This is a genomic window from Actinocrinis sp. (assembly GCF_035650855.1).
GTDB lineage: Bacteria > Actinomycetota > Actinomycetes > Streptomycetales > Catenulisporaceae > Actinocrinis.
Genome location: NZ_DASRGV010000053.1, coordinates 1 through 42,633 on the forward strand (window position 1 = coordinate 1; position 42,633 = coordinate 42,633).

Consider the following 42,633-nt stretch of genomic DNA (forward strand, 5'->3'; position numbering starts at 1 on the left):
GCGATCCAGTACTACGACGCGCAGGTCGATGACGCCCGGTACGTCATGATGCTCGCGCGCACCGCCGCACAGTACGGCGCCACCGTTGCCACCCGCACTCGCGTGACCGGCTTCGTGAAGCAGGGCGAGCGGATCACCGGCGCCGTCGTGCGCGATCTGGAGAGCGGCCGGGAATTCAACGTCCGCGCGAAGCGGGTCATCAGCGCCACCGGCGTCTGGACCGATGACGTACACGAACTCGCCCACGCACGCGGCAACGTGTCCGTGCGCGCGGCCAAGGGCGTGCACCTGGTCGTGCCTCGCGACCGGATCAACCTCGACACCGGCCTGATCGCCCGCACCGAGAAGAGCGTGCTGTTCGTCATTCCGTGGGGCCGGCATTGGCTGATCGGCACCACCGACACCGACTGGAACCTCGACCGCAATCACCCGGCGGCCAGCAAGGCCGATATCGACTATCTGCTCGACCACGTGAACGCCGTGCTCGCCACGCCGATCGGCCGTGACGATATCGAGGGCGTATACGTCGGTCTGCGGCCCCTGCTTTCCGCCGGCGAAGGCCAGGAAACCGCGCAGCTCTCCCGAGAGCATGTGGTCGATTCACCGACGCCCGGTCTGGTCATCGTGACCGGCGGCAAATACACCACGTACCGGGTCATGGCCAAGGACGCGGTCGACGCCGCCGTCGCAGACTTCGAGCAATCAGTGCCCGCATCGGTGACGGACAAGGTTCAGATCCTCGGTGCCGAAGGATTCGCGGCCCTGTGGAACGAACGCCGCCGTATCGCACAACGCGCCGGATTGCACCCGTCGCGAGTTGAACACTTGCTGAACCGGTATGGATCGTGCGTGTACGAACTGCTCGAACTCATTTCGGCGGACGCGAGCCTGGCAAAGCCGATCGAGGGCGCCGACGACTATCTGCGGGTGGAGGCGGTGTACGCCGCTTCACACGAGGGCGCGCTGCATCTGGATGACGTGCTCACTCGCAGAACCCGGATTTCCATCGAGGAGCGGGACCGGGGCGTGGCGGCCGCACCGGAGGCGGCCGCTCTCATCGCGCCGATTCTCGGCTGGGACGCGGAAACCGAGCGCGCGGAGGTGGAGCGGTACCTCGGCCGGGTGAGCGCGGAACGCGCCTCTCAGGAACGCGCCGACGACTCCGCCGCCGACGAAGCGCGCCGCGCTGCGCCTGACTTGGATACCTCTGGTGTGACCGGGGCTTAAGGCGGCTGTAGGCTTCCCGCCGTTCGGCGTGGGGCGCCTCTCGTCGTGAACCCTGCGCCGCCGCCCCGTTCCCACCAGAAGGCGCCCGACTTGGAGGACGCTGGTACTCCCAAGTTGGCATGATCTGTCGGATTCGAGTATCTCGAATCCACCAGTTTTTGTGAGAACTTGGCTACAGCTCTTCCCGAGCGTGCCTCACGTTTCCATAGAATGCACGAATTCACCGCTCCGGCGTCGCGGTGGCCCTGCCGATTTCGCCCACTCGGCCGCGCAGCGCTGACCGGTGGAGCGATCGTGCCACGTTCGGAGACGTGGTGAGCACAGGGTGGGAGCGGCGCGTTGTCGGAAACTGATGCACAATGGCGGTTCCTCGCGGAACGCTACGAATTGCTTGGGCAGTTGGGCGCCGGTGCGGTCGGCGCGGTGTGGCTGGTACGCGACCGGGAAGGCGGCGCCGAATACGCGATCAAGATCCTGAAGCCTGAGCTGACGGCTTTCGCGGACGGGATCACCGCGCTGCGCTCGGTGCTGGACTCGGTGCGCGGCCTCGGCCATCCGAACATCGTGGCCGTGGACGACGTGTTCGCGCACGAGAACCGGGTGGCGCTGGTGATGCGGCCGGTGCCCGGCGAGGACCTGCGGGTCCTGCTGGCCCGGCTCGGCACGCTGGCGCCCGCGCACGCGGCGCTGCTGGTGGCGCAGCTGTGCGACGCGCTGGCCGCCGCGCACGCCGCCGAGGTCGCGCACGGCGGGATCAAGCCGGGCAACGTGCTGCTCGAACCGCTGCGCGACGCGGCGGGTTCGCTGCGGGTGGGCCTGACCGACTTCGGGGTGGCGCAGCTGGCCGCGTCCGCCGGGGTCACGGCGCTCGAGGACGCGATCGGCGAGTCGTTCTACGCGGCCATGCCGATCGAGTACCAGGCCCCTGAGATCGGCGTCGGCTGCATCAGCAGTCCCGCCGCGGACGTCTACGCGGTCGGCGTGCTGCTGTACGAGGCACTGACCGGCCGGCCGCCGTTCGCCGGCAGCCCCGAGGAAGTGCGGCGTTCGCACGCCGACGTACCGCCCCCGCGCATCCCCGGCCTGCTGGACGCGATGTGGCTGCTGATCGCTGCCTGCCTGGACAAGCACCCGCAGCACCGGCCGACCGCGGACAATCTGGCCAGCCTGCTGCGGGAGATCGCGCCCGCGATAGAGGCCACGCCGCAGTGGGTGGTGCGGGACGAGGCCGGGGCTCCGCCGCTGCTGACTCCACCCTCTGAGCGCACGCAGGCGTTCGGGCCGGGTCCGTCCACGGAGCTGGTCCTCGCGTCGCAGTCCGCGCTCCCGCCGAGCACCACGCTCGTCGCGGTCCCCGGAGCGAACGGCGCGGACCCGTTTCCCGACGCGGCCGGCTCGCCCCGGGTGTTCACTACGCCGCGGCGCGCGGAACTGGCCGCCGTCGTGGTCGTCATCGTGCTCGCCTTCGCGGCGACCTGGCTGTTCTCCTCGATCGGGTCTGCCCCGCCGGTGAAGGGGACCTTCGTCGCGGTGCCCACCCAACAGCCGTCGAGCACCCTCGCCGCCCTCGCCGACGGCGGCCCGTTCGGCACGGGTTCGCCCTCCGGCACCGCCTCCGCGACGGCTTCCGTCTCGGCGAGCGCGACCACCTCGGCGGGCGCCGGTGCGTCACCGTCGGGTGCGGCGGCTTCGCCCACGTCTGGCTCGCAGCCGGGCCCGTCCCACAGCGCCGGTCCGCCGCTGCCGAGCCCCTCGCCGAGCCAGGCCGGCGGCGGCGGGGGAGGAGGCGGTGGTGGCGGTGGCATCACGAACGGCTGGGTCGACGTCGTCAACGTCACCAGCGGGCTGCTGCTCGACAGCGGCGGCAACGTTCCGGCCTGGTCGCGCCTGAAGCAGTGGGATTTCAGCCCGAGCGGCAACGTGCAGTGGGAGTTCGTCGCCGTCCGCGGCGGCTACTACCGGATCGTCAACCGGACCAACGGCATGGTGGTCGACAGCGGAGGAAACAGCAACGACGGCGCCACCGCGACGCAGTCGCCGTGGAGCGGCAGCGACGACCAGCTGTGGTATCTCAACAGCGTCGGCAACGGCCGCTACCAGATCATCAACCGCGCCACCCGCACCGCGCTCGACGGCGGCGGCAGCACGCAGGCCGGTTCGAGCACCATTCTGTGGCACCCGAACGGCAGCACGAACAACGAGTGGACGATCAACGGAGCCTGATCCGCGACGCCGCGCGGGCCGCACCGGCCCGCGCGGGCCGCACCGGCCCGCGCGGCCGGTGCGGCCCGCGCGGGAAAATCCGGAACGAGGCACGAAAAGGCAGCAAGGCAAGAAAGCAGCAAGGCAAGAAAAAGGCCGATCCGGCGGGGTCGGAGCCGGATCGGCCGCTTGCACGCCTCCCGAAGCATCACCTCTTCGGGAGGCCGTAAGCCGTAGGGCTCAGCCCTCGGCCTTGTCCAGGATCGCCTCGATCTCCAGCGCGATGGTGACCTTGTCGCTGACCACAAGGCCGCCGGTCTCCAGGGTCGCGTGGAAGTTGACGTTGAAGTCCTTGCGGTCGATCTCGGCCTTCGCGGAGAAGCCGGCGCGGTAGCCGCCGTAGGCGTCCGGGCCGAAGCCGTTGAGCTCGAGCTTGAGCGGGACCTGCCTGGTCACGCCCTTGAGGGTCAGCTCGCCGTCGACGATCCAGTCGCTGCCGTCGGCGCGCACGGCGGTGGACTGGTAGGTCATCGTCGGGTAGGTGTCGACCTCGAAGAAGTCGGCGGAGCGGATGTGCGCGTCGCGCTGCTCCTGGTTGGTGTCGATCGAGTCGAGGTAGACGGTGGCGGTCACCGAGCTCTGCTCGGGGCTCTCGCCGGTCACGAGGGTGCCCTCGAACTTGCGGAAGAAGCCGCGTACCTTGCTGACCACCATGTGCCGCACCGTGAAGGACACGTCCGAGTGAGTCGGGTCGATGGTCCAGGTGCCCGCCTTGTAGCCGGGGATCTGTGTGGTCATAGCTGCTCGCCTCCGAGTAAGTTCAACTTTCAACTTTCTGTGTCTGAGGCGACCCTACGCCAAACTTATCAAAGTTTCAACCATCTGGTGGCAAGATGACCCAGACGAGCTAGTAACCAGCGAGAACAGGTCGGTCAGCCGGCCGGGAACAGCGCGTCGATGTACGCGTTGCGGAACTTGCCGCCCGGATCGTACTCGTCCATCAAGCGCCGGAAGTCCTGCGCGCGCTCGTACCCGTCCGCGATCTTCGCCGGCTCCACGGTGAAGACCTTCCCCCAGTGCGGCCGCGCGCCGAGCGGGAGCAGCACATCCTCGATGGCGCCGACCACCGGGGTGACCGCCGCCGCGTCCTTGACCCAGGTGAAGTGGAACGCGACGCTGTCACGGCCGTACGAGGGGCTCAGCCACAGGTCGTCGCCGGCCACCGTGCGGATCTCGGAGATCTGGAGCACCGGGGCGATCCGCTCGCCGAGCGTGAGCAGCGCGCCGATCGCCTGCGGGGCGTGCTCGCGCGGCAGCAGGAACTCGGACTGCAACTCCTCGCCCGCGCTCGGGGTGAACTCGGACCGGAAGTGCGGCAGCCGCTCCTGCCACGGTCCGGGAACGCCGCCCTGCTGCGTGCAGAACCCGGCCGGCATCTGCGGGATCGGGTGCTGCTGCGACGTGGCCAGGCGCGCGCCGAGCCATTCCGGCGCGGCGGCCCAGCTGTCGTCGTCACCGTCCGTACCGTCGACGGCGGCCGCCCCGGCCCGCAACCGCCGCTTCAGCCAGACCGCGCCCTCAGCCGCGCCCTCGCCCCCGGCCCACTTCGTGAACACGCTGACGCTGTATGCGGCCCCGGACACGGTCGCGAAGTTCGCGGCGAGCCGGTCGAGCCCAAGGCCGAGGTAGACGTACTGCGCCACGTCGAACGCGGGCACCAGGTCCAGGGTCATCCTGGTCACGACGCCGAGCGCGCCGAGGCTGACGACCGCGCCGGGGAAGCGCTCCGGATCGTCCCTGCGGCTCAGCTCCGCGAGATCGCCGTCCGCCGTGACGAACCGCAGCGCGCTGACCGCTGTCGCCAGCCCGCCGTTGCGGTCGCCGGAGCCGTGGGTACCGGTCGCACAGGCCCCGGCGATCGAGATGTGCGGAAGCGAGGCCAGGTTCGGCAACGCGAAACCGGCACGGTGCAGGTGCTCGGCCACCTCGGCGTACCGCAGCCCCGCCGAGACCGAGGCGGTCCCGGCGGCCGTGTCGATCTCGACGACGTTCGGCAGGCCGCCGACCGCGATCAGGTCCTCCGGCGTGTCCGCGATGTGGTTGAAGCAGTGGCCTGTCCCGAGCGCGCGCACCTTCCGGCTCGCCGAGACGATCTTGCGCAGCTCGGCGACCGAGTCCGGGCGGTGCACCCGGGCCGCGGCGAAGGCGATGTTCCCGGCCCAGTTCGTCAGGCTGCTGTCACCCGGCATTGCGTGTCCGGCTCCTGTTCCGCGCGGCTGTCGAGGTCCGATCGCCCGAAGCCGATCGTCAGCTCAGCGTACCGGTGTAAGGGTCCCAGCCCTCCGGCAGCTCCTGCGGGATCGGCGCGCTGCTCTCCACGTCGCGGAACTCTCCGCTCTCGGCCGAGTCGGCGATCGCGGCCATCGTCTCGAGCACGTGCTGCGCCAGCTGGCCGGAGGCGCGGTGCGGCTCGCCGGAGCGCAGCGCCCTGGCCATGTCCAGCACGCCGAGGCCGCGCCCCGCGACCGGACCGGAGACCGGCAGCTCGCGCCAGTCCTCGTCCTTCGGGCCGCGCACCAGCAGCGGGCCCTCGAAGGTGTTCGGATCCGGCACGCAGAGCGTGCCCTCGGTGCCGGTGATCTCGATCATCCGGCGGCGCAGCGGCGAGTCGAAGCTGAAGGTCGAAGCGGCGGCGGCGCCACCGGCCAGGTCGATCAGCGCCGTGACGTAGGTCGGGACCTCCACCTGGAACACCGTGCCGGCCCGAGGGCCGGAGCCGATCACCCGCTGCGCCCGCGCCTGCCGAGCCGTCGCCGCGACGCGCGTGGCCGGGCCGAGCAGCGCGGTGAGGGCGGTCAGATAGTAGGGGCCGATGTCGTACAGCGGGCCGGCGCCGACCTGGAACAGGAACTCGGGGTTCGGATGCCAGGACTCCGGACCCGGGTTCTGGATCACGGTGGTCACCGCGACCGGCTGCCCGATGGCTCCGGAGTGCAGCGCGCGCAGCGAGGACTGAAGCCCGGCGCCGAGGAACGTGTCCGGGGCATTGCCGACCCGCAGCCCGGCCGCCTCCGCCTCGGCCAGCAGCTTCTCGCCGCTGGCCGGGTCGAGCGTGAGCGGCTTCTCGCCGTACACGTGCTTCCCGGCCCGCAGCGCGGCGCGCGCGACCGGCAGGTGCGCGGCCGGGGTGGTCAGGTTGACCACGAGCTCGACCTCGGGGATGGCCAGCACGGCGTCCAGATCCCCCGAGGCCGGCACGCCGTATTGCGCGGCGACCGCGGCCGCCCGCTCTACGTCGAGGTCCCCGATGGCCAGGACCCGCACATCCGGGAAGGAAGTCAGGTTCTTGAGATACTCGCCGCTGATCACTCCGGCGCCGACGATGGCGACGCCGACGGGTCCGCCGGTCATGCCGCCCCGCCTTCCGCGCCGCGGCCCGCCAGCTCGGTGAGGTACGCGTGGCTCGCGGCCAGCGCCTCGAAGACGTCGCCCGCGCAGCTGTCCAGCTCCACCACCCGCCAGGCTTCCGGCCGCGCGGCCAGGATCTGCGGAACCGGCATCACGCCGGCGCCGACCGCGGTGTGCGGCTCGCCCTTGACCAACGGGCCGTCCTTCACGTGCAGCGCGACGACCCGGTCGCCGAGCCGGCCGAGCAGTTCGGGGACCTGGGCGCCGGCGATCGCCGCCCAATAGGTGTCGATTTCGAGGACGACCTGCGGGCTTAGCCGCTCGGCGAGCACCTCGAGGGCGTGCACGCCGTCGATCTTCGGCTCGAACTCCCACCAGTGGTTGTGGTAGCCGAGGGTCAGGCCGTAGCCCTCCGCCTGCTGCGCGAGCCCGTTGAGCACGTCGGCCGCGCGGGCGATCCCGTCGCGGGTGGTGAACTCGGCCTCCGGGATGCCGGCGGGCACGATCGCCAGCTGCGTGCCCAGCGTCGCCACCGCCTCGAAGGTCGGGCCCGGCTCGGGATCGCGGACGAGTCCGCCTGCGTGGGCGCCGGAGACGGTCAGGCCCAGCTCGTCGGCCAAGGCCTTGAACCCCTTCGGGTCGTCGGCCGGGCTGTACGGCTCGACCGCCTCGTATCCGAGGCCTGCGATGCGGCGCAGCGTGGCCTCGCGGTCCTCGGCCATGTGCTCGCGCACGCTGTAGAGCTGCACGCTGATGGGTTTCGGCATGTTCCCTCCCGTACTCCTGTCTCCGTACTCGTCGTCTGCTTTCGTCAGCCGGCCTACAGCGGTCAGCCGACGATCAGCGGCCGCAGTGTGCGATGCGCGATCTCAAGCCCCTGCTTCACTCGGGTCTCGTCGCCGCCCCAGACCGGGTCCTCGTGCTCGACCGAGAGCGTCCCGGTGAATCCGCCCTCGTACAGCGTGTCCACCACGGCCCGCCAGTCCACGTCGCCGAGGCCGGGCACCCGGTAGCGCCACCAGCCGACGTCCCACGGGTTCTCCCGGCTCAGGCTCTTGCCGAAGAAGCCGTAGCGCACCCGCGCGCGCTGGTTGATCTGCGCGTCCTTGGCCTGCGCGTGCGGAATGCGATCGACGTAGGGGCGCAGCGCCTCGATCGGGTCGATGCCGAGCCACAGCAGATGTGAGGGGTCGTAGTTGAGGTAGAGGCCCAGGGAGAACATCCACTCCCACAGCTCCGGCGCGTAGGCGAGGTTCCCGGGGTAGCCGTCCGGGTGCCAGCCCTCCATGACGCAGTTCTCGATGATGATCTTGACTCCGCGCTCGCCGGCGTATTCGACCAGCGGCGGCAGCACCCGCTCGGCCAGCGCGATGTTGTCCTTCACCGACAGGCCCGGGTCGCGGCCGATGAACGTGCCCACGTACGGCACCCCGAGCAGCTGCGCGGCGTCCACATTGCGGCGCACGTGATCGGCGATCTGCAGGCGGCGGCGCTCGTGCGGGTGCAGGTTGTTCTCGTAGTAGGCGAGGGCGGAGATCTCCAGGCCGTGCTGATCGAACAGGGCCTTGACCCGCTCGGCGTCGCCCTTGTCGAAGGAGGCGACGTCGATATGGCTCGCCTCGAAGTCCCGCGACCCGGTGGACGGCCAGGTGGCGACCTCGAGCGCCTCGTAGCCGTGCTCGGCGGCCCAGGCGGCGATCTGCGCGAGCGGCAGCTGCGGCAGGCAGGCGGTGAGAAAACCCAGCTTCATCGGGGCACCTCGATCCAGGAGCGGGACCGGGCGGAGCGCAGCACCGCCTCGGTCAGACGGACGGTTCGGGCGGCGTCGCCGAAGGTCGGGAACAAGGACCCGGAACCCCGGCCGGCGGCCGCGTCGGCGCGGATCGCGGCGTACACGTCGGCCACGAAGCCCGCGAAGCAGTCGGCGTAACCCATCGGATGGCCCGGAGGCAGAACGCTGAGACGAGCCGCCTCGGGGGAGAGCAGAGCGGGATCGCGCAGCAGCCGCGCGTTGCCCGCGCGCGAGCCGGCGAACAGCGACTCAGGGTTCTCCTGATCGAAGGCGAGGCTGGCCCCGGCCCCGTCGATCTCGAACCACAGCCGGTTCTTGCGCCCGGGGGAGACCTGGGAGACGGTCAGCGTGCCCGAGGCACCGCGATCGGTGCGGAAGAGCACCTGGACCGCGTCCTCGGTGGTCACCTGCGTGCCGCCGCCCGCTTCGCCGTGGCCCGCCCCTGCATCGGACCCGGTGAAGGTCTCCCGGGCGGAGCCGTAGCGCACCGGAAGCACGGTCTGCTTCTCGGCGATCAGCTCGCTGATCCGGTGCCCGCTGACCCACTCGACCAGGTCGCACCAGTGCGAGCCGATGTCGGCGAACGCCCGCGACGTGCCGCCCTGCTGCGGATCGACCCGCCAGTTGTTGTCGCCGGGCTCGGACAGCCAGTCCTGTAGGTAGTGGCCGTGGATCAGTCGCACGTCGCCGACGAATCCACCGTGCACCCGCGCCCGCGCTTCAGCCGCCATCGGGTGGTAGCGGTAGACGAACGGCACCGCCGCGATCAGGCCACTGTCACGGGCCAGGGCGACCAGTGCGTCCGCGTCCTCGCTCGCCGTCGCGAGCGGCTTCTCGCAGACCACGTGCTTGCCCGCGCGCAGCGCCAGCTCGGCGAGCCGGAAGTGCGAGGCGTTCGGTGTGCAGATGTGCACTACGTCCGCCGCGTCCGTCTCCGCCAGCTCCTCGGCGGAGTCGAAGGAGCGCTCGAGGCCGAATCGCTCGGCCGCCGCCTTCCCGCGCTCGGGCGTCGAGGCGCACACGCCGGCCACGTACGCACCGGCGCGGCGGGCGGCGTCCAGGTGTAGCCGGGCGACCATACCGGCGCCCGCGATCGCCACACGCAGCGGCGCCTCGGTCATCGCGACCTCCATTCGGTTCACCGGTACGTTAAACCCGGCTCTTTAGGTTGACAATGGCGCGCTTTCCGCTAAGTTCTGTCATAAATCAGCGAGGGGACGGCGCCCGGTGTAAGGAGCCTCATGAGCAGTCTCGGCGGCCGCCATCTCGCCGCGCTCAGCGAACTGGCCTGCCTGGTGGCCGACGGGACCGCGACGCGGCGCAGCCAGCTGGCGCAGGCCACGGGCCTTTCCAGGGCGGCGGTGGCGCAGCGCGTCGACCTGCTGGTAGCGCGCGGCCTGCTGGTCGAGACCGAGCCGGTCGCCACCGAACGCGGCCGCCCGCCGCTCGCCCTCCAGCTCGCTCCCGACGCGCTGATCTGCGCCGTCGACCTCGGCGCCACGCACTGCCGGCTCGCCCTCACCACGCTCGGCGGCCTGCCGCTGGTGGAGAGCGTGCGCGAGATCGACATCAACGAGGGCCCGCAGCGCATCCTCGCCGGCGTCCGCGAGCTGACCACCGAGCTGCTGGCGCGCATCGACCGGCCGCAGGCGCACCTGCGCGCGTTCTGCATCGGCGTGCCTGGACCGGTCGAGCATGAGACCGGCACGGTCATCCGGCCGCCGATCATGCAGGGCTGGGACGGCTACCGGATCCCTGAGTTCTTCGGCGCGCGGAGTCTCTCCGGCGAGCACTACGACCCGGGCGTCACAGTGCTCGTCGACAACGACGTGAACATGATGGCCTTCGGCGAGTACAGCCGGCGCCGCGATACCAAGCACCTGCTGTACATCAAGGTGGGCACCGGGATCGGCTGCGGCATCATCTCCAACGGCACGCTGCATCGCGGCGCCGCCGGCGCGGCCGGGGACATAGGACACATCCCGTTGCCAGGGCACGAAGACGTGCTGTGCCACTGCGGCAACACCGGCTGCGTCGAGGCGGTGGCGTCCGGCGCCGCGATCGCGCGAGCGCTGCGTGAGGCCGGGCTGCCGGCGACCGGCGGACGCGACGTGGTCCGGCTGGTGTCGGAAGGCAACCCGGTCGCGCGTCGTCGGGTCCGGCTGGCCGGGCAGCAGATCGGCGAGGTGCTTGCCTCCCTGGTCAGCTTCCACAACCCGGACGCGATCGTGATCGGCGGCAGCATCGCGCAGCTGCACGAGGATCTGCTCGCCGACATCCGCGGCGTCGTCTATCGCAGGGCGCTGCCGCTCGCCACGCGCACCCTGGCCATCGAGACCTCGGCGCTCGGCGAGCGCGCGGGGGTGGAGGGCGCGGCGCGCATGGCCGCGAGGCACCTGCTCTCGCCCGACGGCATCGAGAAGCTGCTGGTGCAGCCGGTTCGCTGAGTGCTGATTCGGGACGTGACCGGCAGGTCGGCGGCGGTCAGTACGTGCGGTAGTAGATCAGTTGCCCGCCCTCGCCTTTCGCCGCGCCCTCACCGGGAAGGAACAGGCTCACCGCCAGCGCACGTCGGCCGTCCGGCGCGGTAAGAGCCGTGACATGAGGATTGGCGAACGCGGTGCTGCCGCCGTCCGTGCGGATGCTCGTCGGATGCGCTTCACGGGATTCGTAGTCGTAGACGTAGGTTCGCCAGGACCCGAAGTCGCCCTTGACGTGCTGAGCCTCGATCACCGCGTATGAGTGCTCGAAGAAGGTCACCGGGTCGCGTCCGCCGATGTTGCCGCCGACCCGGAAACGCAGCAGCGCCTCGTCGAACCCGGGCTCTGGTGCGGCTTTCCAGCGCTTGAAACCGGTGAGCGTGGCGCTCAGCTGGCGGTCCACGTCGCACTTCCACCAGTAGTGGCCGCCGAGCGTGATGACGGAGTGGTCGATATCAGGGTTCAGCTGTACCGAGTAGATGTTGGGTGTGCCCTCGGCGCAGCGCGAGAGCGAGCGCTTGGCGTCGAACGCGCGCAGCGCTTTGCCGTCGAACAGCGCGTCCCGGTCGGTGAAGTAGCGCAGCGCGATGTGGTTCTTGGGTTCCTGTTCCCATGCCAGCAGATAGCCGCCGCCGGGCACGGCCGCGATCGTCGGCTGCGAGCCGCGCGGGCCGAGGTCGCGTACGTGGCGCCAGTCGATCAGGTCAGGCGAGGTCGCGAGGCCGACATGAAAGCAGCCGTCGGCCAGCGTGCTGTGATAGACCGCGAGATAGCCGCCGCCGTCCTCGATGACCTTCGCGCAGTGCATCTCGCGCCCCGCGTCGTCCGTAACCGCGTATCGGCGCGCGTCAGCTGACGTCACCTCTTCGATCAGCGAGCGCAGCAAGTCGAGCACGCATCCATCCTGCGGCATCGCCCGCCTTCGTGCCGCGCGGCTCCGGCGGGCCGGCGGCGCCGCGTCAGTGCGCGATGAGCACGGAGCAGAACGCGTGCCGCGCCACGTGCTCCGCGGTCGAGCCGAGGACGCGGTTGTGCAGCTCGGGGTGGCGGCTGTGCCCGATCACCAGCAGATCGGCGTGCGCGGCCCGGGCGGCGATGAGAATCTGGCCGGCCGGATGCCCGACGCGCAGATCGGACGCGATCTCCACGCCGTGCTGCCGTGCAAAGTTCGTGGCCGTGCGAATCCAGTCCTCGGCGTGCTGCACGGCGCGGGAACGGGTCGAGGCGGCGCCGGCGGCGCTGCCGTTCGCTTCCTCTTCGCCGGATTGGCCCGACAGGTCGATGCGCCGCGGCCCTCCCGACGCGGCCGGGGCGAACGCGGTCACGTGCTCCGGGAACTCGTCGATCGCGATGACGGTCAGCCGCGCCTTCGGCAGCACGCCGGCCAGGGCGACGGCGCGGGACAGCGCGGCCCGGGCGCCCGCCGAGTCGTCGTACGCCACCGCGATCCGGGCGAAGCGGCTCGCGCCCGCCGCCGCGCTCACGGCGCCGACCTCATGACGGCCGGGCTCACGGCGTCGGGGGCGGGTGCGGCTCGGCGTTCACGGCCCCGCCTCACAGCGTCGGGTGCGCCGGGACGTGCGTGGCCGACTCGATGTGCGCGCTCGCCCGGGCCAGCAGCTGCCGGGCCAGGTCGTTGAGCGCGCGGGCGGCCGCCAGCTCCTCGCCCACCTGCGTCTGGACCGGATCGTTCGGGTGCTTGCTGGCGTGACCGTGCGCGCGCAGCTCGGTGCCGTCCGGGAGCTTGAGCAGCGCGGTCGCCCGGGTCTTCGGCCCGGCCTCGCGGAAGGTCACCTCGCTATGCCAGCCGACGATAGTCTGCATCGTCGCCTCACCTGCCTTCTGCGGTTCCAGACCAGCGTGCACCCGTCCGCGCGGTAACACCAGGGTCCGGAGCACTGGTGCGTGTCTGATGGGAAGAGGATGCGCTCGGCGGCCAATGCGTCAGGGCCGTAGCGTCGGAGCATGAGACTCTCCGCCGAGCACGCGCGTGAACGGTTCGCAGGCAGCCCGGTCGCAGTGCTCGGAACGTCCGGCGCGAACGGCGTTTCGCACCTCGTCCCGGTCACCTACCTGGTCTCGGGCAACAAGGTGTTCATTGCTGTGGACGGCAAGCCGAAGCGTACGCAAAACCTCAAGAGGCTGCGGAACATCGCCGAGAATCCGCAGGTCTGCCTGCTGGCGCAACGCTACGACGACGACTGGACCCGGCTGTGGTGGGCCCGCGCCGACGGCACGGCGCGCATCATCGAACCCGACGACGTGCCGTTCGGCGTGCTCGGCGCACTGACTGAGCGCTATCCCTGGTACCGCACGAACCCGCCGGACGGTCCGGTCATCGAGGTCACGGTGCACACGTGGTCCGGCTGGGCGTTCGCCGAAGGACCGCCCGCGCTGATGTAGTCGCAGGGACCGTGTACCGCACGGACCGCTTGGCAGGTGCACAGCGCCCGGCGAGCGGCATCATGGTGCTGTGCCCGAAGGCGACACGATCTGGCTTGCCGCACACCGGCTGCGCGAGGCGCTGGCCGGCGAGGTGCTGGTGAAATCCGACCTGCGCGTGCCACGGCTCGCGACGACCGACCTGCGCGGCCACCGGATCGACGAGGTCGTCGCGCGCGGCAAGCATCTGCTGTTCCGCATCGACAACGGCCTCACCCTGCACTCCCACCTGCGGATGGACGGCGCGTGGCAGATCTACCGCACCGGCGAGCGCTGGCGCGGCGGCCCCACCCACCAGATCCGCGCCGTGCTGGCCGCGCCCGATCGGACCGCGGTCGGCTACCGGCTGCCGGTGCTCGACCTGCTGCCGACGGCGCGTGAGGACACCGTGGTCGGGCACCTCGGCCCCGACCTGCTCGGACCGGACTGGGACCGGGAGGAGGCCGTGCGCCGGCTGCTCGCGGCCCCGGATCGGCCGATCGGCGAGGCGCTGCTCGATCAGCGCAACCTCGCCGGGATCGGCAACGTGTACAAGTCCGAGCTGTGTTTCCTGCGCGGCGTGACGCCCTGGACGCCCACAGCCGACGTCGCGGACCTCGGACGCATGGTCGACCTGGCGCAGCGGCTGCTCGACGCGAACAAGGCGCGCCACGGGCACATCACCACCGGTGACACCAGACGCGGCCGCACACATTGGGTGTACGGCCGCGACCATCAGCCATGCCTGCGCTGCGGTACCGCCATCCGGTTCGCGGAGCAGGGACCGGCGGGCGAGGCGCGTGTCACGTACTGGTGCCCGACCTGCCAGAAGGGCCCGGGACCGGACGGCGGCTAGTGCGCGACGTCGCTGACGCCGAAGATCCGCTCGATCTTCAGCCGGCACAACATCTCGCCCGGAACGGCATTGCGCCGCCCGTATTCCTCGGCGCGCTCAGCCGGCACGTAACGCGCCGCCAGCCGCGTCGTCCAGGCCAGCAGCTCCTTCGAGCCCGCGTCCATCGAGACTGCGCCGCGCACGACCACGAAGTGATACGGGTACTCGTCGACGTCCACGGTCAGCGCGGCGCGCGGATTGGCCCTTAGATGGCGCCCCTTCACCGTTCCCTCGTGGGTTGTGAAGACCAGTTCGTCGCCGTCCAACACGAACCAGATCGGCGCGACGTGCGGCGCACCGACGGCCGAGGCGGTCGCGAGCTTGCCGGTGCGGGTGCCGGTGGTCAGAAAGTCGAGCGCCTGCTCTCTTGTCATCTTCGCCATGGCCCAAGCCTTGCCGATCCCCGCCGTTACCGCAGCTCGTCTTTCCCGCCGTGTCCGTCCCTGCCCTCCCCACCCGGGTCCGGCAGCACGTTGACCTCCGCGTCCGCGAGCCGGTCCATGATGCCGGCCGCGATCCGCAGCACCTGCCGCTCGGTCTCGCTCAGCCCGCCGAGCGCGGCGGCCAGCCAGGCGTCCCGCTCGGCCATGTCGTCGGCCAGCGCGCGCAGTCCGGTCGCGGTCAGTTCGAGCACTGACTGGCGGCGGTCCCGCGGGCTGCTCGTGCGCGCGATCAGACCGGCCCGCTCCAGCTCCGCGAACACGCGGGTGAGCGACTGCGGGCGCTGATGCTCGACCGCGGCGATCCGGCCGGCCGTGGTGGGGCCGTTGCGGTACAGGTGGCTGAGCACGGCCAGTTTGTTGGTGCTCAGCGCGTCCGCGGAACGCTCGGTGCGCAGCCGCCGGGTCAGCCGGTTCGCCGCACGCCGGACCTCCGAGGCGGTTCCAAGCAGGGAGTCCGCATTAGCGCTGGCCATATTACTAAGCTATCACGTACTATCACAGGACAGTTTGCAGCTGCTCTTCCTGCGAGGGGGCGCGCGATGAGCGGAAGGTCGTACGCAATAGCTCACGATCCCGAGCTGCGGGCCGCGATCGTCGCGATCGTCGCCGTCCTGCTGAGCTTCGGCTCCGGACTGCTGCTGGAGAACGCCGCGCGGCTGAACGTGGACGCGCCGCTGATCGCCGTCGTGCTCGCGCTGACCCTGGCGCGGACGCAGCGCGGCGCCGATCTGCGCGGGCGGTTGACCGGCCTGATCGTGCTGCCGCTGGTCGCGGTCGCGGCAAGCGAGATCGGCAGCCTGATGCTGCATCACCCCAACTATGGCGACACGCTCTTCGCACTCGCCGTCAGCCTGTCGATCTGGCTGCGCAGATTCGGCCCGCGCGCTGCGAAGGCGGGGACGATCCTCGCGCTGCCGTTCATCGCCATCCTGGTCACTCCCGTCCCGTTGCCGCCGGGCCACGGCGCCACCGGCTGGTCTGCGGTCATCGCGCTGATCGCCTTTGTCTGCGTCTCCATCACCCAGCTCGCCGCGCATCGCCTCGGCTTTCTGCGCGAGCCTGGTCGCACCCGGCCGACATCCCAGCAGGCGGTGACCAGCCGTGACGGCGCGCAGCGTGATCAGCGCAAGCGGGTCATCCCCAGCACCCGCATGGCCGTGCAGATGGGTCTGGTTCTCGGCGCGGCTTTCGTCATCGGCCGCTTCGGGTTCACGCCGCACTGGACCTGGACGGTCATCACCGCCTTCGTCGTGTGCAGCGCGAACCGCGGTCGCGGCGACGTGGTGTACAAGAGCCTGCTGCGCCTCGCCGGCGCCGCCGGGGGCACGATCGCCGCGACCGCGCTGGCCAGCCTCTTCGGCCCGCACGACAACCGCTCGATCGTGCTGATCTTCGTGGTGCTCGCGCTCGCCAACTGGCTGCGGTCGTTCAGCTACGCCTACTGGGCCGGCTGTGTCACCTCGGTGCTCGCGCTGCTTCAAGGGTACTTCGGCGAGGTCCACCTCAGTCTGTTGGGCACCCGGCTGGAGGAGATTCTGGCCGGGGCGGTGATAGCGATCGCAGTGTCCTGGTTCGTGTTGCCGGTGCGGACGACGGACGTCGTGCGGCGGCGCGTCGCCGATGCCCTGATCACGCTGGGGGAGTTGCTTGCCGCACTGTGCGAAGACCCGTCAGTCCTCGAAGCGCTCGCCGTTCGCTTCGCCGGCAACCTGGCTCAGGTCCAGCAGGTTGCCACACCGCCCCGGGCGTATCGCGCGGCTGCGCGGCATGTTCGCCTCATGCAGCGTGGACGATTCGTCCAGCTCGCCGACGCGATCGATGCGGTACAGCGTTGTGCCGAACCGGTGCGACTCCTTGTCCAGAACGCTGGGGTAACCTCCGACGCCCGGCCAGCGCGCGGCACGAAGAGCTTGGTCGAGGAGATCCGGCGTAACGTCGCGACGGCGCGAGAAGTGCTCGCGACGTACCGCGTGCCCGCGCCTCGCGCTGAACCCGCGGCGGTTTCAGCCCGCTGACTTCGGCGCCGGGGCCCGGCGGATGTCCGGCTCCAGATAGATCACCCGGGCGATCGGCACCGCTTCGCGCACCCGGCGCTCCGCCGCGTCGATCGCCCGCGCCACCTCGAGCGCGGTGTCGTCGTGGTCGACCGCGATCTTCGCCGCCACCAGCAGCTCGTCCGGGCCCAGGTGCATCGTGCGCATGTGGATGACCGAGCTGACCACGGCGCCGTCCACCAGCGCCGCGCGGATCCGCCGCACGTCGTCCGGGCTCGCGCCCTCGCCGAGCAGCAGGCTCTTGGTCTCGATCCCGAGCACCGCCGCGGCCGTGCCGAGCAGCAGGCCGATCGCGAGCGTGGCGATCCCGTCCCAGACGCCGCTGTGCGTGGCCAGCGTCAGCAGCACCCCGAAGAACGCCAGGATCAGGCCGATCAGCGCGCCGAAGTCCTCCAGCAGCACCACCGGAAGCTCGGGCGCCTTCGCGTGCCGCACGAACTGCGACCAGCTCTGCGAGCCGCGCTCATGGTTCGACTCGGCGATCGCGGTCCGGAACGAGAAGCCCTCCGCGATCATGGCGAACACCAGCACGCCGATCGGCCAGGCCCAGTTCTCCAACGGGTGCGGGTGGCTGATCTTCTCCACGCCCTCGTACACCGCGAACAGCCCGCCGAGGCTGAACAGCACGATCGAGACCAGGAAGCCGTAGACGTACCGCTCGCGGCCGTAGCCGAAAGGGTGCTGCTCGGTGGCCTCGCGGTCCGCCCGCTTGCCGCCGACCAGCAGCAGCACCTGGTTGCCCGAGTCGGCGATCGAGTGGATGCCTTCGGCGAGCATCGAGGAGGAGCCGCTGAACCCGAAGGCGACCAGTTTCGAGGCCGCGATCGCCAGGTTCGCGCCCAGCGCGGTCACGATCGCCCTGCTGCCGCCAGCGGTACTCATCGCCGAATGTCACCCTGCCGTCGTCCGGTGTCGTCGTCCGGGCTACCCGGCCCGCTCGATGGCGGTCACCTTACCGGCTGCCGGCGGTGTGGATCACGGGCCGTCAGTTGCCGTTGCCGCCGCCGCCATTGCCACCGCCGTTGCCGAGGCCGTTCGCCACGGCGTCCGAGAGGTTCTGCAACTCGCCGTTCAACTGGTCCGCCGGGTCCTGGGCGATCTGGCCGTTGTCCAGGTCGTCGTTGATCTTCTGCTGGACGGCGGCGATCTTCTGCTGGACCGCCCGCCGCTGCCGGTTCCCGCCGCCGTTGTTCTGCGCGGCCGTGATCGCGTTCTCCAGGTCGCTGAGGGAGTTCTGCAGGTCCCGGCCGGCGTTCGGGTCGATCGTGTCCTGGCCCTGCGCGATGAAGCCGTCGATCTGGCCCTTCATGGCTTCGAGATAGCCGATCGGGTCGGCGGCCGGGTCGCCGAGCCCCGCGTTGACGTTCGCGGCCGGAGTCGTGGTGTCGGCGGGGGAGGGCGAAGCCGGGGTCGGCGACGCCGCGGGTGCGCTCGAGCCCGCCGCGCTCCGGCTCGCGGACGGCGGCGGATTCCCGGCCGTGTTGCTCGCGTTCTTGCCGTTCATGACCAGCGCGGTGATCCCGGCGGCGGCCGCGGCGACGAACAGCGCGCCGATCAGCAGTTTGAGTCCCGCGTCGGATCCACGGCGCCGACCTGAACCGCCGCCGGCGCGACCGCCGCTGCCGCTGCCGCCGATCGCGCCGGCTCCTGCTCGGCTCCGGCCAGGCAGCGTGCTCGGCTGCGTAGGCACGTCGAATGACGGCATCACCATGGTGCGTTCCGGCGTCGAGGGAACGTTCGCCATCGGCCGGGAGAGGAATGCGAACACGTCGGCCGCACTCGGGCGCTGCGTCGGATCCTTGGCCATGCAGCGCAGATACACATCGACGACGCCCTGCGGGATGCCCGGTACGTTAAGCGGTGGCGGCGGTGCGTATACGTGCCCTTCCGCTACCTGTGCGACGTTCGAGCTGTCGTAAGGCGGACGCCCGGTCAGGCACCAGTAGAGAACACAGCCGAGCGCGTACACGTCCGACGCGGGCACCGCTCCGCGCCCGGTTAGCTGCTCGGGCGCCATGCACGCGGGCGTGCCGATGGCCATGCTGCCGGTGAGGCTCGAATCGGTCGCGGCCAACGCGATGCCGAAGTCGAGCAGCTTCGCGCCGGCCGGGGTGAGCACCACATTGGCCGGCTTGACGTCGCGGTGCACGATCCCGGCCTCGTGCGCCGCCCGCAGCGCGTCGGCCAGGTGTGCGCACACGGTGACCGCGTCGGCGACCGGCATCGGGCCGACCCTCAGCCGCTCGGAGAGCGTGACGCCGTGCAGCAGTTCGGTCACCAGCACCGGCTGGACACTGCCGTCCGGCTGCACCTGCTCCAGATAGTCGAAGACGATCGTCACCCGGGGATGGGCCAGCCGGGCCAGCGCGAGCGCCTCGCGCCGCAGCCGCTCCCGCTCGGTCGGATCGGCGAGGGCGGAGCTGTGCAGCAGCTTGACCGCCACGGTCCGGTCCAGCGCGGTGTCTGCGGCCTCCCACACGGTCGCGCTGCTGCCCGCGCCGAGCGGCCGGACGAGGCGGTACCGATCGGCGATGAGGGTGCCCGGCATCGAGGGTGCGGGCGTCGCGGAGTCCATCCCGGGATTATCGCCTGTCCGGCGTAACGGTCTGGTGAAACCGCGCAAGCTTTGGCGACTCGTAAGATCCCGATCAGCTGAATTTACCGGGCGTGCGCGGTCGAACCGTCAGTTCACGAGCCCGTTGACGATCGTGTCCAGGCACATCTGGAGCATGGCGTTCTGCGCCGCCTTGTCGCCCAGATCGAGCGGGCCGTCCAGCAGGAGGGTGGCCAGGCCGTGCACCATCGCCCAGGCGGGGAGTTCGGCGTTGGCGCGGCGCTCCGGCCGCAGCAGACCCAGCTGCACGAGCAGATCGAGGCTCTCGCTCAGGATTTCGAACGCCCGGTAACGACGCAGATCTCTGACCGCAGGTACCGTACTGTCCGGTCCCGCGCCCTGCGGCTGCCCTTGCTCGCTGTTCTCCGTCTCAACCTGGTCATCTGCCTCATTGGCGGGCTGCTCAGTGTGGCAGAACGCGGTACGGAACAGACCGGGCTCCTCAAGCGCGAAGTGCAGATACGCAAAGCCCACTGCGGTAAGGCGGCGTAGCGCCTCGAAAGCCGGATCCGCCTCTGGCGTCGCGGCCTTAACACGGGCCTCCATGGCGTCAGCGAGTTCCTGCTGAGCGCGCAACTTCACCGCGTACAGCAGATCGTCGTGCCCTGCGAAGTGCCGATAGGCCGCCGCCGGGGACACGCCGACCTGCCGCGCCGCCTCGCGCAGCACCACGGCGTCGGGGCCGCCCTCACGAGCCAGTGCGACGCCTGCACGGGTCAGCGCGTTGGCCAGGTCGCCATGGTGGTAGCGCGCGCGCCCGGGCTCGTTGGCGGGCTCGGCGTTCGGACCTGCCTGGCCCCCGGCATGCGCGTTCATGCCCGCCATTATCACCTGCGTCCTCCGGGCCACCGACATGTTGACGCCGTTCACATTGGTCGATAGCGTGGCCTTACCTGCAAAGTGAACGTCGTACACATTGGTGCGTCAAGTGTGCGGTGTCCCCGCGCAGCGGACAACGGGCGACGACGAGACAAACCGGACGACTGCGCAGCAGTCGCACGGCAGTGACTTCAACAGCGGCGACTTCAGCAAGCAGTGACAGGCGAGCAGCGGCACAGGGGACTGGCGTTCCACCGATGGAGGGCGGACGGATGCTTCACCGGCTTGGCGATTTGATGTACCGGCGGGCACGACTCGTGCTGCTGGTGACGGGCATTTTGTTAGCAGCGGCGGCGGTGATCGGCGTCGGAGCTTTCGGAAAGCTGCAAGGCGGCGGCTTCGACGACCCGCACTCGGCGTCGACCAAGGCCGCCGACCAGATCAACGCGCGTTTCGGCGGCGAGGACAACCTGATCCTGCTCGTACGCGCGCAACACGGCACCGTCGACTCCGCCGACGTGCAGAGCGCCGGGCTGCAGCTGACCGACTCGCTCGCAGCACGTACCGTGACGATCGACCGCGTCACGTCTTACTGGACCACTCCGGCGCCGGCGCTGCGTTCCAAGGACGGCACGCAGGCGATGGTGCTGCTGCACGTCAAAGGCAGCGATCAGCAGGTCACCGACGGCGCCAAGAGCCTGATCGCCACATACGCGGCGCCCGGCGCGGGCATCGGCAGCTCGGCGATCTCGGTGCTGGCCGGCGGCGACGCGGCGATCAACGTGCAGGTTAACGCGCAGGTCGGCAAGAGCCTCGCGCTGGCCGAGGGAATCGCCGTGCCGCTCATCCTCATCCTGTTGATCTTCGCGTTCGGCAGCGTGGTCTCCGCGCTGCTGCCGCTGGCGATCGGCGGCATCGCGATCCTGGCGACCTTCGCCGAGCTGTTCATCCTCGGCTCGGTCACCAACGTCTCGATCTACGCGATCAGCCTGACCACCCAGCTCGGGCTCGGCCTCGGCATCGACTACGCGCTGCTGATGGTCAGCCGCTTCCGCGAGCAGCTCGCCGCCGGGCAGGACGTGCGTGACGCGGTCGTGCACACTACGGCCACGGCCGGTCGCACGGTCCTGTTCTCGGCGACCACCGTCGCCGTGGCGCTCACCGCGCTGCTCATCTTCCCGCAGTTCTTCCTCAAGTCCTTCGCGTTCGCGGGCATCGGCGTCGCGCTGATCGCCGCGGTCAGCACGGTCGTCGTCATCCCGGCGCTGCTCGCGCTCCTCGGGCACCGGGTCAACGCGGGCCGGCTGCGCTGGGCCGCATCAGGACGCGGAGACGCCTCGCCGCTGTGGGGCCGGATCGCGCGCGGCGTCACGCGCCGGCCGGTGCTCGCCGCGGTGCCGGTGCTGGCCGTGCTGCTGGTCGCCGCGTCCCCGTTGCTCGGTGTGACATTCGGCACGCCGGACCAGACCGTGTTGCGGCCGGGGATGTCCAGCCGGCAGGTCTCCGAGGCCGTCAGCGCGGACTTCTCCGGCGACACCGCGACGACGGTCAACGTGGTGACAGCCGGCCCGGTGGCATCCACGGCGGCGAACGCGGACTACGCACGTCAGCTCTCGACGTTGCCCGGCGTCGTCCGAGTCGACAGCAGCGTCGGCACCTTCGCCGCCGGGCGTAGCGCGCCGGGCGACCCGGGCAACGCGGCACTGGGAAACGCGGCGGCACAGCGGTACACGGTCGTCATCGCGCCCGACCCGACCTCCTCGGCCGCGCAGCAGCTCGTCGGCGACATCAGAGCACTGCCGGGGCCGGATCATGTCGGGACGTTGGTGGGCGGGCGCACCGCGGCGCTGGTCGACGCCAAGAGCTCGATCGGGTCGCACCTGCCGTGGGCGCTGCTCATCGTGGTGATCGCCACCTTCCTGCTGTTGTTCCTGTTCACCGGCAGCGTGATCCAGCCCCTCCGGGCCCTGGTCGTCAATGGTCTGAGCCTGTCGGCCGCGCTCGGCGTGATGACCTGGGTCTTCCAGGACGGCCATCTCACCTCCCTGCTGGCCGCCACGCCGCGGCCGATGGACACCTCGATGACAGTGCTCGCACTCTGCCTCGCGTTCGGCCTGTCGATGGACTACGAGGCCTTCCTCACCAGCCGTATCAAGGAGATGCACGATCAGGGCACGGATACGACCACCGCGGTCGTGCACGGCCTCGCCCGCACCGGACGGATCGTGTCCACGGCAGCCGGACTGCTCGCGGTCACCTTCTTCGCCTTCGGGACCAGCAGCGTCAGCTTCCTGCAGATGCTCGGGCTAGGCGCCGGACTCGCCGTGCTGCTTGACGCGACCCTGATACGCGGGGTGCTCGTGCCGTCGGTCACCGCGCTCGCCGGCGAGCGCATCTGGTACGCCCCGAGCTGGCTGCGCGCGGCGCATCGCCGCATCGGACTGAGCGAAGGACCAGTGACTGAACAACCGGACAGCCGCTACAGTCAACTGGCACACGCAGACAACGGTTAGTCGGTTAGTCGGTCTTCGAGGTCGGCCTGGACGCGGTCCGGCCGAGGCCGTCGGCTGGCGCGGAAGGGATCCGGGCCGATGAGCGACGAGCGCGGCTGGTATCAGGGCGGCGAGCACGGCGCCGGGGGCGACGACGGGTTGTCGGAGGCTTACCGGGAGTGGCAGCGCCAGCAGCAGCTGCAACGCCCCTGGGACCGGCAGCAGCCGTGGCAGCAGGAGGCCGGCGCCGAGCCCGCCGCGGGCTCCGGCGCGGGCGCCGAGGCGGCGGCCACACCGGAGGCCTCGGCGGACTCCTGGCTGCGGCCGAGCGTCGGCGGCCAGGCGAGCGTCGACCGCAGGAGCGAGCACGCCAGGCAGAGCCCTGACGCCCAGGGCTCCCACGCGTGGCGCGGGCCGACCCGGCAGGGCCCTGACGAACCGCGGCCGGACGCGGCGCAGCACCGGTCGGACTCGGCGCCGCGGCGGCCGGGCCCCGGACCCCGGCGGCCGGACGCGGCGCAGCAGGGTTCTGAGAGCTGGCTCGGCGGCAGCGCGCCCGAAGCCGGGGCGGCCTCCGGGCTGCCGAGCGGCATCGGCGTGCCGCGCGAGGACGACTTCCGGCCGGTCTACCGGCGCGAGGAGACCCCCGAACCGCCGCGCCCGCAGCCCAGCCGCGTGCAGCCGGCCCTGCCGTCCACGGCCTTCCAACCGCAGCAGCCGCATCCGGGGCCGGGTGCGATGTCCGCGCCGAACCCGATGCAGCCGGTGCCGCCGCACGGTCAAGCGCCGTCGCCGCAGCTGACGCCGCCGCGCCCGCCACAACCGCAGTCGGCCCCCGGACACGGATACCTGCCGCGGCAGGCGCGTCCGCACGCCGCGTTGCCGCCGGGGCCCTCCCCCTCGGCCTCGCCCACGCCCTCGCCGACCGGCACGCCGCCGCCCTCCGGACCGTCCTCGCCGACGTCGTCGTTCCCGCCGCAGGCGCCGGTCCCGCCGCAGGCCCAACCGCGATTAGACGGACCGCCGCTGCCGACCAGGGCGCGGCACGGCGGAGCGCCCGACAGCGCCGAAGCGGATCGCGCACCGCAGCCTGACTTCGGCGACCTGCCCACCGGCGCCGATCTGCCCCGCATCTCCGATCCGACCAGGCGCGGCCGCGGCGACAGCGGCCAGTTCAAGACCGGCCAGTTCGACGCGGGCGCGTCCGGCACGGGTCAATTCGCTTCAGGTCAGTTCGCTTCAGGTCAGTTCGCTTCCGGACAGTTCGATCGCTCGCAGTTCGAGCCGAAGCCGTTCGAACCGAACGCCTTCGCTCCGAATCCCGCGGACACCGGTCAGCACGCCACGAGCCAGTTCGACCGCAGCCAGTTCGATCGGAGCCAGTTCGACCGGAGCCAGTTCGATCGCAGACCGGGCGACTCCGGACAGCAGCCCACCGGACCGCGCCCAACCGGTCAGGGGCCCACCGATCAGGGGCCCACCAGCCAGTTCGATCCGGACCGGTTCGATTCCGGCCAGTACCCGACCCGCGGCGGCGAGTACTTCGACTCGGGTCAGCACCGCACCGCGCAATTCGGCGGCCCCGCGTTCGAAGCCCCGCCCCGCCCCGACGCCGCACGACCTGACGGCCAGCGCCCCGACCCGTTCCGTCCCGAGACTTCGCGTCCTGAGCCGCCCCGCACGGAAGGCCTGCGCCCGGGCCAGCCACGGCCCGACGGCCCACGACCGGGTCAGTACCCTGCTGGAGGCACCCGCCCCGGCGACTCGCGCAGCGACATCCCCGCGGCGCCCTTCGCGCCCTCGTCCGGCCCCTCCTCGTCCCCGCCGCCGCCTGCCGGCTCGCGTCCGTCGGGCTCCGGCCCGCAGCGACCGGGTGCGACCGGATCCGACGCGTGGCCCGGCACCAGGTCGCCGTCCGGCGGCCTGCCCACATCCGCGACCGACGAGCCGTCCACCGGGTCGATACCCCGCCAGTCGCGGCTTGAGGCCGGCCGCGCCGCCCGCGCCGAGGGCCGCACGAACCGCGACATCGACCTCGACGACGAGGAAAGCCCACGCGGCCGCTCCGCCCACGGCCGCAGCTCGCACGGCGGCGGCACCGGCAGAGGCGAGCACGGCGGCAACAACGGCGGCGCGGGCGGCAACCGGAAGCTGATGATCATCGGCGGCACGGTCGGCGTCGTGGTGCTCGCGCTGATCGCCTACTTCGTCACCCGGCCGTCCGGGAATTCCGGCAGCGGCGCGGTCGCCGACCCGACCTCCGCCTCTCAGGGCCCGATGAACCAGACCACGACCACCCCGGACGCGGGCGCCATGGCCTCCGCCGGCGCGACGAACGGCGCGATGACCAACGGATCGGCCTCGCCGTCCGCCTCGGCCACCGCACCCGGGACGACCGGGGCGGCCGCCGTCGACATCGCGCGGGTCCACGCCGCCGTGTTCAACGCCAGCGGCGTCAGCCAGCGCGCCTCGATGATCAAGGCCGCGCTGGTGAAGGACGGCTTCGTGCTCGCCACCGTCGGCGGCAACATGACGAAGACCACCGCGACGAAGATCTTCTACCCGTCCACCCGCGCCGACTCGGCCGCGGCCGTGGCCAAGGCGCTCGCCATCCCGACCGCCAACCTGACGCAGTCGAACACCTACACCGAGGTCACCGTCGTCATCGGCACCGACTGGACGACCGGCGACACGTACCCGGCAGGCTGACCCGCCCGAATCGCCACGAAAACCAATCAGGTCTCTGTGTCCCGTTCAGCGGGACACAGAGACCTGATTGGTTTTGCCGAGCCGAGCAGGACCCGCTACTCCGCCAGGCCGCGCTCCTGCGCGATCAGGTCGCGGTACCAGTGCGCGGAGGACTTCAGGATCCGCTTCTGCGTCGGGTAGTCGACGTACACGATGCCGAAGCGCTTGCCGTATCCGTACGCCCACTCGAAGTTGTCATGCAGCGACCACTGGAAGTACCCGCGCAGGTCGACACCGTCCTCGATGGCGCGCGCGGCCGCGTCGATGTGGTCGGACACGTACGCGATCCGCTCCGGGTCGTGCACCTCGCCGGTCGGGCCGACGTAGTCGTCGTTCGCCATGCCGTTCTCGGTGATGAGCATCGGGATGCCGTCGTAGTCTCGGTGCACCCGCAGCAGCAGCTCGTGCAGCCCGTCCGCGTCGATCGGCCAGTCCATCACCGTGCGCGGCAGGTCCACCGGCGGGAAGCTCAGGTCGCCGCAGCCGGGGTGGTCGGTCACCTCTTCGACGTGTCCGCTGCCGTCCGGGGCCGCGACGGTCAGCGGCGTGTAGTAGTTGATGCCGAGGGCGTCGAGCCGGGCGTTGATCGTCGCCGGGTCGCCGTCGCGGACGAACGACCAGTCGGTGATCCCCGCGGTGTCCGCCAGCACGTCCGCCGGGTAGACGCCGCGCAGCATCGGGTCGAGGAACAGCCGGTTCGCGACTCCGTCGATGCGGCGCTTGGCCTCCTGGTCCGCGGGGCTGTCACTGGCCGCCCGGACCGCGCACAGGTTCAGCGTCACCGACAGCTGCGCGGCCGCGCCGACGGTCGCGCGCACCGCCTGGGCGCCGAGGCCGTGCGCGAGGTTGAGGTGATGCACCGCGGCCAGCGACGCGGCCTGGTCGATGCGGCCCGGGGCGTGCTTCCCGCTGCTGTAACCCAGATAGGCCGAGCACCACGGCTCGTTCAGCGTGGTCCAGAACTCGACCCGGTCGCCGAGCCGGCGCGCGACGTGCTCCGCGTACTCGGCGAAGCGCAGCGCGGTCTCCCGGTTGGTCCAGCCGCCCTGGTCCTCGAGCGCCTGCGGCAGGTCCCAGTGGTAGAGCGTGAGGAACGGCGTGATGCCGAAGGAGAGCAGCTCGTCGACGAGCCGCTCGTAGAAGTCCAGGCCGCGCGCGTTGACCGGGCCGCTGCCGGTGGGCTGCACCCGCGGCCAGGCGGTGGAGAAGCGGTAGGCGGTCAGGCCGAGGTCGGCCATGATCCGCACGTCCTCGCGGTAGCGGTGGTAGTGGTCGATGGCCACGTCGCCGGTGTCGCCGTTGCGTACCTTGCCCGGCGTGCGTGAGAAGGTGTCCCAGATCGACGGGCCGCGGCCGTCCTCGTCCCAGGCGCCCTCGATCTGGTAGGAGGACGAGGCCGCCCCCCAGTGGAAGCCGGCTGGGAAGCGGCGCGGCGGAGCGGCGGTCGCCGCGGCCCCCTGCGTCCCAACTCCGACCCGGGCGGCTCCCGCGGTGACTGTCATGGGGAATCCCCTCTTCCGGTGGCCCGACCGCAGCCGGGTACACCCCGCGCCGCACCCGACAGCCCCGCGTCGTCGCGCTCACCGAAAGCGCGCTGTCGTGGGCCGACCACTGACCGTATTATTCGCCGACCGAGCCCGGTGACGCGAGCGTGGCCGTGTACGGAGCGCCGACCTTGAGAGCGCTCTCACGGGATCAGGATCCCGGTACGGACCACCGCTGTCAAACGTGCCTCGCGAACGGGCGTGCGACCAGCGGCTCGAGATGAAACTCGCACCATCCCGCGACGCGCCCGCCGGACGATGATCGCGAGCGCCGCGCCGCATGGGGTCGAGCGGCGGTGGCGACAGCTTACGCTCCGTCAGATTTCAGCGCGCAGGGGTGCAACTTACGCTCCCTCAGGTCTCAGGTCTCAGGTCTCAGGTCTCAGGTCTCCGGGCGCTGATGATGGGGTCGTTCGTCGAGCCAGTGGCGTCGGCCGAGCGAGATGAGTCGCAGCTGCATACGTGCCGCTTCCACAATGGCCTGCTCGCTCGGCCGCGCATGGGTATCGGCGCGCGTCTCAACGTCGGCCGGCTCCACGCCAAGGCGCGGCTCGCCGGTCGTCGCCTCCAGGATCGCGGTCGCGGTCAGCATCGTGTGGTTGACGTAGAGCTCTGCCAAGATACGGATCTCGGTCGCCGACCAGCCGGCCGAATCCGGCTGCGCGGACAGGTCCTCGACCAGGTCGCGCACGAAGCCGTCCAGTTCGGCGGCGATGGCGGCGCGTACGGCCGCGACTCCGCCGTGCCGCTCGCGGGCGAGGAACCGGAAGTGCGCCGGCTGCTCGTGCACGTGCTCGGCGATCACGTCGACGGACCGGCCGATCACGTCGTCCACGTCGCCGCCCTGTGCGCGGATCTCCCGCACCATGGCGCGCAGGCTGCCGAAGGACTCCTCGACCAGCGCGACGCCGAGCGCCGCGATGTCGGGAAAGTGCCGATAGAACGCAGCCGGGGCGATGCCCGCCGCACGAGTGACCTCACGCAAGCCGAGGCTGCTGAGGCTCTGCTGCTCCAGCAGTTGAAGCGCGGAGTCGAGCAGTGCCTGGCGGGTCCGCTGCTTTCGCACTTGTCGGACGCCGGCGGCGACCTCGACTCCGCTGGCCTGGCCTGTCCCGGCCCCGGCCGTGGCGCCGGTCTCCAGCTCGGCTTCGTCCTCGACGCCGGCCTCGACCCCGACCCCGGCCTCGACCCCGACCTCAAACGCGGCCCCAAGCGTCCCGATCCTGATGTCGGCGGACGCCGGGCCTGGCTTTTCGCTCTGCGGACGGCTCATGTGGCCCAACTCACTCGGTTAACGACTGTTCTCCCACTCTCGACAGGGTATCCTGGATTTCAGTGAACAACTGTTACGGATTTAGGCGACGACGCCTAGCTATCGCTGCCACTGCTACCGGTCGCAACCCAGCTGCGGCCCGGAAGGCGGAACCATGATTCTCCTGATGGCGGGACTCACCGTGTTCGCCCTGATCATGGGCGCCCTGTCCCTCGTCTCTGGGCCCGTCGCGCTCGCGCTGACGGCGCTCATCGGCGGCTGGCTGCTGCTGTTCGCGGCCCGCACCGCCCTGTCCAACACCGGCCTCTTCCGCAAGGGGGTGCGTCGTGGCTGACCTCATCTCGAACCACACCGGCTCGTCGAACCGCACTGCCGCCCCGAACGGCCAGCTCCGCAACACGGCCCGCGACAACAGCGGCAAGTCCGTCGTCGCGTTCGTCAGCGGGCTCGTCGGCCTGCTGGTCGGCAATCTGGTGCTCGGCCCGCTCGCGATCGGCCTCGGCATCGCCGCGCTGCGCGGCGCCAACCCGCGCCGCGGCCGCGCCGTGCTGGCGATCGTGCTCGGCGTCGCGGACCTCGCCGTCTTCGCGTTCCTCACCCTGCACTCGGAAGCCGGGCACGGCGTGCTGTGGAAGTTCGGGTCCTGAGCTCGTTCTCCCTTGCGGGCCCGGCACCGATCCGTGAAAGATTCACGGTCGTGCTGGCCGTACTCCGCCCGCAGACCGCTTACCGTTGAGTCCCCGCGGCGCCCTTCGTACCTTCTCCCTGGCTGGTCAGACACGAGGTCCGGCCGGCCGTCGAGAAGGGAGGGCGCGCCGCCGTGTCCACGACCGAACGGGTTGCCCACATCACGGCGCGCCGCTGGAACGCGGTACGCGCGCCGCTCGCCGTGTTGCTCGTCGCCAGTGGCGTGACCATCGCCGTGTCACAGTCGCAATCGGCCTACGCCGCCGGAACCGTGACCATCAACGGGGCGACGACATATCAGAGCATTACCGGATTCGGCGCCTCCGAGGGCTTCGGCGAAGCGTCGACGGTCATGAGCGCCTCCGCCGCGGTTCAGCAGCAGGTGCTCAGCCTGCTCTACAGCCCGACCTCCGGGGCCGGGCTGACCATGCTGCGCAACGAGATCAGCGCCGACTCGGGCAGCACCATCGAGCCGACCTCGCCGGGCAGCCCCACCGCCGCTCCCTCGTACTCGTCGCTGGCCTCGATCAACCAGGACCAGGGCCAGCTGTGGTTCGCCCAGCAGATCAAGAGCCTCTACGGCGTCAACAACGTCTTCGCCGACGCCTGGAGCGCCCCCGCGTTCATGAAGACCAACAACTCCACCAGCAACGGCGGAGCGGTGTGCGGCCTGACCGGCGCCACGTGCAGCAGCGGCAACTGGGTGCAGGCGTACTCCAACTACCTGGTGCAGTACGCCCAGGACTACGCCGCCGCGGGCGTCCCGCTCACCTACATCGGCCCCGAGAACGAGGCCAACCTCTCGACGAGCTACGACAGCATGCAGCTGAGCCCGTCCCAGACCGCGCAGCTGCTCGACACGCTCGGCCCCGCCGTGGCGAATTCCGGCTTGTCCACGCAGGTGGAGTGCTGCGCGACCGAGGGCTGGGACTACGCCAGCCAGTACGCGTCCGCGATCGCGAGTGACACGACCGCCAACTCGTACACCAAGGTGCTGACCAGCCACGGCTACACCGCGGCGCCGACCTCGCCGCTGTCCGGCTGGAGCAAGCCGGCCTGGCAGACCGAGTGGTCCACGTTCGACGGCTTCAACTCGGCCTGGGACGACGGCAGCGACGCCTCCGGCTTCACCTGGGCGCAGCACATCCACCAGGGCCTGACCGGCGCGAACCTGAGCGCCTTCCTGTACTGGTGGGGCAGCACCACCCCGTCCGAGAACGGCGACAACGAGGGCCTGCTGGAGATCAACGGCTCCTCGGTCATCCCGACCGGACGGCTCTGGGCCTTCGCCAACTACAGCCGCTACATCCACCCCGGCGCGACCCGGATCGCCGCCACCACCGCGGACAGCGGCCTGAACCTCAGCGCGTACAAGAACACCGACGGCACCGTCGCAGTGGTCGTACTCAACACCGCGAACAGCGCCGACTCGGTCAGCTACGCGCTGCAGAACGCCGGCATCACCAGCGGAACCGTGACGCCCGTACTGACCAACGGCTCGAACAACGCTGCCGCGCAGACGGCGATCCCGCTCACCGGTGGATCGTTCAGCGCCAGCATTCCGGCACGTTCGCTGGTGACGTACGTGATCTCGGGCAGCGGCAGCTCCGGCAGCCCCTCGGCGAGCCCGAGCACGAGCCCGTCGTCCTCGCCGTCCGCGTCCCCGTCCTCCTCTCCCTCCTCCTCGCCGTCGTCTTCGCCCTCTGCCTCGCCGAGCGCGAGCACCGGCGGCGCGACGTGCAACGTCTCGTACGTCAAGTCCAGCGAATGGCCCGGCGGCTTCGTCGCCAACGTGACCATCAAGGACACCGGCACATCAGCCATCAACGGCTGGACACTCAAGTTCGCCTATCCCGGCGACCAGAAGGTGACCAACGCCTGGAGCGCGACGGTGACACAGAGCGGAACGGCGGTCACCGCCACGAACGTCTCCTATGACGGATCGATCAGTCCGGGCGGAACCGTCTCGGTCGGCTGGCAGGGCACCTGGACAAACAGCGACGCGACGCCGACGGCGTTCACGCTCAACGGAGCCGCCTGTTCGACGTCGTAACGCAACCGCCGCTCGCCTAGCCCTCTGACCGGCTAATCCCGTACTCATGCCGAACGCCACGCGCTACCGTGGCCGGATGACCAAGACCGACGCCGCACCCCGCGTGGCGTTCGGCATGAGAGCCCTGAGAGAACACCCGCTGCTGCGCGGCCGGATCGCGGTCGCGCTGCTCTTCCTCCTCTACGGCGTCATCCTCGGCTCCTGGACCGCGCGGATCCCGGCCGTCAAGCAGCGGCTCGGCGTCAGCGACGGCCAGCTGAGCCTGGCGCTGCTCGCCTTCGCCGCCGGGGCGATCGTCGGCATGCAGGCGGTGGGCCGGCTCGTGGACCGATACGGCAGCCGGCGCGTCATGCTTCCGGCCGCGCTCGCGGACGGCGCACTGCTGCTCGGCCCGGCGTTCGCGCCGGACCTGCCGCTGCTCGTGCTGGCTCTGTTCGGCTTCGGCGCGGTGCACGGCACGCTCAACGTCGCGATGAACGCGAACGCGGTCGAGGTACAACGCGCCTGGGGCCGGCCGATCATCTCCTCGTTTCACGCGGTGTACAGCATCGGCGGCTTCATCGGCTCCGCGCTGGGCGGCTTGTACGCGCGCGCCGGGCTCGGCCCGGCGGTAAGCTTCGCGACCGTCACGGGATTGGTCGTGCTCGGTGTCGGCTGGTCATCGCGATGGGCTCTATCGCAGCAGGCGATGACAGCCCTCACCGAGGCCGAACCCGTTGCGCCACAGTCATCGCAGCCTGCTGACTCAGCTCCGTCTTCCGTCCGCACCGCCTCTTCTCCAGCGCCTTCTTCATCTCCGCCTCCGCGCACCCGGCTGCGGACTTTCATCGCTCCATCCAGCGCGGTCCTCTTCCTGGGTGCGCTCGCGTTCTGCTGCCTGGTCGGAGAGGGTGCGGCGGCGGACTGGAGCGCGGTCTACCTGCGCGACAACCTGCACACCAGCGCCGGATTCGCCGCCACCGCCTACGCCGCGTTCGCGATCGCGATGACGGCAGGCCGGCTTGTGGGGGACCGGCTCACCGCGGCACTCGGACCGGTGCGACTGGTCCGCGGCTGCGGCGTCCTCGCCTCGGTCGGCCTCGCCGCCGGACTGCTCGTCAACGCGCCGATCGCCGGGGTCGTCGGCTTCGCGTGCCTGGGCGCGGGCCTGTCCTGCATCGTTCCGCAGGTGTTCTCCACGGCGGGCAGCCGCGATCCGGCCCGCGCGGGCGAGGCGATCGCGCGTGTTGCCAGCCTCGGCTTCATCGGCTTCGTCGTCGGGCCGATCGTCATCGGCGGCGTCGCGGAACTCGTCGGACTGCCGACGGCGCTCGCTATCCCCGTCGTGCTGGTGATGGCGGTCGCGCTGGCGGCCCCGGCGCTGCGCCCAGCCGCTGCAGGCACCGTTACCCTGGACCGATGATCAGAACCGCCACTTCGGACGACGTACCGGCAATCCTCACCATGATCCGCGAGCTCGCCGAATACGAGCGTGCGCCCCACGAGGTGACCGCTACCGAGGCGCACCTGCGTACCGCGCTGTTCGGTGAGAATCCCGCCGTGTACGCGCTCATCGCCGAGAACGACGACACCGGTGAGGCGGTCGGCTTCGCGATGTGGTTCCTGAACTTCTCCACCTGGCTCGGCCGTCACGGCGTCTACCTGGAAGACCTATACGTCAAGCCGCACGCCCGCGGTGAAGGGCACGGCCGTGCGCTGCTCACCCGGCTGGCACAGATCGCGGTCGAGCGCGGCTGCGGCCGGGTCGAGTGGGCGGTGCTGGACTGGAACGGTCCGTCGATCGGCTTCTACAAGTCGCTCGGCGCGGTGCCGATGGACGAGTGGACGATCTTCCGGCTCACCGGCGACTCTCTCGCCCGCCTGGCCGCGTCCTAAGCCCAGGGGCGGGGTCAGCCCCAGCGGCCGGTCTCAGCCGTACTCTCGGCAGCCGCCCGGACTGGGGAAGCAGTTTGCTTCCGCCCGCTGACCAGCTGCTTCCTTCCTCCGCGAGCGATTTGTCAGTACCTCGCGGCACGATGGGGACATGCTCTTCGCCGAGGTCGTCCAAGTCTCCGCCACCGTCGCGGCGACTCGGTCGCGCCTGGCCAAGGTCGACGCGCTGGCCGGCATCCTGCGCGCCGCCGCCTCGAGCACACAGGCTCCGGCCGCGGTTCGCGTCGTCGCGGCGTTCCTCGTCGGCGTGCCGCTGCAGGGGCGCTTCGGCACCGGATGGCGCACCCTGGCCCAGCTCGACGCGGCACCTGCCGCCGAGCCCACGCTGACCGTCGGCGAGGTGGACACCGCCCTGGAAAGCCTCGCGGGCACCTCGGGGACCGGCTCGCGCGGGCGTCGCGGCGAGCTGCTCGGCGCGCTGCTGCGGGCCGCCACCGCCGACGAGCAGAACTTCCTGCTTCGGTTGCTCACCGGTGAGCTGCGGCAGGGCGCGCTCGAGGGCGTCATGCTCGACGCGGTCGCCAAGGCCGCGGATGTGCCCGGAGAGCACGTCCGCCGGGCCTTCATGCTCTCCGGCTCGCTGTCCGACACCGCCGCGGCCGCGCTGCACGGCGGCCCGGACGCGCTCGCCGCCTTCGCCCTGCAGATCGGCCGGCCGATACGCCCGATGCTCGCTTCTCCGGCCGAGTCGCTGCCTGACGCGCTCACCGAACTCGGCGAGGTCAGCGTCGAGTACAAGCTGGACGGCGCGCGAATACAGGTGCACCGCCGCGGTCAGCAGGTCAACATCTTCACCAGAACGCTGCGAGAGATCACCACGAGCGTGCCAGAGCTCGTCGAACTGGTCCGCGCGCTGCCCTGCGAGACGCTGGTGCTCGACGGCGAGACCCTGGCGCTGACCGATGAGGGCCGGCCGCGGCCGTTCCAGGAGACGATGAGCCGCTTCGGCGCCACCTCCGAGCGCGATCTGCTGCTGCACCCGTACTTCTTCGACTGCCTGCATCTCGACGGCGTCGACCTGCTCGACGCGCCGCTGACCGAACGTCAGGCCGCCCTGCAGCGCGTCGCCGGGCCGTACATCATCCCCGGCGTGTACCGGCCGAGTCCGGACGAGGCGCAGGATCTGCTCGCGGCGGCGCTCGCCGCGGGGCACGAAGGCGTCATGGTCAAGGCGCTGGACGCGCCCTACGCGGCCGGCCGCCGCGGCCGCTCCTGGCAGAAGGTCAAGCCGGTGCACACCCTCGACCTGGTGGTCCTCGCCGCGGAATGGGGCCACGGCCGCCGCACCGGATACCTGTCCAACCTGCACCTCGGCGCCCGCGACCCGGACGGCGGACCGCCGATCATGGTCGGCAAGACCTTCAAAGGCCTCACCGACGAGCTGCTGGCCTGGCAGACCGAGCAGTTCCCCAAGATCGAGCAGCGCCGCACCGACTGGACCGTGTATCTGCGGCCCGAACTGGTCGTCGAGATCGAGCTCGACGGCGTCCAGGTCAGCCCGCGCTATCCCGGCGGGGTCGCGCTGCGCTTCGCCCGCGTGCTGCGATACCGCCCGGACAAGGAAGCGGCGGACGCCGACACGATCACCTCCGTGCGGGCCCTGCTCCCGGCGCGCGAGCCGGGTGATTCGGCGCCGGATTCGGGCGCAGCGGCCGGTGAGGCGGCGGATGCCGGCGACGCTCCAGGACCGGACTCAGCGGGCTGAACCACCATACGCCGGAGACCAGAGAAAACCCTGGTACCGATTTTGCCTGAGCTAAACGATGCAGCTCTTCCCCCCACCCGGCGAAGCTGACACACTAGCTCATGATCAGACACCCCACCCCGTCTGATCCATCACCCGGCGTGTGGACTCGTTCCCGCCGGAAGGGTCCCCGGCATCGCATCCCCCCCGTGATGCCGGGGACCGCCCCGTTTCCGGGGCCGAATCCACCGCTCAACGAGGTCCGCCCGAACGGGGCGTGCGGTCCAGGCACGCCCCGTCCTCGCGTTGAGCGGGTAGTCAGCGCGCGGTGCCCGACGCCTCTTGGAGCGCGGCCGCGATGACCGCGGTGCCGGTCATGTCGAGGGCCGGTTCGTCCGTCTGCCAGCTTCTGACGTCGTCGACGAATCGGCTGCCGTGACCAGTGAATGCGGCGAACGGGTCACTGTTCTGGTTCGCCGGGCAGGCGGTCATCCCGCTCTGCAGATCTCCCAGGCCGCCGGTGAACTGATCGGCTCCGTTCGGCCCGTTCACGACGGCGCCGACCGCGAGCGGGCTCTTGCCGTCGGTGCTGCCGCTGAGGTTCGCCACCTGGTGTTGCATGCAGCGCGGGTAGAGATCGCCCTCGCCGACCATGAAGCCGGTGCCCCACGCGTTCGCGCCGAAGAGCCAGTCGCGCTGCTCGGTGGCGAAGCCCGCGAAGCTGCGGTCGCCGCTGGCCTGCCGGTAGAGCGCCTCGGTGGCCAGCAGGCCGAAGGTGTGCGAGTCGACGTCGAAGTCCGAGTAGACCCCGCCAGCATGGAAGACGTCTGACGATGCCCGGGACGCTGCGGTCCGCAGCTGCCGCTTGAGGTCTGCGACCAGCGCGCTTCTGCCGACTGCGAGCCCTGATCCGCTCGGGTCGCCCGCGGCCGCCATGGCCTTGATCAGGTCGGCGTGCGCGAGTGCGCTGGTGTCGTAGAGGTTGAACGTGTCGCCGGTGTCCGCGCTGATGTAGTCCTTGGCCCACGTCGCCGCGTCGGCGAGGTACGGCTTGGCGTTCGCGTCGTGGCCGAGTGCGTGGGCTGCGAGCGCGATCTCGGCGGCACCGAACTCCATGTCGTCGTGCCAGGTGCTCTCGGGGTAGTACGCGTTCGGCAGCGCGGTCACCAGCGGATTCGGCGGGCTGGCGGTGTTCGCCTGCGCGTAGAGCGAGGTAGCGGCCTGATACTCGGCGGCCGCGCGGGACGGGTCTCGGGCCGCGTCGACCTGCGCCGCCAGTGCGAACGCGGCTGACCCGCGGCCGGCCAGGTTCGGGCTGATCTTCGCGCCCGGGGCGGCGGCGGCGAAGGTCGGGCGGTGCGCGGCGGAGTACCGGTCCGCGGAGGCGGTGTCGCCGTCGTCGGCCTGCGGGAGCCGCCACAGGTCGTGGTCGCCGGTGAAGGTGCCGGCCGAGTTGCCGGAGCCGATGCCGACCTGGAGGTAGAGCGTCATCGTGGCCTGATCCCACATCTTGTTCAGCCAGGCCTCGCCGTAGTGCGCCTCGGTGTCGAGGGTCGCCGGCGCGGACGCGCCGAGTGCGCGCTCCGAGGCGAACAGGACGGCGTCGCCGTAGGCGGCGGTGTGCGTGAACTTCAGGAAGTCGCCCGCGTCGAACCAGCCTCCTGACACGTCGTGGCTGCCGCCGGCCTTGGTCAGATCGCTGTCGGTGATGGTGTCAGAGCCGCCGGAGGCGAAATGCGGCCACTTGTACACGGCCGCGTTCCGGTCGTTGAGGTGCGAGGGCTGACGGTGCAGCGCCCCGCTGATCACGTCCGAGCCGTCGCGCTGCACCTGGTAGAAGTTCACCCCGTCCGCCACCAGCTTGCGGTACATCGATGACGCCGTGGTGATGGTGAAGGCCGGGGAGCTGGCGCTCGTCGCTCCGCTCACGACCAGGTGGTAGCGGCCCGGTTTGGTGAGCGTGGTGAACGTGATCGGATACACGTCGGGGTACGCGCTGTTCCACTTGCCTCGGCTGGTTGATCCGACGCTGCCGCTCAGGACGCTCCTGCCGGCGGAGTCGACCACGGAGAATCTGACCCCTGATACGGCCGCGCCGGTCATCAGGTAGCCGACCTTCGCGTCGGTGGGCAGGTAGCCGATCTGGTCGATGCGGATCTGGCTCGCCGCGGCAGCGTGCGCGCTGACCTGGCCGACGAGGCTCAGTGAGGCGGCGACGGCCGCGGTGGTGGCCACCGCGGCGAGGCGCGTCGAGCGCGAAGGGGTGCGGGAGCGGGGGCGTGGATTGCGCAGCGGCTTGCGACGGGTCGGCACGGCGTCTCCCTTGACTGGTAAATCTCCTTTACTAGAGGCGCACCGTAGCGCCGTGCGGACCACCGGTCAACGCACCGGCGTGGAAGGAAAGGAATTGAACAGCGTGATGAGGCAGATCGTGTAGAGGAAGCGGGCGCGCGGGGGAGGGATAGGGATGAGGCCGCGGCCGCCGGGTATCCCGAAGCGGCGAACTGGGAGGTCGGACATGCGCGAACTGGAGCCGCTGCGTTCGCGCGTGGACGGCGTGCTGGCGGATTTCCTCGATGCGCGGCTTGGGGAAGTGCCGCTGGATGAAGTGGGGACACGAGGTGCGGGAGGGCGGGCGTGCGGGGGCGAGGACGGGCACCGGCAGCGCGCGGACGAGGAGTTCGTTTCGGGCATCGCCGACCTGATCACGCGCGGCGGCAAGCGACTGCGCGCGGCCCTCTGCGTGCTCGGCTGGGCCGGAACCGGCCTGGCGGTTGACGACGCGATCGTGCGCGGCGGTGCGTCGCTGGAACTGCTGCATGCCTGTGCCTTGATACACGACGACGTCATGGATGGCTCCGAGACGCGCCGCGGCGGTGCCACGGTGCACCGGGCCTTCGCCGCTCGGCATGCCGGGGCCGGCTGGCGCGGCGAGGCCGGGCAGTTCGGCGTCGGCGCGGCGATCGCGGCCGGCGACCTCTGCCTGGTCTGGGCCGACCGGCTGCTGCGGGAGAGCGGGCTGCCGGCCGCTGCTGTGGAGCGCGGCCGGCCCGTGTACGACGCGATGCGCGCCGAGACGATCCGCGGCCAGTACCTTGATCTGGTCGCGCAGGCGAGCGGCTGGTTCGAGCTCGACGACGCACTGACCGTGGCGCGCGCCAAGACCGCCGCGTGCACGACCACCGGTCCGCTGCGGTTCGGCGGCACGCTGGCCGGCGCGGGCGAGGACTTGCTGGCGGCGTATGAGGCCTACGGCTTGGCCTTGGGCCTGGCGTTCCAGCTGCGCGACGACCTGCTCGGCGCCTTTGCCGACCCCGCCGACACCGGAAAGCCGTCCGGCGATGACCTGCGGGACGGAAAGTGCACCGTGCTGCTCGCGGAGGCGTATCAGCGATTGGATTCAGCCGGTCGGCGACGACTGCGACGGCTCATCGGAAGCGGATCGCGGTCGGCGGTCGACGAGATCCGGGTACTGATGGAGGAGGCGGGAGCGCGGCAGGCAGTGGAGGAACGGATCAAAGGGCTGGGAAAGCAGGCGGTCGAGGCGCTCAGCTCCGGCGTGCAAGTGGACGCGGGGGTTCGGGAGTCGTTGGTGGGACTCGTGGCGGTCGTCACGGAGGGATGAGGGGCGAGCAGACGGTGCTACCAGTGCGGGACTCGGGAAAGCAGAACAGCGGCGGCGATGGCGGGCACCGCGTAAGACAGCAGCTTGAGAGCACCGTCGAGCGGGTTGAGCAGCGCCGCCTTGTCGAGCGGCATCGTGGAGCCATCGGCGAGTTCGACGACGCCGGTCACATTCACCGCTCGCCGGCGCAACATGCGCGCGGGCGTGCTTAGGCGCCGTTGCGCCGCAGATAGAGCCGTCGCGGCGATGACGGCGACGACAGCGCCGAGAGTGCGCGGCGAATTGAACGCTGGCGCCTGCGCGACGTAACCGACCGCCGCGGGGAACGCCCCCCAAGCGAGGGCGAATCCGAGGTCTGTGTGCAGCGCGCCGCCGAAGAGTTCGAGGTTGTATCCGAGTACGAGCACGACTCCGACCACCACGAACGGGATCAGCACCAGCCCGGTGTGCGGCAGCACCGCGATCCCGAGCGCCGCTGCGGCCGCGAGCGACACGATCGCCGCCGACCACAGGGCTCTGTCGCTGATGCCGGTACGCAGCGGCCGGCCGTTCCACTCGTCGAGCGCGTGCGCCGCGATACCCACCGCGAGCGCGAACGCGAGCACCGTCGCGCCGAGGATCAGCCAGTCGAGGTGCGGCGCGAGTGCGGCGCCGATCGCGGCATAGGAAAGGTGCCACAGCGTGTACGGCGGGTGCAGCACCGTCCACCAGTCCCAGCGCGCGCCACCGCGCCGCGCGTAGAAGGCGGGGGAGAGCGAATCGGCTTCGGCCATGTCAGGCGCCGTTCGACTCTGGCTCTGCGCCGAGGGTGGCCGCGGCCTCGGGCGCCGTGGTGGCATCCGGGGCGTCCTTAGCGCTGCGTGCCTTCCTGCCCCACATGACCACTCCACCGCCGAGACTCATCGTGCGCACCCCGACGTCTTCGATGCCTGCTTCACGCCAGTGCGCGACGGTCTCCTCGACCGGATGACGCTGGTAGTGCTCGGTGATCGAGGGGCCGAGGAACCGGCCGACCTGCGCCCACTCGCGCCCGCCGGTGGCGAATCCGGCCGCCGGGAGCACCGCGCGCGTGTATCCGCGCCAGGCGGTGTGCCAGACCGGCCTGCTCGGAACGGCGAACTCGAGGCTCGCGATCGCTCCGCCGGGGCGCACGACCCGGGCCAGCTCGCGCAGCGTCGCGGCCGGGTCGGTCACGTAACGCAGCAGGTAGGTGAAGGTCAGCGCGTCGAAGGAGGCGTCCGGGAACGGCAGCTGCTCCGCCCGCCCGACCACGAGCCGGATCTGCCCCTCGGCGTTGTGGCGCGCGACGCGGTCCCGGCCGACGCGCAACATCTCCTCGGTCAGGTCGACGCCGATCACGTCCGCCGGCGTCCGGCGGCTCCAGGCCAGGGCGACCCCGGCGGTTCCGGTCGCGACGTCGAGCACCCGGTGCGCGTCGGGGCTCAGCCGCAGCGCGGCGTCGACCATCGCGTGCCGCCAGCGCCGGTTCTGGCCGAACGAGAGCACCTCGGCGAGCAGGTCGTACTTCTCCGGCAGGCCGTCGAACAATCCGCGCGTGAACGCGTTGGCCTGCGCGTCTGTGTCCCAATGTGTACGCATTGCGCCTCCTCGGAGGGAGACATACCCCGTGCGGCCCGGGTCACCTGAGGCACGGCTCACTTGGGACGCGACTCACGTGGGGATGCGACTCACTTGCGGGACGCGAAGCGGCGCGCGGCGGCGACTCCGGGGATGACCACGATGGCCAGCACCTTGAGCGGCAACGAGAGCCCGCGCGAGGGGACGAACTGCACGGTCGCCGGCGCAAGCGGCTGAACCGGCGTGGGCACCGGGCTGCGCGGCGGACTTGGGGTCGGCGAGGCCGGGGGAGAAGGAGGGGGCGAGGCGGCCGGCAGTCTCGGCGCGGCGGCGACGCGCGGACTTGGTGGCGGTGCCGGAGATGCGGGCGGGCTCGGGGCCCTGATGCCGTTGTACGCGGCATCGGTGGTGGCTTGGATCGGATACCGGCGTGTCGGCTGCTGCCCTTGCGACGTGATCGCCCGATCCCACAGCCATGTCCCTGCGACGACCAGGCTGTCATCGTGGCGGCCGGCCGTGGTCCTCAGCGAACCGGAGCATACGGCTGATGCGCCGGGATCGAGCGATCCGACGGAAAGCCCTGCGGAGCAGGCGAGACCGGACAGCGAGGGCGGTGGCACCAAGCGCAGTCCGGTCACCTCGGCCGATCCGGAGTTCACGATCCGCACCGTCGCGCCGACCGCGGTGTCAGCGGGCAGACCACCGCCGGGCGGCACGCCGTTCGCGAAGGCGAGGCTCGCGGAGAGGCCAGGGGCGATGGCCGTATAACCCGTGTCGGCTGCGGCGAATGGTGTGCGGTTGAAGACGGGAGAGACCGCGCTGGCGGTGACACGGCCGTCGTGCTCGCCGACCGCGGCCTTGAAGGTCGCGAAGCAGGTCAGCCGGCTCAGCGGGCCGAGATCCGCGCCGTCACTGTCGTCCGAGTCGTCGTCACCGTCGTGCGTGCAACGGATCGCGGCCGACGAGACGTCAGGGTCGTGCACTGATACGCCGGTCAGTGGCAGCAGGCCGTCGTTGCGCACAACGTACACACGGCGAACCGTGTCACCGGCAAGCGCGTGGAACGCCGTCGCCTCGGTGCCGGGCAGAGTGTCAGTGAACGTAGAAAGACGCAAGGCGTCGAGGTCGAGACCAAGACGCGCGTCGGCAACCTGATACTGGCCGGGTGACGCCGCGAAGGCCGATGGCCCCGTGATGAGGACGAACCCGGTCGCCAGCAGCGCGCCGAAGCGGGAGAGAAGCATCAGTAGCCTGCTACGCGTTCGCCGCCAGCACGTCTCGCAACGGCTGCGGGCTGGCGTGGATGAGCCCGTGGAAGGGCGACTGGAGCTCCACGACGAACCAGAACGCCAGGCACACCAGCGCCGTCGTGACCACGAACCCGGCGAACGCGAGCGCGTCGGCGCGCAGGCCGAGCGCGAGCGGGGTGGCGATCGTGATCAGGCTGAGCACGGCGAGCGCGATCAACAGCACGTCGGGGACGCCGGAGCCGGACTTCGCCAGCCGGTCGTCGCGCGCGTCGGCCACCGTGTTGATCTCCGCGATGGCCTGGTCCTCGACCGTTCCGGCCGTCGCGCCGGACGCCACCGGATGCGTCACGGCCGCCCGGGCCTCGGCCAGAATGCGCGCGGCCGGCGCCTTCTCGTCCGCGCCGTTGTCCGTGCCCGGCTTCGGCGGCCACTCGCTGTTCAGCACGGCGGCAGCGTATTCGTGGGCTGCCTTGAGCAGCGGTTCCCCCTCACTCGCCGGCAAGCGCTGCGCCGTCTGCGCCAAGGCCTGCAGCCCGGAGGCCTCCGTGCGCACGTCCCCGCTGACGTCCGAGACGTTCTGCCACAGCAACACGACGATCAGCGACAACAGCACCATGTACAGCGTGCCGATGAACATGTTGATGTACTCCACGGCCGAGGCGTCTTCGCGCTCGGCCCTCATCTCCTTGCGGCGCCGGTCCAGCATTACCAGCACGGCCACCGCTAGCACGACAAGAGCGATCAGAATCGCGAGCCCCATGTGGCCCGGCCCTCCCCTTGACTGACGGATCGCGGTCACGCCACGTCATGGCGTCCGCACGGTCAGCATTCCCCGGGGGTGACCGAACCAGGGTCGCTCGTTCGGGTGATGGGGGAGTGCGAGGCCTTACTCGTGCGCTCGATACTCGGGCGTAGTGTTCGATCCGCTTCGCGGATGGAGCCGTACGGCCAGGTAGGCGCACAGCGCGGCCATCGGCAGTTCCGCGCCGGCCGCCATCGCGATCGCGACCGCCCGGTCGGCGCCCGGCGCCGAGGTGAGCACGTCGAACCACGCGTCCACGGCGAGCAGCGTCGCGGTCGCCGCGGCGGTCAGCCCGGCCCGTGAGTCCTGGCGGCGCAGCAGCAGCCCGGTCGAGGCGAGGCCCAGCGCCTCGAGGCTGTCGAGGCCGACCCACACCGTGTTCCAGTGCACCGCGGTGGTCTGCGCGGGCAGCTCGGCGGCCAGCACGAACAGCCACGGGATCATCGCCGCGCCGGCCCCGGTGAGCGCCCAGCCCAGGCGGCGCTGCCACGGTCTGGCTCCGGCGCGGGGGCGGCGGTACGCAAAGTCGTGGCTGCCCGCGCGACCGGAGAACCCGCCCTCGGCGAGTTCGAAGAATGAGACTGACATGGCGCCGGGTTTCCTTTCCCCG

The 42,633-nt window shown here is 70.9% G+C and carries 37 protein-coding genes; 15 read left to right on the forward strand and 22 right to left on the reverse strand.

Going from position 1 to position 42,633, the window contains the following annotated elements:
- Together VFB40_RS04240 and VFB40_RS04245 are read left to right on the forward strand one after the other, a co-directional pair.
- The coding region (locus VFB40_RS04240) for a glycerol-3-phosphate dehydrogenase/oxidase (RefSeq protein WP_324847942.1) at nucleotides 1-1,227 on the forward strand (1,227 nt) is incomplete at its 5' end.
- A 339-nt stretch (nucleotides 1,228-1,566) separates the two neighbouring features.
- A complete protein-coding gene (locus VFB40_RS04245) occupies nucleotides 1,567-3,450 on the forward strand; it encodes a protein kinase domain-containing protein (RefSeq protein WP_324847943.1) in 1,884 nt (627 codons plus the stop codon).
- 219 nt (nucleotides 3,451-3,669) lie between these two features.
- Here the strand turns inward: VFB40_RS04245 and VFB40_RS04250 are convergent, their stop codons facing one another.
- From VFB40_RS04250 to VFB40_RS04275, 6 genes are all read right to left on the reverse strand, one after another.
- The gene (locus tag VFB40_RS04250; protein ID WP_324847944.1) at nucleotides 3,670-4,227 is read right to left on the reverse strand and encodes a YceI family protein; all 558 of its coding nucleotides are present in this window, start codon (nucleotides 4,225-4,227) and stop codon (nucleotides 3,670-3,672) included.
- Between the two features lie 134 nt (nucleotides 4,228-4,361).
- Nucleotides 4,362-5,678 (reverse strand): FAD-binding protein, encoded by a 1,317-nt coding sequence (locus VFB40_RS04255; protein ID WP_324847945.1) that lies wholly within the window; start codon nucleotides 5,676-5,678, stop codon nucleotides 4,362-4,364.
- Between the two features lie 58 nt (nucleotides 5,679-5,736).
- On the reverse strand, nucleotides 5,737-6,840 hold the full coding sequence (locus tag VFB40_RS04260) for a Gfo/Idh/MocA family protein (RefSeq protein WP_324847946.1): 1,104 nt from the start codon (nucleotides 6,838-6,840) through the stop codon (nucleotides 5,737-5,739).
- Entirely contained in the window at nucleotides 6,837-7,604 is a 768-nt protein-coding gene (locus tag VFB40_RS04265; protein WP_324847947.1) for a sugar phosphate isomerase/epimerase family protein, read from the reverse strand. Before VFB40_RS04265 ends, VFB40_RS04260 begins: the two co-directional genes overlap by 4 nt.
- 62 nt (nucleotides 7,605-7,666) lie before the next feature.
- Complete coding sequence (locus VFB40_RS04270; protein ID WP_324847948.1) at nucleotides 7,667-8,587, reverse strand: sugar phosphate isomerase/epimerase family protein; 921 nt, start codon at nucleotides 8,585-8,587, stop codon at nucleotides 7,667-7,669.
- Complete coding sequence (locus VFB40_RS04275) at nucleotides 8,584-9,750, reverse strand: Gfo/Idh/MocA family protein (RefSeq protein ID WP_324847949.1); 1,167 nt, start codon at nucleotides 9,748-9,750, stop codon at nucleotides 8,584-8,586. The genes VFB40_RS04270 and VFB40_RS04275 overlap by 4 nt, the downstream gene beginning before the upstream one ends.
- A 120-nt stretch (nucleotides 9,751-9,870) precedes the next feature.
- On the opposite strand from VFB40_RS04275, the gene VFB40_RS04280 reads away from it, so the two are divergent.
- Nucleotides 9,871-11,076 carry an ROK family transcriptional regulator gene (locus VFB40_RS04280; RefSeq protein ID WP_324847950.1) on the forward strand — a complete coding sequence of 402 codons (1,206 nt, stop codon included), beginning with the start codon at nucleotides 9,871-9,873 and terminating at the stop codon, nucleotides 11,074-11,076.
- A gap of 37 nt (nucleotides 11,077-11,113) precedes the next feature.
- On the opposite strand, the gene VFB40_RS04285 is transcribed toward VFB40_RS04280, so the two are convergent.
- From VFB40_RS04285 to VFB40_RS04295, 3 genes are all read right to left on the reverse strand, one after another.
- Entirely contained in the window at nucleotides 11,114-12,004 is an 891-nt protein-coding gene (locus tag VFB40_RS04285) for a hypothetical protein (RefSeq protein ID WP_324847951.1), read from the reverse strand.
- Nucleotides 12,005-12,068: 64 nt separating this feature from the next.
- On the reverse strand, nucleotides 12,069-12,593 hold the full coding sequence (locus VFB40_RS04290; RefSeq protein WP_324847952.1) for a universal stress protein: 525 nt from the start codon (nucleotides 12,591-12,593) through the stop codon (nucleotides 12,069-12,071).
- 70 nt (nucleotides 12,594-12,663) lie between these two features.
- Nucleotides 12,664-12,933, reverse strand: a complete 270-nt coding sequence (locus VFB40_RS04295) for a DUF1876 domain-containing protein (RefSeq protein ID WP_324847953.1) — start codon at nucleotides 12,931-12,933, stop codon at nucleotides 12,664-12,666.
- A 141-nt stretch (nucleotides 12,934-13,074) separates the two neighbouring features.
- Between VFB40_RS04295 and VFB40_RS04300 the strand changes: the two genes are divergently transcribed.
- Together VFB40_RS04300 and VFB40_RS04305 are read left to right on the forward strand one after the other, a co-directional pair.
- Nucleotides 13,075-13,512: a TIGR03668 family PPOX class F420-dependent oxidoreductase gene (locus tag VFB40_RS04300; RefSeq protein ID WP_324847954.1), complete on the forward strand. Its 438-nt coding sequence runs from the start codon at nucleotides 13,075-13,077 to the stop codon at nucleotides 13,510-13,512.
- Nucleotides 13,513-13,582: 70 nt separating this feature from the next.
- A complete protein-coding gene (locus tag VFB40_RS04305; RefSeq protein ID WP_324847955.1) occupies nucleotides 13,583-14,386 on the forward strand; it encodes an Fpg/Nei family DNA glycosylase in 804 nt (267 codons plus the stop codon).
- Here the strand turns inward: VFB40_RS04305 and VFB40_RS04310 are convergent.
- Together VFB40_RS04310 and VFB40_RS04315 are read right to left on the reverse strand one after the other, a co-directional pair.
- Nucleotides 14,383-14,808, reverse strand: coding sequence for a PPOX class F420-dependent oxidoreductase (locus tag VFB40_RS04310; protein WP_324847956.1), 426 nt, complete (start codon nucleotides 14,806-14,808; stop codon nucleotides 14,383-14,385). The genes VFB40_RS04305 and VFB40_RS04310 overlap by 4 nt on opposite strands.
- A 26-nt stretch (nucleotides 14,809-14,834) precedes the next feature.
- On the reverse strand, nucleotides 14,835-15,341 hold the full coding sequence (locus tag VFB40_RS04315) for a MarR family winged helix-turn-helix transcriptional regulator (protein WP_324847957.1): 507 nt from the start codon (nucleotides 15,339-15,341) through the stop codon (nucleotides 14,835-14,837).
- A gap of 189 nt (nucleotides 15,342-15,530) precedes the next feature.
- Here VFB40_RS04315 and VFB40_RS04320 point away from each other — a divergent pair, with 189 nt between their 5' ends.
- The gene (locus tag VFB40_RS04320; RefSeq protein WP_324847958.1) at nucleotides 15,531-16,883 is read left to right on the forward strand and encodes an FUSC family protein; all 1,353 of its coding nucleotides are present in this window, start codon (nucleotides 15,531-15,533) and stop codon (nucleotides 16,881-16,883) included.
- On the opposite strand, the gene VFB40_RS04325 is transcribed toward VFB40_RS04320, so the two are convergent.
- The 3 genes from VFB40_RS04325 to VFB40_RS04335 form a co-directional block, all read right to left on the reverse strand.
- Nucleotides 16,872-17,804, reverse strand: coding sequence for a cation diffusion facilitator family transporter (locus VFB40_RS04325; RefSeq protein ID WP_324847959.1), 933 nt, complete (start codon nucleotides 17,802-17,804; stop codon nucleotides 16,872-16,874). The genes VFB40_RS04320 and VFB40_RS04325 overlap by 12 nt on opposite strands.
- Before the next feature lie 103 nt (nucleotides 17,805-17,907).
- Entirely contained in the window at nucleotides 17,908-19,497 is a 1,590-nt protein-coding gene (locus tag VFB40_RS04330) for a serine/threonine-protein kinase (protein ID WP_324847960.1), read from the reverse strand.
- Nucleotides 19,498-19,605: 108 nt separating this feature from the next.
- Nucleotides 19,606-20,451 carry a TetR/AcrR family transcriptional regulator gene (locus tag VFB40_RS04335; RefSeq protein ID WP_324847961.1) on the reverse strand — a complete coding sequence of 282 codons (846 nt, stop codon included), beginning with the start codon at nucleotides 20,449-20,451 and terminating at the stop codon, nucleotides 19,606-19,608.
- A gap of 176 nt (nucleotides 20,452-20,627) precedes the next feature.
- Here VFB40_RS04335 and VFB40_RS04340 point away from each other — a divergent pair, with 176 nt between their 5' ends.
- Together VFB40_RS04340 and VFB40_RS04345 are read left to right on the forward strand one after the other, a co-directional pair.
- On the forward strand, nucleotides 20,628-22,868 hold the full coding sequence (locus VFB40_RS04340) for an MMPL family transporter (RefSeq protein WP_324847962.1): 2,241 nt from the start codon (nucleotides 20,628-20,630) through the stop codon (nucleotides 22,866-22,868).
- 78 nt (nucleotides 22,869-22,946) lie between these two features.
- Nucleotides 22,947-25,556: a LytR C-terminal domain-containing protein gene (locus tag VFB40_RS04345; RefSeq protein ID WP_324847963.1), complete on the forward strand. Its 2,610-nt coding sequence runs from the start codon at nucleotides 22,947-22,949 to the stop codon at nucleotides 25,554-25,556.
- A 95-nt stretch (nucleotides 25,557-25,651) separates the two neighbouring features.
- On the opposite strand, the gene VFB40_RS04350 is transcribed toward VFB40_RS04345, so the two are convergent.
- Entirely contained in the window at nucleotides 25,652-27,097 is a 1,446-nt protein-coding gene (locus VFB40_RS04350) for a GH1 family beta-glucosidase (protein WP_324847964.1), read from the reverse strand.
- A gap of 424 nt (nucleotides 27,098-27,521) precedes the next feature.
- The gene (locus tag VFB40_RS04355) at nucleotides 27,522-28,205 is read right to left on the reverse strand and encodes a TetR family transcriptional regulator (RefSeq protein ID WP_349261344.1); all 684 of its coding nucleotides are present in this window, start codon (nucleotides 28,203-28,205) and stop codon (nucleotides 27,522-27,524) included.
- Between the two features lie 373 nt (nucleotides 28,206-28,578).
- Between VFB40_RS04355 and VFB40_RS04360 the strand changes: the two genes are divergently transcribed.
- The 6 genes from VFB40_RS04360 to VFB40_RS04385 all read left to right on the forward strand — a co-directional run bounded on the left by VFB40_RS04360 (nucleotide 28,579) and on the right by VFB40_RS04385 (nucleotide 34,789).
- Nucleotides 28,579-28,746, forward strand: coding sequence for a hypothetical protein (locus VFB40_RS04360; RefSeq protein ID WP_324847966.1), 168 nt, complete (start codon nucleotides 28,579-28,581; stop codon nucleotides 28,744-28,746).
- Nucleotides 28,739-29,059, forward strand: coding sequence for a hypothetical protein (locus VFB40_RS04365; protein ID WP_324847967.1), 321 nt, complete (start codon nucleotides 28,739-28,741; stop codon nucleotides 29,057-29,059). Before VFB40_RS04360 ends, VFB40_RS04365 begins: the two co-directional genes overlap by 8 nt.
- 173 nt (nucleotides 29,060-29,232) lie before the next feature.
- Entirely contained in the window at nucleotides 29,233-31,152 is a 1,920-nt protein-coding gene (locus tag VFB40_RS04370; protein WP_324847968.1) for a cellulose binding domain-containing protein, read from the forward strand.
- Between the two features lie 76 nt (nucleotides 31,153-31,228).
- The gene (locus VFB40_RS04375) at nucleotides 31,229-32,554 is read left to right on the forward strand and encodes an MFS transporter (protein WP_324847969.1); all 1,326 of its coding nucleotides are present in this window, start codon (nucleotides 31,229-31,231) and stop codon (nucleotides 32,552-32,554) included.
- A complete protein-coding gene (locus VFB40_RS04380; RefSeq protein WP_324847970.1) occupies nucleotides 32,551-33,027 on the forward strand; it encodes a GNAT family N-acetyltransferase in 477 nt (158 codons plus the stop codon). Before VFB40_RS04375 ends, VFB40_RS04380 begins: the two co-directional genes overlap by 4 nt.
- Nucleotides 33,028-33,175: 148 nt before the next feature.
- Complete coding sequence (locus VFB40_RS04385; protein WP_324847971.1) at nucleotides 33,176-34,789, forward strand: ATP-dependent DNA ligase; 1,614 nt, start codon at nucleotides 33,176-33,178, stop codon at nucleotides 34,787-34,789.
- Nucleotides 34,790-35,086: 297 nt separating this feature from the next.
- Here the strand turns inward: VFB40_RS04385 and VFB40_RS04390 are convergent, their stop codons facing one another.
- Nucleotides 35,087-37,081 carry a glycoside hydrolase family 9 protein gene (locus VFB40_RS04390; RefSeq protein ID WP_324847972.1) on the reverse strand — a complete coding sequence of 665 codons (1,995 nt, stop codon included), beginning with the start codon at nucleotides 37,079-37,081 and terminating at the stop codon, nucleotides 35,087-35,089.
- 205 nt (nucleotides 37,082-37,286) lie between these two features.
- Between VFB40_RS04390 and VFB40_RS04395 the strand changes: the two genes are divergently transcribed.
- The gene (locus VFB40_RS04395) at nucleotides 37,287-38,393 is read left to right on the forward strand and encodes a polyprenyl synthetase family protein (protein ID WP_324847973.1); all 1,107 of its coding nucleotides are present in this window, start codon (nucleotides 37,287-37,289) and stop codon (nucleotides 38,391-38,393) included.
- A 17-nt stretch (nucleotides 38,394-38,410) separates the two neighbouring features.
- Here VFB40_RS04395 and VFB40_RS04400 read toward each other — a convergent pair whose 3' ends face one another.
- The 5 genes from VFB40_RS04400 to VFB40_RS04420 form a co-directional block, all read right to left on the reverse strand.
- Nucleotides 38,411-39,166 carry a hypothetical protein gene (locus VFB40_RS04400; protein WP_324847974.1) on the reverse strand — a complete coding sequence of 252 codons (756 nt, stop codon included), beginning with the start codon at nucleotides 39,164-39,166 and terminating at the stop codon, nucleotides 38,411-38,413.
- 1 nt (nucleotide 39,167) lies between these two features.
- Nucleotides 39,168-39,992, reverse strand: coding sequence for a class I SAM-dependent methyltransferase (locus VFB40_RS04405; RefSeq protein ID WP_324847975.1), 825 nt, complete (start codon nucleotides 39,990-39,992; stop codon nucleotides 39,168-39,170).
- Nucleotides 39,993-40,081: 89 nt separating this feature from the next.
- Nucleotides 40,082-41,215, reverse strand: a complete 1,134-nt coding sequence (locus tag VFB40_RS04410; RefSeq protein ID WP_324847976.1) for a hypothetical protein — start codon at nucleotides 41,213-41,215, stop codon at nucleotides 40,082-40,084.
- Nucleotides 41,216-41,225: 10 nt separating this feature from the next.
- Nucleotides 41,226-41,981 (reverse strand): bestrophin-like domain, encoded by a 756-nt coding sequence (locus VFB40_RS04415; protein WP_324847977.1) that lies wholly within the window; start codon nucleotides 41,979-41,981, stop codon nucleotides 41,226-41,228.
- Between the two features lie 126 nt (nucleotides 41,982-42,107).
- Entirely contained in the window at nucleotides 42,108-42,611 is a 504-nt protein-coding gene (locus tag VFB40_RS04420; RefSeq protein ID WP_324847978.1) for a hypothetical protein, read from the reverse strand.
- Nucleotides 42,612-42,633 lie beyond the last annotated feature (22 nt).

Excerpts from the sequence above, each read along its gene's own strand:
- VFB40_RS04250 (WP_324847944.1), bottom strand. The coding sequence starts at position 4,227 with ATGACCACACAGATCCCCGGCTACAAGGCGGGCACCTGGACCATCGAC.
- VFB40_RS04415 (WP_324847977.1), bottom strand. The coding sequence starts at position 41,981 with ATGGGGCTCGCGATTCTGATCGCTCTTGTCGTGCTAGCGGTGGCCGTG.
- VFB40_RS04265 (WP_324847947.1), bottom strand. The coding sequence starts at position 7,604 with ATGCCGAAACCCATCAGCGTGCAGCTCTACAGCGTGCGCGAGCACATG.
- VFB40_RS04405 (WP_324847975.1), bottom strand. The coding sequence starts at position 39,992 with ATGCGTACACATTGGGACACAGACGCGCAGGCCAACGCGTTCACGCGC.
- VFB40_RS04300 (WP_324847954.1), top strand. The coding sequence starts at position 13,075 with ATGAGACTCTCCGCCGAGCACGCGCGTGAACGGTTCGCAGGCAGCCCG.
- VFB40_RS04295 (WP_324847953.1), bottom strand. The coding sequence starts at position 12,933 with ATGCAGACTATCGTCGGCTGGCATAGCGAGGTGACCTTCCGCGAGGCC.
- VFB40_RS04275 (WP_324847949.1), bottom strand. The coding sequence starts at position 9,750 with ATGACCGAGGCGCCGCTGCGTGTGGCGATCGCGGGCGCCGGTATGGTC.
- VFB40_RS04410 (WP_324847976.1), bottom strand. The coding sequence starts at position 41,215 with ATGCTTCTCTCCCGCTTCGGCGCGCTGCTGGCGACCGGGTTCGTCCTC.
- VFB40_RS04270 (WP_324847948.1), bottom strand. The coding sequence starts at position 8,587 with ATGAAGCTGGGTTTTCTCACCGCCTGCCTGCCGCAGCTGCCGCTCGCG.
- VFB40_RS04325 (WP_324847959.1), bottom strand. The coding sequence starts at position 17,804 with ATGAGTACCGCTGGCGGCAGCAGGGCGATCGTGACCGCGCTGGGCGCG.
- VFB40_RS04385 (WP_324847971.1), top strand. The coding sequence starts at position 33,176 with ATGCTCTTCGCCGAGGTCGTCCAAGTCTCCGCCACCGTCGCGGCGACT.
- VFB40_RS04350 (WP_324847964.1), bottom strand. The coding sequence starts at position 27,097 with ATGACAGTCACCGCGGGAGCCGCCCGGGTCGGAGTTGGGACGCAGGGG.
- VFB40_RS04420 (WP_324847978.1), bottom strand. The coding sequence starts at position 42,611 with ATGTCAGTCTCATTCTTCGAACTCGCCGAGGGCGGGTTCTCCGGTCGC.
- VFB40_RS04400 (WP_324847974.1), bottom strand. The coding sequence starts at position 39,166 with ATGGCCGAAGCCGATTCGCTCTCCCCCGCCTTCTACGCGCGGCGCGGT.
- VFB40_RS04395 (WP_324847973.1), top strand. The coding sequence starts at position 37,287 with ATGCGCGAACTGGAGCCGCTGCGTTCGCGCGTGGACGGCGTGCTGGCG.
- VFB40_RS04310 (WP_324847956.1), bottom strand. The coding sequence starts at position 14,808 with ATGGCGAAGATGACAAGAGAGCAGGCGCTCGACTTTCTGACCACCGGC.
- VFB40_RS04260 (WP_324847946.1), bottom strand. The coding sequence starts at position 6,840 with ATGACCGGCGGACCCGTCGGCGTCGCCATCGTCGGCGCCGGAGTGATC.
- VFB40_RS04340 (WP_324847962.1), top strand. The coding sequence starts at position 20,628 with ATGCTTCACCGGCTTGGCGATTTGATGTACCGGCGGGCACGACTCGTG.
- VFB40_RS04360 (WP_324847966.1), top strand. The coding sequence starts at position 28,579 with ATGGCGGGACTCACCGTGTTCGCCCTGATCATGGGCGCCCTGTCCCTC.
- VFB40_RS04315 (WP_324847957.1), bottom strand. The coding sequence starts at position 15,341 with ATGGCCAGCGCTAATGCGGACTCCCTGCTTGGAACCGCCTCGGAGGTC.
- VFB40_RS04280 (WP_324847950.1), top strand. The coding sequence starts at position 9,871 with ATGAGCAGTCTCGGCGGCCGCCATCTCGCCGCGCTCAGCGAACTGGCC.
- VFB40_RS04330 (WP_324847960.1), bottom strand. The coding sequence starts at position 19,497 with ATGGACTCCGCGACGCCCGCACCCTCGATGCCGGGCACCCTCATCGCC.
- VFB40_RS04375 (WP_324847969.1), top strand. The coding sequence starts at position 31,229 with ATGACCAAGACCGACGCCGCACCCCGCGTGGCGTTCGGCATGAGAGCC.
- VFB40_RS04380 (WP_324847970.1), top strand. The coding sequence starts at position 32,551 with ATGATCAGAACCGCCACTTCGGACGACGTACCGGCAATCCTCACCATG.
- VFB40_RS04255 (WP_324847945.1), bottom strand. The coding sequence starts at position 5,678 with ATGCCGGGTGACAGCAGCCTGACGAACTGGGCCGGGAACATCGCCTTC.
- VFB40_RS04345 (WP_324847963.1), top strand. The coding sequence starts at position 22,947 with ATGAGCGACGAGCGCGGCTGGTATCAGGGCGGCGAGCACGGCGCCGGG.